At 35.6% G+C, this 53,976-nt stretch carries 81 protein-coding genes (2 of these 81 running past the window's edge); 70 read left to right on the top strand and 11 right to left on the bottom strand.

The annotated features are described in order from the left end of the window. From JIN86_RS18550 to sufB, 3 genes are all read left to right on the top strand, one after another. A protein-coding gene (locus JIN86_RS18550) for a cysteine desulfurase (RefSeq protein ID WP_202342565.1) crosses the window boundary here: on the top strand, positions 1–429 show its 3' portion. It extends 801 nt beyond the left edge of the window; 429 of the gene's 1,230 nt are visible here — the last part of the coding sequence; its start codon lies off the left edge, out of view; it ends in the stop codon at positions 427–429. Continuing rightward, a complete protein-coding gene (gene sufU / locus JIN86_RS18545; protein ID WP_016993621.1) occupies positions 419–844 on the top strand; it encodes a Fe-S cluster assembly sulfur transfer protein SufU in 426 nt (141 codons plus the stop codon). The genes JIN86_RS18550 and sufU overlap by 11 nt, the downstream gene beginning before the upstream one ends. Before the next feature lie 99 nt (positions 845–943). Further along, entirely contained in the window at positions 944–2,341 is a 1,398-nt protein-coding gene (sufB, locus tag JIN86_RS18540; RefSeq protein WP_009371995.1) for a Fe-S cluster assembly protein SufB, read from the top strand. An 82-nt stretch (positions 2,342–2,423) separates the two neighbouring features. Here sufB and JIN86_RS18535 read toward each other — a convergent pair whose 3' ends face one another. The 3 genes from JIN86_RS18535 to JIN86_RS18525 all read right to left on the bottom strand — a co-directional run bounded on the left by JIN86_RS18535 (position 2,424) and on the right by JIN86_RS18525 (position 4,569). Then, positions 2,424–3,590: a tyrosine-type recombinase/integrase gene (locus JIN86_RS18535; protein ID WP_202342564.1), complete on the bottom strand. Its 1,167-nt coding sequence runs from the start codon at positions 3,588–3,590 to the stop codon at positions 2,424–2,426. Between the two features lie 85 nt (positions 3,591–3,675). Next, on the bottom strand, positions 3,676–4,125 hold the full coding sequence (locus JIN86_RS18530; RefSeq protein ID WP_370568722.1) for an ImmA/IrrE family metallo-endopeptidase: 450 nt from the start codon (positions 4,123–4,125) through the stop codon (positions 3,676–3,678). 18 nt (positions 4,126–4,143) lie between these two features. Further along, positions 4,144–4,569 carry a helix-turn-helix domain-containing protein gene (locus JIN86_RS18525; protein ID WP_202342563.1) on the bottom strand — a complete coding sequence of 142 codons (426 nt, stop codon included), beginning with the start codon at positions 4,567–4,569 and terminating at the stop codon, positions 4,144–4,146. A 349-nt stretch (positions 4,570–4,918) separates the two neighbouring features. On the opposite strand from JIN86_RS18525, the gene JIN86_RS18520 reads away from it, so the two are divergent. The 22 genes from JIN86_RS18520 (at position 4,919) to JIN86_RS18415 (ending at position 17,123) form a co-directional block, all read left to right on the top strand. Continuing rightward, the gene (locus JIN86_RS18520; protein WP_202342562.1) at positions 4,919–5,074 is read left to right on the top strand and encodes a hypothetical protein; all 156 of its coding nucleotides are present in this window, start codon (positions 4,919–4,921) and stop codon (positions 5,072–5,074) included. A gap of 158 nt (positions 5,075–5,232) precedes the next feature. After that, entirely contained in the window at positions 5,233–5,931 is a 699-nt protein-coding gene (locus JIN86_RS18515; protein ID WP_237497354.1) for an ORF6C domain-containing protein, read from the top strand. 27 nt (positions 5,932–5,958) lie between these two features. After that, positions 5,959–6,141 (top strand): helix-turn-helix domain-containing protein, encoded by a 183-nt coding sequence (locus JIN86_RS18510; RefSeq protein ID WP_202342560.1) that lies wholly within the window; start codon positions 5,959–5,961, stop codon positions 6,139–6,141. Positions 6,142–6,156: 15 nt separating this feature from the next. Then, positions 6,157–6,423 carry a group-specific protein gene (locus JIN86_RS18505; RefSeq protein ID WP_202342559.1) on the top strand — a complete coding sequence of 89 codons (267 nt, stop codon included), beginning with the start codon at positions 6,157–6,159 and terminating at the stop codon, positions 6,421–6,423. A 96-nt stretch (positions 6,424–6,519) separates the two neighbouring features. Then, positions 6,520–6,684, top strand: coding sequence for a hypothetical protein (locus JIN86_RS18500; protein ID WP_202342558.1), 165 nt, complete (start codon positions 6,520–6,522; stop codon positions 6,682–6,684). Positions 6,685–6,784: 100 nt separating this feature from the next. Further along, entirely contained in the window at positions 6,785–7,219 is a 435-nt protein-coding gene (locus tag JIN86_RS18495) for a hypothetical protein (RefSeq protein ID WP_202342557.1), read from the top strand. Continuing rightward, positions 7,179–7,328, top strand: coding sequence for a hypothetical protein (locus JIN86_RS18490; RefSeq protein ID WP_202342556.1), 150 nt, complete (start codon positions 7,179–7,181; stop codon positions 7,326–7,328). The genes JIN86_RS18495 and JIN86_RS18490 overlap by 41 nt, the downstream gene beginning before the upstream one ends. 14 nt (positions 7,329–7,342) lie before the next feature. After that, entirely contained in the window at positions 7,343–7,522 is a 180-nt protein-coding gene (locus tag JIN86_RS18485; protein WP_202342555.1) for a hypothetical protein, read from the top strand. Further along, entirely contained in the window at positions 7,519–8,568 is a 1,050-nt protein-coding gene (locus tag JIN86_RS18480; protein ID WP_202342554.1) for a hypothetical protein, read from the top strand. Before JIN86_RS18485 ends, JIN86_RS18480 begins: the two co-directional genes overlap by 4 nt. Beyond that, on the top strand, positions 8,568–9,044 hold the full coding sequence (locus tag JIN86_RS18475; protein ID WP_202342553.1) for a siphovirus Gp157 family protein: 477 nt from the start codon (positions 8,568–8,570) through the stop codon (positions 9,042–9,044). Before JIN86_RS18480 ends, JIN86_RS18475 begins: the two co-directional genes overlap by 1 nt. A gap of 12 nt (positions 9,045–9,056) precedes the next feature. Next, the gene (locus tag JIN86_RS18470; protein WP_237497353.1) at positions 9,057–9,437 is read left to right on the top strand and encodes an organic solvent tolerance protein OstA; all 381 of its coding nucleotides are present in this window, start codon (positions 9,057–9,059) and stop codon (positions 9,435–9,437) included. A 12-nt stretch (positions 9,438–9,449) separates the two neighbouring features. Continuing rightward, a complete protein-coding gene (locus tag JIN86_RS18465; protein ID WP_233436291.1) occupies positions 9,450–10,091 on the top strand; it encodes an ERF family protein in 642 nt (213 codons plus the stop codon). Next, positions 10,088–10,489 carry a single-stranded DNA-binding protein gene (locus tag JIN86_RS18460; RefSeq protein WP_112117242.1) on the top strand — a complete coding sequence of 134 codons (402 nt, stop codon included), beginning with the start codon at positions 10,088–10,090 and terminating at the stop codon, positions 10,487–10,489. The genes JIN86_RS18465 and JIN86_RS18460 overlap by 4 nt, the downstream gene beginning before the upstream one ends. Before the next feature lie 384 nt (positions 10,490–10,873). Next, on the top strand, positions 10,874–13,180 hold the full coding sequence (locus JIN86_RS18455) for a phage/plasmid primase, P4 family (RefSeq protein WP_202342552.1): 2,307 nt from the start codon (positions 10,874–10,876) through the stop codon (positions 13,178–13,180). A 251-nt stretch (positions 13,181–13,431) separates the two neighbouring features. Then, positions 13,432–13,884: a PDDEXK family nuclease gene (locus tag JIN86_RS18450; RefSeq protein ID WP_202342551.1), complete on the top strand. Its 453-nt coding sequence runs from the start codon at positions 13,432–13,434 to the stop codon at positions 13,882–13,884. Then, entirely contained in the window at positions 13,881–14,309 is a 429-nt protein-coding gene (locus tag JIN86_RS18445; RefSeq protein WP_202342550.1) for a hypothetical protein, read from the top strand. The genes JIN86_RS18450 and JIN86_RS18445 overlap by 4 nt, the downstream gene beginning before the upstream one ends. Positions 14,310–14,423: 114 nt before the next feature. Beyond that, a complete protein-coding gene (locus JIN86_RS18440) occupies positions 14,424–14,963 on the top strand; it encodes an ERCC4 domain-containing protein (protein WP_112117246.1) in 540 nt (179 codons plus the stop codon). Between the two features lie 5 nt (positions 14,964–14,968). Further along, positions 14,969–15,208 (top strand): hypothetical protein, encoded by a 240-nt coding sequence (locus JIN86_RS18435; protein ID WP_202342549.1) that lies wholly within the window; start codon positions 14,969–14,971, stop codon positions 15,206–15,208. Then, on the top strand, positions 15,189–15,566 hold the full coding sequence (locus JIN86_RS18430; RefSeq protein WP_202342548.1) for a helix-turn-helix domain-containing protein: 378 nt from the start codon (positions 15,189–15,191) through the stop codon (positions 15,564–15,566). Before JIN86_RS18435 ends, JIN86_RS18430 begins: the two co-directional genes overlap by 20 nt. Continuing rightward, entirely contained in the window at positions 15,566–15,841 is a 276-nt protein-coding gene (locus JIN86_RS18425) for a DUF3310 domain-containing protein (RefSeq protein ID WP_202342547.1), read from the top strand. Before JIN86_RS18430 ends, JIN86_RS18425 begins: the two co-directional genes overlap by 1 nt. Beyond that, complete coding sequence (locus JIN86_RS18420) at positions 15,828–16,349, top strand: nucleoside triphosphate pyrophosphohydrolase family protein (RefSeq protein ID WP_202342546.1); 522 nt, start codon at positions 15,828–15,830, stop codon at positions 16,347–16,349. Before JIN86_RS18425 ends, JIN86_RS18420 begins: the two co-directional genes overlap by 14 nt. Before the next feature lie 27 nt (positions 16,350–16,376). Next, a complete protein-coding gene (locus JIN86_RS18415) occupies positions 16,377–17,123 on the top strand; it encodes a DNA cytosine methyltransferase (RefSeq protein ID WP_202342613.1) in 747 nt (248 codons plus the stop codon). Positions 17,124–17,146: 23 nt separating this feature from the next. Here JIN86_RS18415 and JIN86_RS23820 read toward each other — a convergent pair whose 3' ends face one another. Beyond that, on the bottom strand, positions 17,147–17,278 hold the full coding sequence (locus JIN86_RS23820; RefSeq protein WP_255538215.1) for a hypothetical protein: 132 nt from the start codon (positions 17,276–17,278) through the stop codon (positions 17,147–17,149). 155 nt (positions 17,279–17,433) lie between these two features. Between JIN86_RS23820 and JIN86_RS18410 the strand changes: the two genes are divergently transcribed. The 26 genes from JIN86_RS18410 to JIN86_RS18285 all read left to right on the top strand — a co-directional run bounded on the left by JIN86_RS18410 (position 17,434) and on the right by JIN86_RS18285 (position 37,139). After that, a complete protein-coding gene (locus tag JIN86_RS18410; protein WP_202342545.1) occupies positions 17,434–17,835 on the top strand; it encodes a hypothetical protein in 402 nt (133 codons plus the stop codon). A 22-nt stretch (positions 17,836–17,857) separates the two neighbouring features. Next, positions 17,858–18,199 (top strand): SprT family zinc-dependent metalloprotease, encoded by a 342-nt coding sequence (locus JIN86_RS18405; RefSeq protein ID WP_202342544.1) that lies wholly within the window; start codon positions 17,858–17,860, stop codon positions 18,197–18,199. A gap of 282 nt (positions 18,200–18,481) precedes the next feature. Next, the gene (locus JIN86_RS18400; RefSeq protein ID WP_202342543.1) at positions 18,482–18,679 is read left to right on the top strand and encodes a hypothetical protein; all 198 of its coding nucleotides are present in this window, start codon (positions 18,482–18,484) and stop codon (positions 18,677–18,679) included. 115 nt (positions 18,680–18,794) lie between these two features. Further along, positions 18,795–19,211 (top strand): hypothetical protein, encoded by a 417-nt coding sequence (locus JIN86_RS18395; RefSeq protein WP_202342542.1) that lies wholly within the window; start codon positions 18,795–18,797, stop codon positions 19,209–19,211. A 110-nt stretch (positions 19,212–19,321) separates the two neighbouring features. Then, entirely contained in the window at positions 19,322–19,501 is a 180-nt protein-coding gene (locus tag JIN86_RS18390; protein ID WP_202342541.1) for a hypothetical protein, read from the top strand. Beyond that, on the top strand, positions 19,502–19,717 hold the full coding sequence (locus tag JIN86_RS18385) for a hypothetical protein (RefSeq protein WP_202342540.1): 216 nt from the start codon (positions 19,502–19,504) through the stop codon (positions 19,715–19,717). A gap of 3 nt (positions 19,718–19,720) precedes the next feature. Beyond that, a complete protein-coding gene (locus tag JIN86_RS18380; protein WP_202342539.1) occupies positions 19,721–19,987 on the top strand; it encodes a hypothetical protein in 267 nt (88 codons plus the stop codon). A gap of 4 nt (positions 19,988–19,991) precedes the next feature. Further along, entirely contained in the window at positions 19,992–20,327 is a 336-nt protein-coding gene (locus JIN86_RS18375) for an HNH endonuclease (protein WP_202342538.1), read from the top strand. 111 nt (positions 20,328–20,438) lie between these two features. Further along, positions 20,439–20,768 (top strand): P27 family phage terminase small subunit, encoded by a 330-nt coding sequence (locus JIN86_RS18370; RefSeq protein ID WP_202342537.1) that lies wholly within the window; start codon positions 20,439–20,441, stop codon positions 20,766–20,768. After that, positions 20,765–22,477, top strand: coding sequence for a terminase large subunit domain-containing protein (locus JIN86_RS18365; RefSeq protein ID WP_202342536.1), 1,713 nt, complete (start codon positions 20,765–20,767; stop codon positions 22,475–22,477). Before JIN86_RS18370 ends, JIN86_RS18365 begins: the two co-directional genes overlap by 4 nt. A gap of 77 nt (positions 22,478–22,554) precedes the next feature. Then, on the top strand, positions 22,555–23,655 hold the full coding sequence (locus tag JIN86_RS18360; protein WP_202342535.1) for a phage portal protein: 1,101 nt from the start codon (positions 22,555–22,557) through the stop codon (positions 23,653–23,655). Continuing rightward, positions 23,645–24,340: a head maturation protease, ClpP-related gene (locus tag JIN86_RS18355; protein WP_202342534.1), complete on the top strand. Its 696-nt coding sequence runs from the start codon at positions 23,645–23,647 to the stop codon at positions 24,338–24,340. The genes JIN86_RS18360 and JIN86_RS18355 overlap by 11 nt, the downstream gene beginning before the upstream one ends. Before the next feature lie 25 nt (positions 24,341–24,365). Then, positions 24,366–25,526 (top strand): phage major capsid protein, encoded by a 1,161-nt coding sequence (locus JIN86_RS18350; RefSeq protein WP_202342533.1) that lies wholly within the window; start codon positions 24,366–24,368, stop codon positions 25,524–25,526. 36 nt (positions 25,527–25,562) lie between these two features. Further along, complete coding sequence (locus tag JIN86_RS18345; RefSeq protein WP_202342532.1) at positions 25,563–25,757, top strand: termination factor Rho; 195 nt, start codon at positions 25,563–25,565, stop codon at positions 25,755–25,757. Continuing rightward, positions 25,757–26,056, top strand: a complete 300-nt coding sequence (locus JIN86_RS18340) for a hypothetical protein (protein WP_202342531.1) — start codon at positions 25,757–25,759, stop codon at positions 26,054–26,056. The genes JIN86_RS18345 and JIN86_RS18340 overlap by 1 nt, the downstream gene beginning before the upstream one ends. Further along, positions 26,043–26,408: a phage head closure protein gene (locus JIN86_RS18335; RefSeq protein ID WP_202342530.1), complete on the top strand. Its 366-nt coding sequence runs from the start codon at positions 26,043–26,045 to the stop codon at positions 26,406–26,408. Before JIN86_RS18340 ends, JIN86_RS18335 begins: the two co-directional genes overlap by 14 nt. A gap of 13 nt (positions 26,409–26,421) precedes the next feature. Next, positions 26,422–26,769 carry an HK97 gp10 family phage protein gene (locus JIN86_RS18330; RefSeq protein WP_202342612.1) on the top strand — a complete coding sequence of 116 codons (348 nt, stop codon included), beginning with the start codon at positions 26,422–26,424 and terminating at the stop codon, positions 26,767–26,769. Continuing rightward, positions 26,766–27,083 carry a hypothetical protein gene (locus JIN86_RS18325; protein WP_202342529.1) on the top strand — a complete coding sequence of 106 codons (318 nt, stop codon included), beginning with the start codon at positions 26,766–26,768 and terminating at the stop codon, positions 27,081–27,083. Before JIN86_RS18330 ends, JIN86_RS18325 begins: the two co-directional genes overlap by 4 nt. A gap of 14 nt (positions 27,084–27,097) precedes the next feature. After that, positions 27,098–27,715, top strand: coding sequence for a major tail protein (locus tag JIN86_RS18320; RefSeq protein WP_237497351.1), 618 nt, complete (start codon positions 27,098–27,100; stop codon positions 27,713–27,715). 25 nt (positions 27,716–27,740) lie between these two features. Then, complete coding sequence (locus tag JIN86_RS18315; protein WP_202342528.1) at positions 27,741–28,094, top strand: hypothetical protein; 354 nt, start codon at positions 27,741–27,743, stop codon at positions 28,092–28,094. A 264-nt stretch (positions 28,095–28,358) separates the two neighbouring features. Continuing rightward, positions 28,359–32,798 (top strand): hypothetical protein, encoded by a 4,440-nt coding sequence (locus JIN86_RS18310; protein ID WP_202342527.1) that lies wholly within the window; start codon positions 28,359–28,361, stop codon positions 32,796–32,798. Then, complete coding sequence (locus tag JIN86_RS18305) at positions 32,798–34,831, top strand: phage tail protein (protein ID WP_202342526.1); 2,034 nt, start codon at positions 32,798–32,800, stop codon at positions 34,829–34,831. The genes JIN86_RS18310 and JIN86_RS18305 overlap by 1 nt, the downstream gene beginning before the upstream one ends. After that, a complete protein-coding gene (locus tag JIN86_RS18300; RefSeq protein WP_202342525.1) occupies positions 34,806–35,027 on the top strand; it encodes a hypothetical protein in 222 nt (73 codons plus the stop codon). Before JIN86_RS18305 ends, JIN86_RS18300 begins: the two co-directional genes overlap by 26 nt. Beyond that, positions 35,024–35,839, top strand: coding sequence for a distal tail protein Dit (locus JIN86_RS18295; RefSeq protein ID WP_202342524.1), 816 nt, complete (start codon positions 35,024–35,026; stop codon positions 35,837–35,839). The genes JIN86_RS18300 and JIN86_RS18295 overlap by 4 nt, the downstream gene beginning before the upstream one ends. A gap of 10 nt (positions 35,840–35,849) precedes the next feature. Further along, complete coding sequence (locus tag JIN86_RS18290) at positions 35,850–36,893, top strand: hypothetical protein (RefSeq protein ID WP_202342523.1); 1,044 nt, start codon at positions 35,850–35,852, stop codon at positions 36,891–36,893. Positions 36,894–36,905: 12 nt separating this feature from the next. Then, positions 36,906–37,139, top strand: a complete 234-nt coding sequence (locus JIN86_RS18285) for a hypothetical protein (RefSeq protein WP_202342522.1) — start codon at positions 36,906–36,908, stop codon at positions 37,137–37,139. A gap of 38 nt (positions 37,140–37,177) precedes the next feature. On the opposite strand, the gene JIN86_RS18280 is transcribed toward JIN86_RS18285, so the two are convergent. Beyond that, the gene (locus JIN86_RS18280) at positions 37,178–38,239 is read right to left on the bottom strand and encodes an acyltransferase (RefSeq protein ID WP_202342521.1); all 1,062 of its coding nucleotides are present in this window, start codon (positions 38,237–38,239) and stop codon (positions 37,178–37,180) included. 188 nt (positions 38,240–38,427) lie between these two features. On the opposite strand from JIN86_RS18280, the gene JIN86_RS18275 reads away from it, so the two are divergent. From JIN86_RS18275 to JIN86_RS18255, 5 genes are all read left to right on the top strand, one after another. Continuing rightward, positions 38,428–38,727, top strand: coding sequence for a hypothetical protein (locus JIN86_RS18275; RefSeq protein WP_237497350.1), 300 nt, complete (start codon positions 38,428–38,430; stop codon positions 38,725–38,727). After that, complete coding sequence (locus tag JIN86_RS18270; protein WP_202342520.1) at positions 38,717–38,974, top strand: phage holin; 258 nt, start codon at positions 38,717–38,719, stop codon at positions 38,972–38,974. Before JIN86_RS18275 ends, JIN86_RS18270 begins: the two co-directional genes overlap by 11 nt. Beyond that, positions 38,974–39,672 (top strand): peptidoglycan recognition protein family protein, encoded by a 699-nt coding sequence (locus JIN86_RS18265; RefSeq protein ID WP_202342519.1) that lies wholly within the window; start codon positions 38,974–38,976, stop codon positions 39,670–39,672. Before JIN86_RS18270 ends, JIN86_RS18265 begins: the two co-directional genes overlap by 1 nt. A 123-nt stretch (positions 39,673–39,795) precedes the next feature. After that, positions 39,796–40,017: a transcriptional regulator gene (locus tag JIN86_RS18260; protein WP_202342518.1), complete on the top strand. Its 222-nt coding sequence runs from the start codon at positions 39,796–39,798 to the stop codon at positions 40,015–40,017. Next, the gene (locus JIN86_RS18255) at positions 40,014–40,355 is read left to right on the top strand and encodes a YhjD family protein (protein ID WP_202342517.1); all 342 of its coding nucleotides are present in this window, start codon (positions 40,014–40,016) and stop codon (positions 40,353–40,355) included. Before JIN86_RS18260 ends, JIN86_RS18255 begins: the two co-directional genes overlap by 4 nt. Before the next feature lie 41 nt (positions 40,356–40,396). Here JIN86_RS18255 and JIN86_RS18250 read toward each other — a convergent pair whose 3' ends face one another. The 4 genes from JIN86_RS18250 to JIN86_RS18235 all read right to left on the bottom strand — a co-directional run bounded on the left by JIN86_RS18250 (position 40,397) and on the right by JIN86_RS18235 (position 41,948). After that, on the bottom strand, positions 40,397–40,636 hold the full coding sequence (locus JIN86_RS18250; RefSeq protein WP_202342516.1) for a DNA-binding protein: 240 nt from the start codon (positions 40,634–40,636) through the stop codon (positions 40,397–40,399). Between the two features lie 252 nt (positions 40,637–40,888). Further along, complete coding sequence (locus tag JIN86_RS18245; protein WP_175400725.1) at positions 40,889–41,038, bottom strand: hypothetical protein; 150 nt, start codon at positions 41,036–41,038, stop codon at positions 40,889–40,891. A 127-nt stretch (positions 41,039–41,165) separates the two neighbouring features. After that, on the bottom strand, positions 41,166–41,651 hold the full coding sequence (locus JIN86_RS18240; RefSeq protein ID WP_202342515.1) for a hypothetical protein: 486 nt from the start codon (positions 41,649–41,651) through the stop codon (positions 41,166–41,168). A gap of 75 nt (positions 41,652–41,726) precedes the next feature. Next, positions 41,727–41,948 carry a helix-turn-helix domain-containing protein gene (locus JIN86_RS18235; protein WP_131520434.1) on the bottom strand — a complete coding sequence of 74 codons (222 nt, stop codon included), beginning with the start codon at positions 41,946–41,948 and terminating at the stop codon, positions 41,727–41,729. A 187-nt stretch (positions 41,949–42,135) separates the two neighbouring features. Here JIN86_RS18235 and JIN86_RS18230 point away from each other — a divergent pair, with 187 nt between their 5' ends. The 12 genes from JIN86_RS18230 (at position 42,136) to JIN86_RS18175 (ending at position 52,173) form a co-directional block, all read left to right on the top strand. Further along, the gene (locus JIN86_RS18230; protein WP_202342514.1) at positions 42,136–43,026 is read left to right on the top strand and encodes a helix-turn-helix domain-containing protein; all 891 of its coding nucleotides are present in this window, start codon (positions 42,136–42,138) and stop codon (positions 43,024–43,026) included. A 14-nt stretch (positions 43,027–43,040) separates the two neighbouring features. Next, a complete protein-coding gene (locus JIN86_RS18225) occupies positions 43,041–43,223 on the top strand; it encodes a hypothetical protein (RefSeq protein ID WP_202342513.1) in 183 nt (60 codons plus the stop codon). Between the two features lie 467 nt (positions 43,224–43,690). After that, on the top strand, positions 43,691–44,665 hold the full coding sequence (locus JIN86_RS18220) for an ABC transporter substrate-binding protein (protein WP_202342512.1): 975 nt from the start codon (positions 43,691–43,693) through the stop codon (positions 44,663–44,665). A gap of 181 nt (positions 44,666–44,846) precedes the next feature. After that, positions 44,847–45,704, top strand: a complete 858-nt coding sequence (locus tag JIN86_RS18215; RefSeq protein ID WP_202342511.1) for a DUF72 domain-containing protein — start codon at positions 44,847–44,849, stop codon at positions 45,702–45,704. After that, on the top strand, positions 45,704–46,528 hold the full coding sequence (locus tag JIN86_RS18210; protein ID WP_004228257.1) for a sulfite exporter TauE/SafE family protein: 825 nt from the start codon (positions 45,704–45,706) through the stop codon (positions 46,526–46,528). The genes JIN86_RS18215 and JIN86_RS18210 overlap by 1 nt, the downstream gene beginning before the upstream one ends. A gap of 20 nt (positions 46,529–46,548) precedes the next feature. Further along, positions 46,549–47,916, top strand: coding sequence for a bifunctional metallophosphatase/5'-nucleotidase (locus JIN86_RS18205; protein ID WP_202342510.1), 1,368 nt, complete (start codon positions 46,549–46,551; stop codon positions 47,914–47,916). A 33-nt stretch (positions 47,917–47,949) separates the two neighbouring features. Beyond that, positions 47,950–49,059 (top strand): HD-GYP domain-containing protein, encoded by a 1,110-nt coding sequence (locus JIN86_RS18200; RefSeq protein ID WP_004228267.1) that lies wholly within the window; start codon positions 47,950–47,952, stop codon positions 49,057–49,059. Between the two features lie 23 nt (positions 49,060–49,082). After that, positions 49,083–49,880, top strand: coding sequence for a sporulation protein YunB (gene yunB / locus JIN86_RS18195; RefSeq protein WP_048394406.1), 798 nt, complete (start codon positions 49,083–49,085; stop codon positions 49,878–49,880). A gap of 107 nt (positions 49,881–49,987) precedes the next feature. Further along, positions 49,988–50,905, top strand: a complete 918-nt coding sequence (gene lipA / locus JIN86_RS18190; RefSeq protein ID WP_004228269.1) for a lipoyl synthase — start codon at positions 49,988–49,990, stop codon at positions 50,903–50,905. Between the two features lie 33 nt (positions 50,906–50,938). Next, a complete protein-coding gene (locus tag JIN86_RS18185; protein ID WP_004228271.1) occupies positions 50,939–51,286 on the top strand; it encodes a YutD family protein in 348 nt (115 codons plus the stop codon). Between the two features lie 113 nt (positions 51,287–51,399). Further along, positions 51,400–51,927: a D-glycero-alpha-D-manno-heptose-1,7-bisphosphate 7-phosphatase gene (locus JIN86_RS18180; RefSeq protein WP_004228273.1), complete on the top strand. Its 528-nt coding sequence runs from the start codon at positions 51,400–51,402 to the stop codon at positions 51,925–51,927. A gap of 51 nt (positions 51,928–51,978) precedes the next feature. Beyond that, on the top strand, positions 51,979–52,173 hold the full coding sequence (locus JIN86_RS18175; protein WP_175400780.1) for a hypothetical protein: 195 nt from the start codon (positions 51,979–51,981) through the stop codon (positions 52,171–52,173). A 78-nt stretch (positions 52,174–52,251) separates the two neighbouring features. On the opposite strand, the gene JIN86_RS18170 is transcribed toward JIN86_RS18175, so the two are convergent. Continuing rightward, positions 52,252–52,518, bottom strand: a complete 267-nt coding sequence (locus JIN86_RS18170; RefSeq protein WP_009371988.1) for a DUF3055 domain-containing protein — start codon at positions 52,516–52,518, stop codon at positions 52,252–52,254. A gap of 88 nt (positions 52,519–52,606) precedes the next feature. On the opposite strand from JIN86_RS18170, the gene JIN86_RS18165 reads away from it, so the two are divergent. Then, a complete protein-coding gene (locus JIN86_RS18165; protein WP_009371987.1) occupies positions 52,607–53,059 on the top strand; it encodes a DUF86 domain-containing protein in 453 nt (150 codons plus the stop codon). Next, positions 53,056–53,808, top strand: a complete 753-nt coding sequence (locus JIN86_RS18160; RefSeq protein WP_202342509.1) for a TIGR01457 family HAD-type hydrolase — start codon at positions 53,056–53,058, stop codon at positions 53,806–53,808. The genes JIN86_RS18165 and JIN86_RS18160 overlap by 4 nt, the downstream gene beginning before the upstream one ends. Positions 53,809–53,887: 79 nt before the next feature. Here the strand turns inward: JIN86_RS18160 and JIN86_RS18155 are convergent, their stop codons facing one another. Continuing rightward, on the bottom strand, positions 53,888–53,976 hold the end of the coding sequence (locus tag JIN86_RS18155) for a YuzB family protein (RefSeq protein WP_004228286.1). Its footprint extends 148 nt past the window's final position; only the last 89 of its 237 coding nucleotides appear in the window; its start codon lies off the right edge, out of view; it ends in the stop codon at positions 53,888–53,890.

The following is a 53,976-nucleotide window of genomic DNA, read 5'->3' as shown; positions in this document are numbered from 1 at the left end:
CCGTGGAAATTTGAAGGTGGAACGCCTATTATTGCAGGTGCAATAGGTTTAGGAGCCGCTATTGATTTCTTAACTGATATCGGGTTAGATAACATTCTAGAGCATGAGCATAAGCTTGCAGGCTACGCAATGGATCAACTTGAGACAATTGACGGTTTGAAAATTTTCGGCCCACGTGACCCTATGAAGCGTTGTGGATTAGTGACATTTAATCTCGATGATGTACATCCACATGATGTGGCAACTGTGCTTGATATGAACGGTATTGCTGTTCGTGCTGGACACCATTGTGCACAGCCACTAATGAAATGTCTTCAGCAAGTAGCGACAGCACGAGCAAGCTTCTATCTGTACAATACAGAGGAGGATATTGACCGTTTAGTTGCAGGGTTACGTTCTGCGAAGGAGTATTTTGGCGATGTCTTTTAATAATTTAGATCAACTATATCGTTCAGTCATTATGGATCACTATAAGAATCCTCGTAATAAAGGATCTTTAGATGAGAATGCTGTAACGATCGATATGAACAATCCGACTTGTGGCGACCGTATTCACTTAACATTGAAAGTGACAGACGGTGTTGTAGAGGATGCAAAATTTGATGGTGAAGGCTGTTCTATTTCTATGTCCTCTGCATCAATGATGACACAGCTCATCAAAGGAAAGAAAGTAGAAGAGGCTATTGAGCTTTCTGATATTTTTTCTAAAATGATGATGGGTGAAGAGTACAGTGATAAATATGACCTTGAGGATGTTGAGGCACTGCAAGGTGTTTCACAATTCCCAGCACGAATTAAATGTGCAACATTGGCTTGGAAAGCAATGGAAAAAGGTGTGAAATAAATCTTACTTCCTTGTTCTTGAGTGAAAGCTACTATGGCTTCACTCAAAGCAAGGGATGATTACCTAGAAAAATACATCTCAATGAACGGAGGAGAAACGATGGCTAAAAAAATGCCTGATATCGGCGATTACAAATACGGTTTCCATGACAAGGACGTATCAATTTTCCGTTCAAAACGCGGTTTAACTGAAGAAATCGTCCGTGAAATTTCAAATATGAAACAAGAGCCAGAATGGATGCTAGAATACCGTTTAAAAGCTCTTGAAACATTTTATACAAAACCGATGCCACAATGGGGTGGCGATCTTGGAGATTTAGATTTTGATGAAATTACGTACTATGTAAAACCATCAGAAGCTACTCAAAAATCATGGGATGAAGTACCTGATGAAATCAAAGCAACTTTTGATAAATTAGGTATCCCAGAAGCAGAACAAAAATATCTTGCAGGTGTATCTGCACAATATGAGTCTGAGGTAGTTTATCACAACATGAAAAAAGACCTTGAAGATCTTGGTATTGTGTTCAAAGATACTGACTCTGCTCTACGTGAAAACGAAGATATTTTTAAACAATATTGGGGCAAAGTGATTCCTTACACAGACAATAAATTTGCTGCTTTAAACTCAGCAGTATGGTCAGGTGGATCATTTATTTATGTGCCACCAGGTGTTAAAGTAGAAACACCGTTACAAGCTTACTTCCGTATTAACTCAGAAAATATGGGTCAATTCGAACGTACACTTATTATTGTAGATGAAGGCGCTCACGTACACTATGTTGAAGGTTGTACAGCTCCTGTTTACACAACAAACTCTTTACACTCAGCAGTTGTAGAAATCATTGTACGTAAAGATGCATATTGCCGTTATACAACAATTCAAAACTGGGCGAACAATGTTTACAATCTTGTAACGAAACGTACAGTTGTAGAAGAAAACGGTACAATGGAATGGATTGATGGTAACATCGGTTCTAAATTAACAATGAAATATCCAGCATGTATCCTAAAAGGTGAAGGTGCTCGTGGTATGACATTATCGATTGCATTAGCAGGTAAAGGACAACACCAACATGCTGGCGCAAAAATGATCCATATGGCACCGAATACATCTTCAACAATTGTTTCTAAATCGATTGCTAAACAAGGTGGTAAGGTAACGTATATGGGACAAGTTCGTTTCGGTCCTAAAGCAAGTGGTGCACGTGCTAACATCGAATGTGATACGCTGATTATGGATAATCAATCGACTTCTGATACAATTCCTTATAACGAGATCCTTAATGATAATGTATCTTTAGAGCACGAAGCAAAAGTTTCAAAAGTATCTGAAGAACAATTATTCTATTTAATGTCTCGCGGAATTTCCGAAGAAGAAGCAACAGAAATGATCGTAATGGGCTTCATCGAGCCATTCACAAAAGAACTACCAATGGAATACGCAGTAGAAATGAACCGTCTGATTAAATTTGAGATGGAGGGCAGTATCGGGTAATATGCCTGAAACGCCTGATATATAAGGGTTTTAGAGGTTTTAGAAGAACAATGAAAATCGGCCGTGCCGAAAACGTGCCGATTCAGATTTTATCTTTAGTGTAGGAGGCGAACTTTTTTAGTTCGTCTTCTTCTATTTTTTCAGTAATATCTAAATAAGTATCAGAAGTTGTTTTAATTGTTTTGTGACCTAATCTATTAGATACAAATTTTATACTAGCTCCAGATTCTAAAAGTAGTACTGCATGGGTATGTCTGAAACAATGAGTTCCTTTATAATCTACACCAGCTTTTTTACAATACTTTTCAATACTTTCTCGTACTGTGGAGGGAGTTAAATAATTCCCTAGATAATTTTGAAAGATGATATTGTCACTATTTTTATAAAATGATTTATTACTTAGTATCATTTCATTCTGTTTTAACTTGAATTTTTTAAGTTCTTTTAATACAGCATCATTTATCCCTATAGTGCGATAAGATGATGTGTTTTTTAAGGTTGTTAAAGTTAATTTATTGTTGTTATTACGTCTAACCTGTCTTTCAACATTCACTTTATTTCCTTCAATATCTGACCATCTCAAAGCTAACGCCTCACTTATACGCAAGCCAGTCTCACTTAAAAAGTATATAAGCATATAATACAATTGATAATCTTTGTATCGTTGGTGTTTGTAGGTTTTCATATAATCAAGTATTTGTTTTAATTCATCCAAACTATAATATTTTACTTGGTCTTTATTTAGCTCAACATTATCTTTCACTGGAACCTTTAATCTATCAGATGGATTCTTCTCTAGGACTTCTAATTCGTGAACAGCATAATGTAATAAACTTTTCATGACAGATAGATATTTCAATCGAGCACCGAAAGAATATGCATTTTTACCTTTCTTATTTTTTAAATCTGCATAATAATCTAGCCATTCTTTAATGTCACTTCTTCTGATTTTCATAACTCGTTTATTCCCGAAAAATGGTCTAACATGCAAACGAATTATCACTTCTAGTTGTTCGAAAGTTGATTCTTTCACATTCTTCTTTTTGTACTTGAGCCATTCTTCGATTACTTCATCAAACAACATATTACGATCATTAAGAGTTTGTCCGTAATAAATCCTTTCTTCTACTTTAGCAGCTTCAATTTCAGCTTCTTTTTTTGTTCTAAATGTACCAATACTTCGTTCTTTACCTTCATTTGACACCCTTGCTTGCCATTTTCCACTGGGAAGTTTTCTAAATGTAGCCATAAAGCTCTCCTCTCTTTAAAGTAATATTTATAATTAATTCCTAAACTAATAACCAACACCTTTAATGGGAATATTTGTTCCTTTTTTAGGGTAAAATTTTTTTACCATCTATAGTTTTTAAAGAAAGTAGCTCTTTTGGAACTCCTTTTTCTTCAATTGCATCATAGATGGTAAAGCCTGAACAATCTCCAATATGAAATAATTCATCTGGTAATAATAGTTCGACAGCAAAAGTATTAGCTTCTATTTCTAATTTATCTGTAGAAAACAACGTATTTTTCTTAAGAAATACAGTATTAGCTTCTGGATGTTGAACAACGTGTCCTAGTTCATGAGCAGCAGTTAATAGTTGTTTTTTAGATGATAAATTCTCATTGATATGAATTACTTTTGTACGGTGAGATCTACTATAGTAGCCATAAATAGAACCCAATGGTTCAAAAATAACAACTACTCCTAGTAGATCAGCCAATTTAAAAGGATCTCTTGTATCGTATTTTTCAACTAACTGTGCCACAATCATTTTAATATCCACCACAAACACCACCGTACTTTAATCTCTATATTTTTTAGGTGTAAACTTCTGTTTCGCTATACGTTTAGTTAAACGTAAAGTATTTTCCCAAGAAGCTATTAATAATTCTCTATCTTCTTCATCTAAATCTTCTAAAACTCTCCCATCAAAGGCTGCGAATGCATTTTCTACATCCTCGCCATTAATTCTTTTCTTAAGTTCTCTTTGGATAGAAAGTTCATCTTTTTCAGTTAAATCGTAGTAACGCTTTTTATCTGTACGGCCTAACAGGTAGTCTACGGATACATCGAAATAATCTGCTACTTTCTCTAAGTTAGCACCATTTGGAACTTTCTTTTTCCAACCATAGAGAGAATTTCTGCCAAAATCTAGTTTTTCTTCTAATTCAACAATAGAGATTTTTTGTTCTTCACAAAGTTTTTTTAATCTATCAAATGTAGTCATACCAACCATCCTCATGACTTATGAGTAAAAGTTTTTAATCTTTTAACTAAAATTATTTGACTTTTAGTTCATAGACTAATATACTTTGTTCATAAGCTAATTAATTGGCTAAAAAGACAATAAAAAACACTACCTATTTATAAACATTTTACGTTGGGGAACGGTTTAAATGTTGATTTAAAGGCTTTTGAAAAGTCTTATTTAGCTATGTTTACATTCTATATTAAAGACTAAATTTAGTCAACGTAATTCGCTAATAATTTAGCTTAAAAATTTTCCAATTCAGTAAAGCGCTGTGATACCGAGCCAATGACGGTATAGATTTTTAATGGAAGATGAGGTGAAAAGTGTGGAGGAACAGAAAAAATCCTCACAAGTTGCTGTAACAACAAATGAGGACAAAAAAATTAAAGGAATCACGATCGAGTTATCCACTCATGATATTCAGCCAAAAGGTACATGGAGAAGTTGGCTGAAAAAGTTACTAAAAAATCCCTTTCGTTAGTAAGTAGATCAGCATTTTCTTTAGAAAGAGAAATAATTTCTTTTAATTTTTCTTCAGTAATAACTTCATTACGAAAGTACTCAAAATCTTTCACCATATGTATCACCTACCTTTCTACCCAAATTGTAACAAAAGGTAGGCGAAAGGAGGAAAACAATTTGAATCAATTAATCACAACAACAACTAATGAGCAAGGGGAAATCATTGTAAGTGGCCGTGAACTTCATGAGTTTTTAGAAGTGAAAACACCATACACACAATGGTTCGAACGAATGATTGAGTATGGGTTTGTTGAGAACATTGATTTTATAGGTTTGTCACAAAAAAGTGAAAAACCTCAAGGAGGCAGACCTACTCAAGACCATGCTTTAAAAATTGACATGGCCAAAGAAATTTCCATGATTCAGCGTAATGAAAAAGGCAAACAGGCACGACAATATTTCATTGAGGTGGAAAAACACTACAAACAGCAATTACCTCAATACAACAGTTTAGAGCTAGCACTAAAAGCAGCGTTGGAACATGAACAGGCTATCAAGGAAATCAAGACAGATGTGGACTACCTAAAAGAGACCATCCGAATAGATGGGCTACAACAACAAGAAATTCAACAGGCTGCTAAACAATCAATTGTTCATGCTCTTGGTGGGAAAGATTCAATTGCTTATCAAGAAATCAGTAAAAAAGTGTTCTCCGCATTCTGGAATGAGTTCAAGCAATATTTTAAAGTTCCGAGGTACGGAGATATACCAAAAGTAAAGTATGAGGAAGCATTGAGATTTATTAGCTTATGGAGGCCTTCCACATCACTTCAGATTGAAATTGACAGTTGTAATAGCCAAATGGCTTTTGGATGAACTTTTTAACAGAAAGGAGGCTATGCCATGTCAGAGGATTTAGGTGCTCAAGTAAGAAGTGAATTATTCAAAAAAAAGATGAGTCAAAAAGAGCTTGCTGCAATGGTTGGTATTTCCAACGCATATCTTTCAGACATCATTCGTGGTCGTAAAGATGGACCAAAGGCGCAAGAACATATCAAACACATTAGAAAAATTTTAAACATTTAGAGAGAGGTGAACTAAATGTTTCAAGTTCAAGTGAATGATGCAGAAGCCAAACAAATCTATTTAGATGCGATAAATAAAAAGTTAGATGAATATGATGCATCTTTAGCATTTTGGGATTCTAATGAACTTAAACGGAGAACATGTATGAGTTGGAATAGCATTCAGGAAAACTTCTTTCATGATAAAAATTTTCCGAAAGCAAAGATTGGAGGTAAATGGTATTACCCAGCAAAAGAAGTTGAGATGTTTTTACGAAACTGGATTTTAGAAAGGGTGAATTAAATGAAATACAAAGTAGCTGATTGGAATGCAATGTCGGATGAGGTTAAGCAGGCTGAGTTGAATAAGCGAGCAAAAAAACGCTAGGTGGTGAATTAAATGTCCAACGGAAACAAGATCATCACACGTAGTAATAGCAAAATCATGATTCGGTATGGTGAATTACCACGGATATTAAATGCTACAGAAATACAGCAATGGCATCATATTGTAGCGAAGATTGAGCGATTTCAAGAAAACGAGTTGGAGAGGGGAGTTCAATGAAAATTAAACCTGTCCCTGTCGAACTAATCGCTAAGACAATGGCTAGAGCAGTAGCAGCACGTCAGAAGTAAATCTATCAAACTATTTGGAGGTTGGGAGAATGAAAGCACGATTAAATATTTTAGGTCGTAAACACAACATTATTTCTGTAGAGGTTCAAGATCCTGAAACAGGTGAAAGAAAACATATTTATGATAGCGAATTCTATTCGTATATGCCAGATGAGCAAAAGGTTGATTTAGCAAAAAGCATCGAAACTCCATTAATTGTGGAGGAACGGACCAAACTGATTGAGCATCTTGACGAAATGATTGAACAAGAAAGTAATGAGCTAACAATCATTGCAATTGATGCTATGGAAGGCGAGCCAGACCTACCATTTGATAGTCATCTATCAATCAAGCAAAAAGAGTACAAGCTTAAGCAGCAACGTGTATTAGGTTTGATTGATGGGGTTGAAGAAGTCAAAGCATTCACGGAGGGATATTACCTAAATGTCGATAGTGGATCAATTGAAACGCAAAGCAGTCATTGAACAGCTGCAGAAGTTCGGTGTTACCAAAGTCGAAGGACAACCGTTAGAAGATGCCTTATACACAACGTTGCTTAAAACACTGGCGCTTAAACGTGCTGCTCAATCATGAAGGGAGGTGATTGATTGCGTATAGGCCACACACACGCTGATGTATACGACAGAGAATCAGATTACTGGCAAGACATCGAGGATGCACAGAATGCCCAAATGGAGGCGCAAAAAAACTCGTCAAAGGCGGCAACCAATGGCGAGCAAGATAAATTATATGACACTGGTAGTGTACCACAGGAGGATGCGAAATGACAAAGTTTAATGTTGGGGACAAGGTGATTTTCAATAAAGAAAACGAGCATGTTGCTAAACAATTTGATTACAAAATAAACAAACCATACGAAGTGCAAGAAGTTTTCCCATTCCATCATACTGTTCAAATTATTAATGAAAAGGGTTCATCACACTCGTTTGATGAAGAAAGATTTGAACTAGTTGAAACAAAGCCAACCAAAAATCAACGCATCACAGCATTAGAAAACGAAGTAGCTGAATTAAAGCTAATTGTTCATGAATTACGTGATGGCCGTAAAACAATGCGAGATGTGATGAACGAAGTGTTGAGTGAGCCTTCCACAATTAATACTGTAGAGGACATTATCGAATTTGAAGGTCAGCAATATCGCAAGGTTGACCGTGAAGTGTATGAGGGTGATGTAATTGTTTTCTACGGAAGTAGACATCCTCAAATTACAGACGGAAAACCGTACAAAGTTTTTAAGGGTAAAAATATAGAAGAAAATAAGTTGAGTCATACAGCAGATTCTGGTACTGAATATCCTGTAGATGGAGAATATGTAGATGGATATTATGTCTACGAACTAATCGAAGGTGGACTGAATCCACAAATTCCAATTGTGGACGAAACAATTGAACCACTAACACGAAATCAACAACGTGCTGCAATTATTGAGAAGGCGAAAGAATTTATTGATAAGCATGATAAAGATACTCACATCAACATTCATGACAATGCTATTATCGCTTACAAATTAGATACAGCTGATTTTGGTATTTCAAAATGCAATCCATCTGACGTATTCAACGAATATATTGGCAAAGCCATTGCACTTGGACGAGCGCTTGGTCTTGATGTGAGTGAGTTTGAACAGGCGGTGCAGCCGAATGAAGTTGTAATGGGAATGAATTTAGAAGTCCGTACAAATGGCGAAGTGGATTTTAATCATAAACCTGTTGATACAGATGATTTAATACAATGCAATCATGATTTTCATAAAGAAGACAGTGGTGTATTTATAATCAACGACACTAACGCTAAATACGAGGTGAGTCAATAATGGCTACTCTTTACGAATTAACAGACCAGTACAAAATGCTTCAAAATTTTATTGAAGAAAATAATGTTGAAGGTTTTGAACTAGCACTCTCACAAATCATTGGTGATATTGGTGAAAAGCTAGAAGGCTATGCCATGGTGCTTAAAAATATTGAATCAGACATTGCTGGTATTAAATCTGAGGAAAAGCGATTAGCAGATCGTCGCAAAGCCATGGAAAGTAACCTTGCTCGTATTAAAGAGAATATGGCAGATGCCTTATTAACTGTGGAAGGCAATCGAGTTAAGACAGAAAAATTCACGTTCAGCTTCCGTAAATCAACATCAGTACAAATCGAAAACGATGCAGCTATCCCTCCACAGTTTATCAAAGTGGAGAAGACAATCAGTCGTTCCGAATTAGCTAAAGCACTAAAAGCAGGCGAGCAAATCGAAGGTGCTCAACTTGTTGAAAATCAATCTTTAAGTATTCGATAGGAGGAAAAACAATTGAAAAAATTACTCAATCAAAAAGAGCAGCATTATGCAGATACACGCGAAGAAGCAGAGGAAATTGTAGTTACTGCTAAAGAAAACGAAGCACTTATCATGAACAAAATCAGCGAGAAGTACAACAAGTACGGCCAGTATTTCCTTGTGGATTTAACTTATCAATACGGTACTCCTAAAGAGGTTATGGAAGGCAAACCGAAGGATGATGCTCCAGATGGCCAAATGAGCATTGAAGAAGTGCATGAAGGTGTTCCTTATACAGTCAATCATGATGGCAGTGTAACAGTTGAAAATGATGAAGAATTACCAGAATTCGAGGATCCATTTGCAGATGTACAAGCAAAGCAAGATACACCTACTGAAAACGTGCCATTTTAATAGAAAAGGAGTGTGGAGGTCATTAACAAATCAGAATCAATTGCAGAGTTAGCGAAGGCCCTCTCTCTCTTTCAAGGAGAGGTTAAGCAACCTTTAAAAGATAAAGCTAATCCATTTTTTAAATCCAAGTACGTACCGTTGGAAAATGTAGTGGAAGCCATCACTGAAATCGCACCAAAACACGGACTATCATTTATTCAATATCCGATTAACCAAGATAATAAAGTTGGTGTAGTAACAGTTTTAATGCACTCTAGTGGTGAATACATCCAAATGGAACCCATTTTTACAACTCCAGCTAAAAACGATGCACAAGCTACTGGTTCAGTAATTACTTACTTAAAACGTTATAGTCTTTCGGCAGTATTCGGAATTACATCAGATGAAGACGATGATGGTAATAGTGCTTCCACAGTTGATGATAAACAAAAGACAACTAATAATGGAGGCGTCGAAAAATTAAGTGCTGCACAGTTAAAAATGATTACTGGCAAAGTTGCAGAGTTATCGAAAATTAATAATGAATCTCAGAATATCACCTTCAAAAACGCTACAAAAGAATTAGGTATTAATAAAATGTCGAATCAATTAACAAAACAAGAAGCTATGAAGTTGATAGATTATCTAACTTCTAAAATAGGAGGCAAACAATGAATACAATTAACTTAATCGGACGTTTAACGAAAGATCCGGAATTGCGATACAGTCAAGGTGGTGTTGCTATTTGTACTTTCACACTTGCTGTAAATCGAGATTTTACTAATCAAAATGGTGAACGTGAAGCAGATTTTATTCAGTGCAAAGCATTTAAAAAGACTGCTGAAAATCTAGCCAACTACCAACAAAAAGGGAGTCAAGTTGGTGTGGTTGGTCGCTTGCAAACAGGTAGTTATGAAAAGGATGGACAACGAGTATACACTACCGACGTTATGGTCGATCGCATTGAGTTCCTAGGTAGTAAGGGAGGACAGGGTAATCAGGGGGGGCATGAGGATCCATTTGCTAACAATAAAGGACCAATCGAAGTATCAGAAGATAATCTTCCATTCTAATAAAAATTTCATAGAGAGGTCTGTTTTAGGCGGACTTCTCTTTTTTATACCTAAAAACAATGAAAAAATCGGTAAATGTGGAATAAAAAAAGCACTAGGTCAGAGACCAAGCGCAATTTCTGCTATTGCCATTAGAAACCATACAGTCTCTACAGGCAACTCAAAATCAACATCTAAGCTGAATTTAATTCGCATATTACCACCACCTTAGAAAATATACACGGATAATAAACCATGAAACTATCATTGGTTCCCATGTGTGGATTCTATAGGTTAGTTAGTTGGTAACATTAACCTAAATATACTATTTTGTAATGAAACTGTCAATTAGAGGAGAGCATCAATGGAAGGATATTACGATTTTAAAGGTTGGAGGTGGATATAGTGTACGGGGCAATACCAGAAGAATTAAAAGAATTAAAACAGTGGTGTTGCTTTAAGCTACAACCACGTGAAGATAAAATGACGAAAATTCCAGTGAGTGCTTATGATGGCTCACTTGCAAAGAGTAATGATGAAAATACCTGGTCTGATTTCGAAACAGCATTAGAGGCTATTGAAAAATTCAATTTAGATGGATTAGGTTTTTTCTTCAAAACTCCATATTTCGGCATTGATATTGATAGTGTTAAAGAAGAAATCGAAAGGTTTCATAATGATGACCACGATAATAACATCGTTTCTGAATTTATCGATATGATGTGCAGCTATAGTGAGATTTCGGTAAGTGGCAATGGCATTCATATAATTGCAAAAGGTGAATTACCAGAGGGTGCTCGCAGACGTGGGAATATTGAAATGTACGATAGTGGTCGTTTTTTCGTTATGACTGGCAACCAAATCGGGATATATACCCGTGTGGAAGAAGATGAGTTCAACAAAATTAATTACCTCCACAATAAATACCTGCATAAACCGAAAGTTCCAGAAAGTCGGAATGAAACGAACGCCTCATATGGTACGAAATTTACTGAAGATGAATTAATAAACATCGCAACAAAAAGTAAAATTGGTGGACGTTTTCAAGTATTTATGAATGGTGGTTGGGAGCAATTTTACAACTCTCAATCTGAAGCAGATATGTCATTCTGTAATGATTTAGCTTTCTGGACAAACTGTGATTATAACATGATGGATAGTATTTTTCGTCGTTCATCACTTATGCGTGATAAATGGGATAGGGAACAGAATTCCTCCACTTATGGAGATGAGACTTTAAGAAAGGCAATAGCAGATTGTACAAATACGTTTGATCCTGAACCGCGAAAAGACGGAGATTTAGATGTTTTTTCACTAGAAGGTAATACAAAAAAAGTTGAACGAAAGTATTACAGTTTTGATGATACAGGAAATGCGCAACGTTTAAGAGACGCATATGGAGATTACATTCGCTATTCATACATTCGCAAAAATTGGTACTACTATGACGGAAAGATATGGCAAATTGACCAAGAAGGCATGATTAAAATGTTGGTTGATAAAACAGTTGAAAAAATGAAAAACGAAGTGCTTTTTATTCCAGAGGGAGCAGATGAAGAAGAGGTTCGAAAGAACTTTATAAAACACATCAAAGCAACTCGAAGCAGTAAAGGCAAAACAAATATGTTGAAAGAAACTGAGCATTTAACATCGGTAAAGCCTTCACAGTTCGATAGTGATATCGATTTGTTCAATGTGCAAAATGGTTACCTTGATTTAAAAACATCTACATTGATGGAGCATGACAAATCAAAGTATTTCACAAAGATTTCGAATGTGGAATTCACGGACAAGATTGGTTGCTCTTTATGGCTTGAGTTTTTAGATCAAATATTTGATGGAGATAAGGCTTTGATTGATTACATGCATCGAGCTGTAGGTTACTCGTTATCAGGAAGCACCCAAGAACAAATGATGTTCATTTTGTATGGGAATGGTCGTAATGGTAAATCGGTTTTCTTGGACATTATCACTGAAATGTTTGGTAGCTATGCAACGAATATACAGCCCCAAACAATCATGGTGAAACAACAATCTAGTGGAGCGAATAGTGACATTGCAAGATTAGCTGGTGCCAGGTTAGTAACTACTACAGAACCTAACGAGGGTGTTCGATTAGACGAAGGGTTAGTTAAACAGTTAACTGGTGGCGATAAGGTTACAGCTCGCTTTCTTTACGAAAACGAATTTGATTTTGAACCACAATTCAAACTGTGGATGGCCACTAACCATAAACCGATTATTCGTGGCACTGATGACGGAATTTGGAGACGTCTAGCTATCATTCCATTCACTGTTCAAATTCCTGAAAATAAAATTGATTACAACTTAACTAATAAGTTGAAACGTGAAATTACTGCAATTTTAAATTGGGCTGTTGAAGGATATTTAAAATGGCAAAAGGATGGTTTAAAAGAACCTGAAATTATTAAACAGCAGCGTCAAGAGTATCGCGTTGAAATGGATAGTATCGAGTGTTTCATTGAGGAATGTTGTATAAAAGCTCCTCAATTTCGAGTACCAGCAAAAACTCTTTTCAACGAATATAAAAATTGGGCAAGTGACAATGGTCAGTATATGATGTCGAGTACAAAATTTGGTCGTGAAATGGGAAAAAAATTCAACAAAATCAAAACAAACGGAACAATGCACTATGCAGGTGTACGACTTTTAGAAAAGTATGACACTGGTTTCTTCAAAACTGGTGACTAGAGGGAGAGTTTAGGGAAGGTTTAGGGATAGTTTGAAACTCAACCCTCCCTGAATCAAAAAGTGGCTTAAACCCTTATTTAATAATACTTTTTTTATGATTTTGATTCTATCTTAAGGATAAAAGGGATAGTAGGGATAGTTTTTATAGTAAAGTAGGTAATTTATTTTAAAAAAATATATATAGAAAAGTTTATGAAAAAAGGGTTCAAACCCTCCCGACTGTCCCTAAGTGATATTTTACGAGGTGAAAAATGAATATAAAAGCGATTGAAACTGTTTACAAAGGTTATAGATTTCGGAGTCGATTAGAAGCTCGTTGGGCAGTATTCTTTGATGCACTAGGTATTGAATGGGAATACGAAAAAGAAGGTTATGATCTTCTTGAATTTGGTTGGTATCTTCCTGACTTTGAAATAAAACTAGCTAATGGTGATGAATGGTTTGTTGAGGTTAAAGGAAATATGAATGACGAATTAGGTATTAGAAAAGCGATCTACCTAGATAATGTCAGTACTCAGTTAAGAAAAATAGGTGTAATGATGATGTCGAAATTTGAACATGCTTATTATTTCTGTGATAAAGATGGACCTGATTTTAATAAGGCCTGGATAGATATGATGCGTTTTGGTATTGATTTAGAAACCTATAACATTGCTGTAGATAAAGCTAAACAGGCACGATTTGAACATGGAGAAAAGCCATGACTCAGATTTTAAAAGTTTTGAGTGAGATATGGAAATCGGGTGCAGAATTTGTTGTTTTACCAGACGGTTCACCGAAATTAGAGAACTATCAACTTGTTCCAAATGCAACATTAAAGGCGTTTGAACTTATTTTTCCACAAATTAAAAATTGGTTTAAATCATGGGAAGGTGCTAAAGCAATTGAAATACACATGCGAATGATGGTGCATCAATCTTGTGGATGGCAGCATAATCAAAAGCTAAACAAATGGATATGCACAGATGTTGAAGCATTGACCCTGTTTATAGAGTGGCAAGAGACACTAGCTAAAAACGGATGGAACGACATTTATGAAGATTATCGACAATATGAAAATAAAACTTCAAATGCAATGAAGAAAAAATTGTACGAGAGAGCTGTTTTATATGCTAATCAAAATAAGTAATTTTCAATCGATTCTAGACGTTTTATACGAAAGTGATTTATGTATCAACTTTTATGTTTATCTATCGAAATACAAAACACTAGATAGGTTCAAAGATAAGCTGGGAGGTTTAGTATGATTCATTATGCTTACACAGAGACGGAAATTAATAAAATTTTAAAGACGCTCACAATCGTAATTGACACTCGTGAGAAATCAAATGAACACATCAAAGAATATTTCGTTGCACGTGATATACCTTTTCAAACTAGAAAATTGGATGTTGGTGATTATGGATGTATGATACCAAAAAATGAAGATTTGGGAGTGCCAAGAGACATTTATCTTAACAGTTTTGTGGAACGCAAAAACGGAGTGGATGAGATAACTGGTAATTTACAAAAAGATACGCAACAGGCATTTGAAAATGAGTTAATTCGTAGTCAAGGAAGTCGATTCGTACTATTTGTTGAAGAATTAGATTTTGATGAAAAAATAGCTACTGGTGATTACCGTAGCGCTTATGATCCTAAAGCTTTAAAAGGTAGATTGGAATCATTTAAAGCTAAGTACAATTTTGAAATAGTCCCAATGTCTAAAAAAATGATTGGTCACAACATTTACAACAGATTCAAACAGCATATGAAATACGCTTTGAAGAAAGGTGTTTTCTAACCATCGTGAACATGCGCAATGGGATTCCTATTGTTCAGTCAGTGAAAAGTAAGAAGCAACCTCAGAATAGATTGTGGAAGGCCATACCTAATCCATTTACAAAGTATATCGAATTGTTCATGACAGTCGATGAATGCGAAGTCAGTATTATCATGCCTTACGATTTCGAATGGATTCAGCAGTATTTGAACGAGGGTTGGATTGAGAGGGGAGTGTGGGATGTAGATGAACGCAGAAATGCTTGAGAAACGCATTGAGATATTGAAAAAGGTTGATGCACTTACAAACAAATGTAATTGTCAGGCAGCCAATGAATATAATCATTGTTCCAATTGTAAACAGCTCCGCAAGTATGGTGACAAGTTAATGCAACTGGTGAATAAGCGAAGGATTATTAAAGCTGATTCAAAAAATAAAAAATCTGGTCCAAAGCCAATATTTACGTTGACTAAAGCTGAGTATTTGGATTTAAAAAAGGATAAAAAATTGGATAGAGAAATCGCTGAAATGTTCAAAGTATCACCATGCACAATTAGAAATTGGAAAAAGAAAAATGGAATTATTACTAAGAATAATTTGAGGAGAAGAAAGGTGATAAGTTGATGCCAACAAATGAGCATATCAAGAATACTGAGAATAGACCAGATTCAGATCACTATCATGAAGGCAAAATTGATGTGTGGGCGTTTGCTGATGAAAATTTCAACTTAGATGAATGTATCGGTTTTCATAGAATCAATGCAATTAAATATCTAACTCGATATGGAAAAAAGAATGGCTACAACGTTCGAGATTTAGAAAAAGCAATTGTTTATATAGAAAAGTTAATTGAATTGAATAAATCCAAATTGGAGGAAATGCAGAATGGAACTAAATAAATTTCAAGAGTTATCGAAGCGTACAATGCCTTTCAAAGGTGAGCCGAAAAACAACATTGAGTATGAAAACGGCTTAACAAATTACGCTTTAGGGTTGATTGGTGAATGTGCAGAGGTATTGAGTGCTGCTAATGATCGTGAGGCGATTCTAAAGGAAATCGGTGATGTATCACATTATGCGTTTGGGCTATTAACCTTCTTGAATGAAACATACGAGCCATTAGCTAATTATACTGTGGAAGGCCCAAAAGAAAAGGTAATAGAAAAAATCATCATCCTTTCAGGTGAGATTTCAGAACAAGTTAAAAAGTTTATATATCATCGTCATGAATTGAATTTATCCAAAGTTAAATTAGCATTAAAAATGTTAATTAAAAATTTAACCATATTGGCTGTAATGTACGATTCTTCACTTGAACATATTTGCGAAATGAGCATCGATAAATTGAAAATGCGTTATCCGGAATCATTCAATGTTGAGGATAGTAAAAAGCGTGTAGATATGTAGTAGGAGGTAATGACCGTGGTATGGAAAATGCTTGATTTATGTTCAGGTATTGGCGGGATCTCATTAGCAGCTGAATGGGCCGGAATACAAACAGTAGCTCATTGTGATATAGAAGAATTTTGTCAAAAGGTACTAAAAAAACATTGGCCAGACACACCGTTATTTACAGATATAAAAACAATAACAAGACAGTCATTAATAGAAAGGGGTATAGATGTTGATTCAATTAGAATTGTTTCCGCAGGATACCCATGCCAACCATATTCACTCGCAGGAGATCAACAAGGGGAAGAAGACGAAAGATATTTATGGGATGAAGTGTTCAGAGTCATTAAAGAAGTCGAAGCTGATTGGTTTGTTGGAGAAAACGTATTTGGACATGTTAACAACGGACTATCAGATGTTATCAACGATTTGGAATCTGAAAACTACGAAGTCGAATGTATCGTATTACCGGCTCAATCCGTTGGAGCGCCACATCAAAGAGACCGTGTCTTTATCATTGCTAGGAACACCTGCAGCGAGTCAAGCGTACAAAAAGATTCGACCATTAGCACCTTCAGAAGCCAGTGGCAAGCATGGCAAAGTCTTACCTGGGAGTATTGGAGAAAAGTTTCCGAATTACATTGGTCAGTACCCGAACCCGGCATTTGTGGAGTGGATGATGGGGTTTCCAGAAAATTGGACAAAAGTAGATTGATAGCTTTAGGGAATGCGGTTGTTCCTCAACAGATTTATCCGATTTTTGAGGCGATTGTTAAGTTTGATTGCTAAACATTATAAGCACATCGTATCCCTTAAACAGGCTCCTCAACTAAGGAGTTATTATAAACCATGATATTACACGATAACACTAAACCTTGTAGGGCACAGACTAACGATGAGAATACTATCGATAAACCTTTTGGTGTTGTAAATGTTTTTTTCATGATATCAGCTCCTTTACTTGTTGGCGTTGAGTCCTCCTCAGTGGAGACAACCTGCTCAGACTGTACAGCCTGTTTAAAAGAACGAATAAGAATATTATACCAATTATTAATAAAGATTGGAATTAAGAAATAAACAAACAAGGTAGGTGCTGCACATGCATTACGAGTGGTTAAAAAACTATCAAAAATTAGAGGATGAAATTGCAGACATCGAATTTAATTTAGAACGTAGTAAGAAGGAATTGAAACGTTGGGTGGAAGGTGACTTAACAAAAGTAAAATTGACTTCTGAAAGTCACGGAGCCCAATTAGAAGAAATTATTGAAGCTGCTGAACGTGAGTTAGCACATAAAATGAATGACTTAGAGGAAATGAAAAACCTGATTAATACATTCAGAGGGTTGGATAATCAAATATTGTACAAACATCATGTGGAAGGTAAAACGCTCATTTCTATTGCTGATGAGTTAGATAAAAGCCCAAACTACATTTACAACAAACATGCACAGATTATGAAAATGGTTAAGTATAAATATGCTGAAAGTGTAAACGGGTGAATCAACCCAAGGAGGTAGTAATTTGAGGTTTATAAACAATCCAATTGAAATTCTGTTCGAAATAGTCAAAGAAAGGTATCCTGACACAGATTGTGACATCATTATTGGAATGCAAATGACTGATGGAAAAGAAACGTTAGGTTGTACTTTGTTCCCTGATGATCCGAATGAGAGAGTTGTTATCGAAATACATCCAACGCTATCATTAGAAAATGCAACAGAAATTTTAGCACATGAATTAGCTCATGTTATTGCGGGAAAAGAGGCAGACCATAACGAACACTGGAATGCTATATTTGCTGAATTGCATGTAGTATTTCAAGAGAAACTAATCAATCGGTTTGAGCAATACAATTTAGTATAACCGAACGATTAGAGTATACTATTCCAAACCTAACTTAATGTAATGTTAAGTTGTAATTAAATTATAGAACCTATTGAAAATTCGAGATATTATAGGAGTATCAAAAAGCGCACGGAAATGCGTACAAAATTTCCATTACAAAATAAACACGTTCGCTTGTACGTGCATGTCGGAAACAAGCAATTGAGACTACTAAATTGGTAGTCTTTTTTTATATCAAAATTGTATTACATACTTTCGTTTCCTCCTTATTTACAATTGTAGGTGATGGGAGGTGAAGAAATGATATTTGAAAAGTATAGCTATATGAGCACAACCCATAAAGTTATTATGGTGATATTATTATTAGCAGTGCTTATAACGTTAGGATCTTTGTTTTTCGCTGAAATGAAGAATATGAATACGAATCCTGTATACTTATTTCTAATTGTGCTTTTTGGTGCTACGTTCTTCGTTTATAAGGATAGTCAAGAAGTTTAGTCAAAGGTTAGAAGAGTCACATTTAACAAGGTGTGGCTTTTTATTATGTATCAAAATCCTATCACACAGTAAATCCTTTCCAGTCTATGATATAGGTAGATGGGAGGTGTTACAAATGGACAATAACACATTAGCGAATGCAAAATTACTTGGTGAATTGTACAGAACTCAAAAAAGAATAGACCCTAGTACATGTCCTGTAAGTGATGATGTTATTTATGGTTTATTAAATGGGATAGAAAGAGTAATTGAAGATGAATTTAATGTATCAGTAATCAGTAAGGAAGATGAAGAAATTGTTGTTAGCATTCTAAATGAATACTTTGTTGATGCTGAAAAATTAAATCAACTAAAAGGTTACTATGATATAGAGCATAGGCTTGAAAATCAAGGTATTGAAAGATGGAAAGCAATTAAGATAATTACACTTCTTCAAGCTGAAGATAGATTTACTAATGTAATAGCTAAATTAAATTCTTCGCATTCACCAGTTGAATGTAAAACATTCAAGATTCCAGATTGGAACAAATAATTTTTAATAAGGCATTCCTTCGGGAGTGCTTTTTCTTATGCCATGAAGTCCGATGGATGTATCGTATGGACTTTGCCAGTAGGACTATGAATTGTGGAGGGCTGAATATCATGATTGATTTATCACAAGAAATTAATGAACTGAAACGCGAAAGAGATGCAAAACTCAAGGCACTTTATCATGGAGTTGGTAATTTATTTGAAGGTATTCAATCTAATGTATGTCCTGAAATATTAACAGAACGGTTGAAGCGTCAAGTTGAATCACTAAGAGTTGTGGAGGGCGAGTAAATGGCAAACGAAATCATTATAAAAATGAGTTCGGCTAATGAACCACCAAAGATAACACTTAATGGCAAGAAGATAAAAGGAATCATTGGTATTGAATATAAATACGACACATCTGATGCAGAATCGAATGGGCAACACAATTTCTCTATTCAATATTTCGATAAGGAAACATCAACTATTCGTACAGCAGTAGTACACAAAATGTTGGAGGGATGAACAATGGATAAAGCAAAACGTACATTAAGCATTGAAGTCGAAGGTGACACAACTAAATTACAACAACAGTTACGAGCAATCGCAAAGCATGTTGGTGCATTGGCTGATGAGTTAGATGCTATTGATAGTACTGAATCAAACGATGAGCCAAACTACTCATCAGAAAAACATTATGATGACGATGGTTGTCCATATTACGAAGTGAAATGTCATAAGTGTGGCATCAGTTACGATGGAGAATTGCCAACACATCCAGAAGGCAGCGACTAACATCATGCAAGAATACAAATCAATCGAACAAAAGCGAAAGTTCTACGACAGTGGTGACTGGAAACAATTGCGCTCTGAAGTAAAGAAACGCGACAACAATGAATGCCAGGAATGTAAACGTAATGGTCTTGTCCGAATCGATGATGCAAATGAACTCAACAAAGACGGCACACGAAAGAAGATTCAACTCGTAGTCCATCACATCAAAGAACTAGAAGATCATCCAGACTTAGCACTCGACATAAACAATCTCGAAACACTTTGCGTTGATTGCCATAACCGCATACATGGTCGAGTGTTCAGTAAACCAAACAAATGGCGAGATGATGAAAAATGGTAATACCCCCCGGGTCAAAAAGTTTTAATTTTTTTAAAAACTTGGGCACCGGTGATGGGCTCGATTGTCTGAAAAATTTTCTTTAAAAAACGATTTTAGGAGGGAGGGGGAGACATGGATAAAGAAATAAAAAAAATCGAAAAAGAGTTAATAGCTCGTCACGCCGACGATCCAATTAAATTGTCAAAAGTACATCGCTACATACGATTTCTAAAAATCGATTTAAAATGCGATGCCGATATTGATAAAGATGGTACAACAATAAAAATTGAAAATGGTACACAAAATTTTTTAAAGCAGCATCCTGCCATAGCAACAAAATTATCTATTTCAAAAGAAATTGAGAAATTAGAAGATGCGCTTGGGATAAAAAACGATAGTGATCCTACTCCCTCTACTACCTCATCAACTGTGGATGACAAAGGCAGGAAGAGTCTGATTTGATTAATCATAAGTACGTCAAGGAATTTATTAAGCAATGGCGTGACGGCAAAATAATTTTAAATAAAAGACGTATTAAATTAATCGCATTGATAGAGCGTGAAATACTTACAGCAAATGATATGTATTTTGATGAAGAACAAATTGAAAATTACATTACATTTACTGAAAAGTATTACTTCCCCCTCACTTTGACTCAAAAGTTTAAAACGTGTTTTATTTTTCTGTATTACAAAGACGGTTCTTTGGTATTCGATGAACATCTAGACTACGAAGGGCGCGGCGGTGGTAAAACAGGGCGTATATCTACGTTGGCGAATTACTTCATAAGCGAGCTGCACGGGATTGATAATTACAATGTGTCAGTTGTTGCGAACTCTGAAAAGCAAGCCAAAATGTCATTTACGGAAGTGTATAACACAATCGACAAAGATGATACCTTGAAAGAACACTTCGTTAATAAGAAGGCGTTAATTGAATCCAAGAGCACAAAATCTGTATTCCAGTATCATACTTCTAATGCTTCTACAAAAGATGGATTGCGTGATGGCTGTGTGATCTTCGAGGAAATTCATCAATATGAAAATTCATCCACAGTAAATGTGTTTACATCCGGACTTGGTAAAGTTCCGAATCCACGGATATTTTATGTTGGATCAGATGGTTATGTAAGAGAAGGATTTTCAGACAAATTAATTGAACGAGCAGATAACATTTTAGATGGGCATGTCAGCATACGCGACGATGCTCTTTTTGCATTCATGTGTAATTTGGATGAAGAGGCGGAAATGCATAATTCGGAAATGTGGCAAAAAGCAAATTCACAGTTCCATCCACCAATGTCTGACTATGCAAAGACTTTGTTCCGTACTGTAAAAAAACAGTACAACAAGTTAGAACATGATCCAGATGGTTACGAAGAATTTGTTACAAAGCGTATGAACTTGCCAAAAGTCGATTTAGAGAAAAGCGTTACATCATGGGAGAAAATTAAAGCAACCGAACAAGATTATGATTTATCTACTTTGAAAAGTCGCCAGTGTATTGGATGTTTAGATTATGCTTCTGTTCGTGATTTTGTAGCAATGGGATTGTTGTTTTTAAAGAATGATAATTTCATTATTCCTAAAGAACTCACTCATTCTTATATTTGTAAACCGTTCGCTGATAAGCACTATGCATACAGTAAGCCAAAAGGTGAAGGAAACAATTTGAAAGATCATCGTAAATTTGCGCCAATACGCGAATGGGAAAACGATGGTCTTTTATCTGTTCTGGATATTGAAACAATGGATCCACATCTTGTTGTTAAGTGGTTTGTCGATAAGCGCCAGGAAGGTTGGAACATTAAAAAGATTGTCGGGGATAATTTCAAAATGGACATTCTTAAACCTTTGTTTGAAGCAGCAGGCTTTGAGGTTGAAGTTATTCGAAATCCAGATGCTGCAAGTGGTTTGTTAGCTCCCCGAATAGAAATTGCATTTGAAAATGAACAAGTAATATTCGGAGATAACCCCTTAATGCGATGGTACACAAATAACGTGCTTGTTAAACGGCTTCCTAATGGTAACAAAGTTTATCGAAAAAAAGAGGAAGTAAAACGAAAAACTGACGGTTTTATGATGTTCTTATATGGTGTGTGGGCTTCGCGTGATTTAGATGATACCGATGTGGATGGCGTACTTGATTTCTTAGATAGCATTGCATTTTGAAGGAAGGGGGGTGATGAATTGGGGTAATTTTAGATGCTATATTGCGTAATAAACAAATCGGGCAAGAGACTACAGAAATGTGGGATTTAGGTGTATTCGGAATTGATGTAGAACAACGTGCTTATCTAAAAAAAACTGCCATTGAAACATGTGTAAACTTCATTGGTCGAACAATTTCTTTATCTGAATTTCGTTTTACTAAAGATGGAAGGAAGGTGAAAAGTGAATGGGATTACATACTCAATGTAAGACCAAACACCGACCAATCAGCCGCAGACTTTTGGCAAGATTTTATTTATAAGTTGTTGCATGATAATGAAGTGCTTGTAGTCTTTACTGATAATAATGATTTTTTAATAGCTGATAGTTTTGACCGTGTGGAATATGCTATCTATCCAGATATTTTTAAAAACGTAATGGTCAAAGGATATGAATTCAAAAAGTCATTCAATATGGATGAAGTCATTCACATCTCATATAACAATGAAAAATTCACAAGATTCTTAGACGGCATGTTTAAGGATTATACCGAGTTGTTTAGTCGCATTATTGAAACTAATATGTATGTTAATCAAATTAGGGCTATAGCTGGTGTTGATGGTAATACATCGTTAGATGAAAAAAAGCGAGAGAAGTTACAAGGATTTATTGATCGCATGTTCAATGCATTTCGAAATAAAGCTTTCGCCATAGTACCACAAACGAATGGCTTTAATTATGAAGAAATCACTTCAGGTAATAATAGTAGTCGTCATGTTGAAGAGTTAGACAAACTAAAAAAAGATTTAACAAGTCATGTGGCAAATATATTAGGCATTCCAATAACATTAATTCATGGCGAAATGGCAGAGTATGAAACTGCTCTGAAAGCTTATATAAAGTTTTGTATTAAGCCATTAATCAAGAAAATTCAAGATGAATTGAATGCAAAGTTAATCGAAAAAGATGATTACATGAATGGTGAACGAATCAAAATTTTTGGTGTTGCTGAAATGGATCCACTTGAATTAGCAAATGCAATAGACAAACTTGTGGCTAGTATGGTTTATACACCAAACGAGGTTCGTATTAAGTTAGGTGATGAGCCTTCCACAGATGAACGATTGAACAAACATTATTACACGAAGAATTATCAAGAATTAGATTCCGAAGGAGGAGGTGAAAAGGATGAAGCATAAAATTAAAGGCGATATCACTAGCTGGAATTCAACTATTTACGATTTTAATTACAAAATGCGTAACGTAAAAGAAGATGAGGATATTACACTTGAAGTCAACTCTTATGGTGGTGATGTTTTCTTAGGAATCGACATTATGAATACATTACGAGCTCACAAAGGTACAGTGACAGTTATCGTTACAGGTATCGCGGCAAGTGCTTGTTCTATTATGGCTATGGGCGCAGATATAGTTAAGATGTATTCAAACACTCAATTAATGATCCATCATGCATGGACTTATGCAGCAGGTAACGCTAAACAGTTACGTAAAGTAGCAGATGACTTAGAGAGTATTGGTGAATCTGTTTTAGCATCATATACACATCGTGTAGACGAAGAAACAGTAAAACAGTTACTTGATGAAGAAAAATACATGTCAGCTAAAGTTGCTAAGGAATATGGCTTTATCGATGAAATTATCGATGGTAAAGCTGAAGAAGTAGAGTCAGAAATGTTCTCTAATAAAGCACAAGAATTTAACAATGCACTTGCTGCCACTTCAACTGTGGAAGACAACGAATTACTACAGAAAGTTAGTGATTTAGAGAATCAAGTAATTCAATTGCAATCTCAATTAAATAAATCAAAAGAGGAACCTAACCAGCCGCAAATTGCTGCTAAACGTAAAGGGTTCTTTTTTTAATACTTAAAAACGGAGGTAATCGCAAATGACGATTAAATTAAAAGGACAAATGGAAAATTTTAAAGCAAAAAAGAAAGCTTATACAGATTTATTGAACAATGAAAATGCAACACCAGAACAATTACAAAATGCTGTAGATGAAATGTTTACTGCATTACAAAATGATTTGTCTGAAAAAATTACTGCTGAAGCACGAAATGAAGCAAATGATACTCAAATTTTAGTAGCACGCGGTAATCACATTTTAACTTCAGAAGAAACAGCGTTTTATAACAAAGTTGTAGCAGATGGTGGATTTAATGATGAATCAGTTTTCCCTGAATCTGTACAGGAGCGAGTATTTGAAGGCTTAACAAAAGTACGTCCATTATTAGCTGCTATTGGATTACAGGACTTAGGTGCAGCAACTAAATTCATTTATTCTGATCCGACTCTTGCATATGCTTGGAAGGAAATTTTCGGTGAAATTAGTGGACAAGTAAATGCGGCATTCCGTGATGAAAAAATCACTCAACTTAAACTAACAGCATTCGGTGCCATTCCTAACGATATGTTAGAACTTGGTCCAGTGTGGGTTGATCGTTACATGGTAACGTTATTAATTGAGGCATTAGCTGCAGGCTTAGAATATGGTTTAGTGAATGGCCGTGGTCCAGTACAGAATGAACCAGTTGGTTTAATGAAAGACGTGGATCCAACAACTGGTGCTGTTACTGATAAAACGTCAAGTGGTACATTAACTTTTGCACCATCAGAGCGTGGTGAAGTAGTGGTTGGTGAGTTATATGGTGTACTTAAAAACTTATCAACTGATGCAAAAGGTAAGTTCCGTAAAATCTTAAATAAAGTTGTTATGGTACTGAATCCTATCGATGCATTAGCTGTACAGGCTCGTCACACGATTCAGAATGATTCTGGTGTATTCGTCATGAATTTACCATACAACTTAACAGTTGCTGATTCAGAAGAAATTCCTGTAGGTAAAGTTCTATTCATGGTACAAGGCGAATATATCGCCGCTATTGCGGGCGATTATAAACTTAAAAAGTTTGATCAAACTTTAGCTATGGAAGATGCGACACTTTACACAATCAAGCGTTTTGCTAATGGTCGACCTAAAGATAATAAAGCAGCATTAGTTTATGATCTAGATGTTAAATTTCCAGTACCAGTAGAGACTCCTTAATTTAAGGGGTCTTTAGTATTTAAAAGGAGGAATAGAATGGCACAACATAAAGTGGTTCGTCGTTTTAAGGAATTGAAACATGACGGACATATCTATGAGGTTGGTGATAATTATCCTGTGGAGGGCAAGAAGGCGACTAAAGCACGACTTGAAGAATTATCGACAACGAAAAATAAGTACCAACAAATCTTCATTGAGGAAGTCACAGAAACTCCTAAAGATAAGGAGTGATGAATGTGGATGTTATTACTTCAGAAATTATAAATGAATTCAAACTTCGAATGCGTTTAGGTGATGATGAAGACGACAATTTGAAGCGCATATTAAAGGCATCTCACGATGATTTACAGCGCATTTGTGGTGACTATGATATAAACACTCACGAAGTCTTTAAAGAGCTTGTATTCGAGCGTTCTCGCTATGTTTATAACGATGCACTAGAATATTTCCACAGTAACTTTCTAACTCAATTAAACAACCTTAACATTGCTAAAGCACTCGAAAGTAGTGAAGTAGATGAAACAGTTTAGATACAACGAAAACAACCACAGCGGCTTGTATCGTCATCGTATTTTAATTCGTAAACGCACTTTAACCACAGATGAATTAATGCAGGAAATTGAAACGTTTGAGGACTACGGACGCTATTGGGCCATGATTAAAACGCTAAAAGGTAGCGAAATAATGGGGGCTGGAAGAGAGCAAACAAAAGTCGAGAAACGTTATGTATTAAAGTATGCTAAATCACTAGATGAATTTATTGATAGTGAGCATACGAGTTTTGAAGTGGTTCAAAATGGCGTTATATATGATGTTAAAAGCGCTCTAAATGATGATGACATGAACATTACTGTCACAATCGTTGTAGAAGGGCGGTCATAATATGGCTATCAACATAAACGATCTTGCTGCAGAAATAAACCGTACTCTAGCAAACTATGCTCATGGTGTTGGTGAAGAAATAGAAAAAGTAGCTGAAAAGGTAGCAAAAGAAGGCGCACTTAGATTAAAAGCTAACAGCCCTATAAAATCAGGCTCATATCGAAAAGGATGGAGAGCAAAAAAAGTAGGGAAAAGTTGGGTCGTCCACAATGCTACTCGTTATCAACTTACTCATTTACTTGAAAAAGGTCATGCGAAAGTTGGAGGCGGTCGTGTACCTGCCAAGGTTCATATAAGGCCTGTTGAGGAAGAAATGATTGATGAATTTATCCAAGGTGTTGAGGAGGCGATAAGAGGGTGACGTTACCTGAACTAGCGCAAAAGTTAGTAGCACTTGGTTATCCAGTAGCTTACTCACATTTTAAATCAGCACAAGCACCTCCCTTCATCTGCTACTTAGTTGTGGATGGCGATACATTCAGTGCTGACAATAAAGTATTATCAAAGATCAACTATGTTGATATTGAATTGTATGTAATAGATAAAGATCTAACAGCAGAAAAGAAAATCGAAGATATGTTAAATGAAAACGAACTCCCTTGGTCTTACGATGAATTATTCATCAGAGACGAGGGAGTTTTTAAATGCACATATTCAATTACTTTAGTTAATTAAAAGGAGCGATATACATGAAAGAAAATAAATATCCGATGTTGATGCCATTAAATATTCAAACGTTTGCTGAAAACAAAGTACGTTATGGTGTAAAAAATGTACATTTTGCACCTATCACTGAAACAGGCGGAGTTATTACATTTGGTACACCAATTAAATTCCCTGGTGCTGTTTCCCTTACGTTAGAACCTTTGGGTGAAACTACACCTTTCTACGCTGATGACAGTGCATATTATGTGTCTGTATCAAATAACGGATATGAAGGTACGTATGAAGTGGCAGAAATTCCACTTGAATTCCGTACAAAAATTTTAGGTGATGATTTGAGCGAAGACGGTATTTTAACTGAAACAACTACAGCAAAACCAAAGCAATTTGCTATGATGTTTGAATTTGATGGTGATGTAAAAGCAACGCGTCATGTATTGTACAATTGCACAGCCGCACGTCCATCACAAGGCTCTGAAACGAAAGGTGAATCAATTGAACCCGGAACATCAGAATTATCATTTACAGCTTCACCAAATGCTGATGGTGTTGTTAAACGTAGCACAACAGCTACAACAACAGATGAAATTTATAACGCTTGGTACACTAAAGTATTTGAACCAACAGTAGTACCAACACCTTAATAATTGAACTGTGGAGGGCAAATAGATGGAAATTACATTAACTATCGATGGTAAAGAAATACCTTTTAAATCAAATGGTGCAGTTGCAAAACGTTACATGATGCAATTTCAACGCGATATGTTGAAAGATATTTTAAGTTTGGGAGTTACAGAGAAAAAGTTTGATGACATGACAGAAAGCGAAAAAGTTGTTTGGATGCGCGATAACATTGATTTCAATATGTTTTATGATATTGCATGGGTGTTCGCCAAAACTGCAAACAATACAATTCCGGATCCATTGTCTTGGCTAGAAACGTTTGATGAGTTCCCAATCCTTGAAATTATCGAGCCATTACAAGGTTTACTTGAAAAAACGATTGGTTCTAAAAAAAAGTAACTAATAACGGTGCTAATAGTTCATCTGGAGAAATTAGCACCGAACAATTTTTAGTTCTTTGCAAAGAATGTGGTCTTACACACGATGATCTTGAAACAATGACATTCGGAATGTGCTTAGATTACATTGACACATATTTAGAAACAAAAAATCCAAATAAAGAAAAGCGAAAAGTCCGTCAGGCTTCACAAGCGGATTTCGATATGTTTTAACACTTGCCTTTTGGCAGGTGTTTTTTATTTGTTCAAAAGGTAGGTGATGGTAATGGCAAATACTCGATTAAAAGGTATTACAATTGAATTAAACGGTGATACAACAGGGCTTACGGATGCGTTAAAGGATGTTAATAAAGAAAGTAACAAGGTAACTAGTGAATTAAGAGAAGTTGAGCGTGCTTTAAAATTCGATCCAGGTAATGCCGAATTGATTGCTCAAAAACAGCAACTTTTAGCAGAACAAATTCACAATACGAGTCAAAAATTAGATGTCCTAAAAGAAGCTCAATCACAGGTTGAGACCCAATTTAGGAATGGTGAAATAGGAGCTGAACAGTACCGAGCTTTTCAACGCGAACTAGCGACTACAGAAGCACAAATGCAACGATACAATGCTCAAATGGCTAGCACAGCTAATGAGCAAGACCGGTTAGCACGTACGACAGGTGAATTATCAGCGTTTTTCCAAGCTACTGGCACTGATGTTAATCAATTCGCTGACTTATTAGGAACACGCTTAACAAATGCAATTCGTGATGGTTCGGCCACAACTGACCAGATGAACCGTGCTTTACGCTTAATGGGCCAACATGCTTTAGGTGCAGGCGTAGATATCGATCAAATGAGGGAAGCGTTGCGTAGAGCAGCTCAAGGTGCAGATTTGAGTGGTGTTAGACAAGAGTTAGCAAGAATCACTCAAGAAGCTAATCAAGCAGAAGAAGCTGTTAATGGATTTGGTCAAGAATTATCAGGTGTCGTTGCAGGATTAGCTGCTGGTGGAGGTATTGCAGGGGTTGTACAACAAGCTTTAGATGTATCAACCCTGAACACTAAAATTGACATTACATTTGATGTGCCTGAAGAAAGTAAAGCGTCAATCCGTGATGTTATTAAAACTATTGAAGCATATGGTGTGGATGGCGAAGAAGCGCTAGAAGGAGTGCGCCGTCAATGGGCATTAAATAAAGATGCATCAGATGAAACAAATGCGGCCATTGCAAAAGGAGCAGGAGTTGTTGCAAAATCTTATGCAGGAATTGATTTTATTGAATTAGTACAAGAAGTAAATGAAATAGGTGCAGCAATTGAAATTTCAAACGAAAAAGCCTTGGCACTTACAAATGCACTTTTAAAAGCAGGTTTCCCACCCGAACAATTAGACACTATTGCTGAATATACAACACAGATGAAAGAAGCTGGGTTTAGTGTTGCAGAAATACAATCTATTTTTGAAAAAGGCATTGATACAAAAACTTGGAATATTGATAACTTAAATGATGGCGTTAAAGAAGCACGTCTGCAAATGGCTACATTTGGCACAGAAATTCCGAAAGCACTTGAACCTGTATTGAAAAATGCTGGTCTTTCAGAAGAAAAGTTTTTAGCATGGGGAAAAGCTGTTGCCAAAGGTGGTAAAGAGGGCTCAAAGGCTATGGCAGAGGTTGTAACCTACCTTGATGAAATGGAAGAAGGCACTGCAAAAAACGACTTAGCTACAGCTGTTTTTGCAACTAAATGGGAAGACCAAGGTCAAAATATGATTTCTGTTTTTCAAGGTCTAGCTGAAGCACAGGATAAAACTGCTCAAAATCAAGAAGAAGTTAATGCGGCCTTTCAAAAAATGAATCAAGATCCAACTGTTTTAATGAAACAAGCTTTTGCAGATTTACAAACTACATTGGCTCCTTTATTAACAGCAGTAGCAAACTTTATAGCAAAAATAGCCGAATGGGTAAGTAATAATGCTGCATTAACAGCAGCAATTGTGGCGATTGTAGCTGTAGTAGGTATCTTAGCAGGAGCTTTTGCTGCATTAATGCCAGCGATTGGTGGACTCGTCACCGCGTGGCCCGCATTAGCAGCAATAATTGGCGCTATAGCTTCTCCGATTACTTTAGTAGTTGCCGCAATAGTAGGGCTTGGTGTAGCCCTTGTGGCTGCATATCAAAACTCTGAAACATTTAGAGAAAATGTAAATAATGTATTCCAAGCAATTAAGGATGTAGCAGTCACTGTATTTGAAACAGTGGCTTCTTTTATTGGTGAAAAAATAGCACAGATTAAACAGTTCTGGGATCAAAACGGTACTCAAATATTACAAGCTGTAGAGAACGTATTTAATGGCATAAAGGCTGTTATTGAGTTTGTAATGCCTGCTGTGAAGTTTGTAATTGAAACTGTGTGGAATGCCATTAAACAAGTCATTGATGGTGCTTTAAATGTCATTATGGGTGCGATTAAAGTATTCAGCGGATTATTTACAGGTGACTTTTCAAAAATGTGGGAAGGCGTTAAACAAATATTTAAAGGGGCCATTGATCTTGTTGTTGGCTGGATGACACTATCATTCTTTGGTGGTATCAAAACGATTGTCACTAACCTTGCTAAAACAGGCGTTAATCTACTAAAAGGCATGTGGGATGATATAGCAAAATTCTTTACTTCAATGGGTTCGCAGGTGTCTTCCACAGTTTCTAGCTTCTCATCAGGAGTAATTAACTTCTTTAAAAATTTAGCTACAAATGCAATAAATTCAGTTAAAAATACTTGGACTAGTTCGGTTTCTTTCTTCACTAATTTAGGAAATTCAGCGAAATCAATTGTATCTAATATGGTTACTTCAGTAATCAATTTTGTGAAGAATTTAGCGACTAATTTTGTTAATACCATCTCTACTATGAAGACGAATGTTGTTAACAAAATAACAGAAGTAAGAGATGGCATGGTAGAGAAAGTTAAATCATTACCTGCTCAATTTATTTCAATTGGTAAAGACATCATAAATGGTCTCATTAAAGGTATAACTGCTATGTCAGTTAATGCTATTGAATCAATTACTGGCGTTGTGGATGGCGTAGTAAATAAAGCTAAAAAAATGCTTGGTATTGCTTCACCTTCAAAGGTATTCAAGCAAATTGGTTTATGGACTGGTGAAGGTATGGCTATTGGTTTAGATGATTCTAGTCCTAGGGTCAATAAAGCTATGTCTGATATTGGTGATGGTATCCTTGCTGTTTCTAAAAACTATCAAAAAGAATATACAAATTTAATTGATGAGTTTAACAAAAAGAATGAAGATAAAAATGATAAAACGTTAGAAAAAATCTATAAGATTCAGAACAACGCTGCTAAAAAGAAACGTAAGCTAACTCAAAAAGAGTTACAGGATATTGCATTATTAGAGGCTTCGTATAGAGATAACAAGATTAAAGCCGACCAAGATTTCAACAAGAAATATAAAGCTTTAGTGGAGAAGTCCGAAAAAGAATACCTTGATGTAATTAAGAAATATGTAGATGACAAGAAGTCCTTAGAACAGTTGTCATTATTGGAAGAAGCGAAAATCTGGGAGCAGTCACTTGAATTGTTTGTGGAGGGCACAGATGAACGCATTAAAGCTCAACAGGAATATAAAAAGGCTGTAGAAGCAGTTAATAAAGAAATCACAGCTATTAATGCTGATTACTCTGGTCAAGTGATGAAGATCAATGAAGACTTGATTAAGAGTGAAGAAGCTTTAACCAAAGCGTATGAAGATGCATTAGATAAACGCTCCCAGTCTCTTTTATCTTGGAAGGGGCTTTTCGATTCATTCAGTCTTGAAATAGATGTTACTGGTGAACAATTGATTGCAAATTTATTTTCACAAGTAGATGGATTCAAGTTGTGGCAACAGGAAATTGAAAAGATTTCTGCTCGAGCGATTGATAAAGGGCTAATTGAAGAATTACGTCAAATGGGTCCAAATGCTTTACCACAATTAATTGCTCTTAATCAGCTTACAGATCAACAATTACAACAGTACAGTGATTTGTATAAAGAGAAAGCTAAACTTGCTCGTACACAAGCTGAAACTGAATTAAAAGGCATGAAGGATGATACAGATAAGCAAATTAAGGGTCTAAGAGATGCAGCTAATAAACAACTAACTACTCTTGAAAGAGAATGGAATGCGAAGATTATTTCATTAACTCAATCTACATCCACAGAATTGTCATCACTTGAACAAATAGGGATGGATGCTGGTAATGGATTATTAAAAGGTTTGTCTTCCACATCTAATGCAATTAAAAGTAAAGCTTTAGATATTGCTAACTCTGTTAAAAAGACAATCCAATCAGCATTGGACATCCACAGTCCTTCACGTGTAATGATGGGGTTCGGGGTTAACATTAACGAGGGCCTAATTAAAGGCATTGAACAATCGCAAAACAGATTAAACAATGCCATGAACAATGTGTATGGTTCATTAGCGAGTAGCGCAAATAAGTCGCAAGCGAATCAGGTAGCGCAGCAACAAATTATAAATCAATCAAATAACACAGATTTATCAGGGTTAATTGCTGCTATTACTCAATTAGCTTCAAGACCTGTTGAAACGATTATTAATATGGAAGGACAACAGGTAGCTAGAGCTGTCACTCCTTTCGTAACAAACATCATGGGTAATAATTACAATTCTGAATTAAGGTTAAATGGGGTGAAATGATGATTGTCACAAATTTGGCTGGTGAAACTGAATTGCTAGTCGATTTCATTAGTAATAGTTTAAAAAGAACTAGAAAGGTAAATGGTGATTATTCATTATCATTCACCCTTTTAAAAACTGAAAAGAATCAACATGCATATTCACTTGTGGAAGAAGAAAGCATTGTTGAATACGACTCACAACAATATCGAATAAAAGATGTGACGGAAGTACTTGCAGGTGTGACACCTATCAAAACAGTACAAGCCTCTCACATCTTTTTTGATTTAGTTGATACGTATAAATATGATTACTTGGAAAATACACAACACCTACAGTCATGTTTAACATTTGCTTTAGATGGAACAGGCTACACGTTCGAGGTTATTGATTCATTTGCTAGCGCAGTATTTGAAAAGTTTGGCGAAGATAATTCTTTAAGTCTTGTCCAAAAAGCATTAGATGTATTTGGCGCTGAAGTGCAAATTAATAATAAGCACTTAAAATTCTATCGCCAAATTGGTACAGATACTGAAATACAAATTCGTTATGGGTACAACATTAAGACCTTAGAAAAGTACGTAAATACAAACAATCTTTCTACTCGTATTCGAGGTTTTGGAAAGAAAAATGAAGATGGAAGTTATGTTGTAACTGCTGAATACATTTCGCCTAATGCTGCAATTTATGGAATTCGTGATGCAAAGCCAGTCTATGACGAACGATATACCGTCCACAGTGAATTGTTGGAGCGTATTAAATCTGAAATAATAGACGAGCCACAATTCAGCTTTAAAGTTGATTCTTTGGAGATGAAGAAGATGGGCGTACTTACAGAACAACTTAATGAAGGTGACAGACTTTTCGTTATTCATGATCCTTTAAATATTGATAGCATTGCCCGGGTACTAGAAATTGTTGATTATCCTGAATCATCAAAGCCTGCTGAATATGTATTCGGAAACTTCCAGAACAATTTTGTAAGTGAAATGGCTGGCTTCCAGAAGACGAAAGACAATGTGGATGCAATTCTAAATGGTCAACAAAAACTACCATACAATGTTTTAGATGATGCTGTTATACGTGCAACAGAAGCCTTAACATCAGCAATGACAGAGCTTATATTCGATAACGGCATTATTGCTCGTGATACTTCAAATCCTAATCGATTGGTACTTATCAATTCTAAAGGTATTGGTATTAGTGACAACGGCGGAGCTACATTCCGCGAGGCAATTACAGCAGATGGATTTGTATTATCAGCAGGAGCCATCGGTCAATTAAAAGCCAACAATATCGATGTAACAGGTTTAATTCGAGCTATTAACAACGAAGGCGTTACAACAATTGATGGTGGAAGAATCACTACCAATAGTATAGAGGTAGTAAAATTAATTGCTAGTTTACTTACAGGTTTCGGTATACAAACTGACAGTAACCTTCTAAACCCGCGTATATACATGGAAGGTTCAAAATTTGAAGCTACCAATCGTGATGCAAAAATACTCATAAATACAATGGAATGGGATGGTTACGCTGGGTTAACTGTTCAATCAGGTTCCGTTGACGCTCGATTGCAAGCTTACAGTGACCGTACAATGCTATCAAGTAACGGAGCTCCACTTGAAATATGGGCGCTTAATGGTGGTGTTGATGTAATTGGCGATTTTTCTGTTAGTGGAAGTAAAAACGCAAAGGTGCCAACAAGTTTAGGTTATGTTAATGTTTCAGCCTATGAAACAGCGGAGTACTTCTTCGGTGACGTTGTCAGAGGTAAAGTTGTGGATGGAGAATGCGTAGTCGTAATTGAATCGCTATTTAAAGAAACAGTAAATACAAATATTGATTATGAAGTCTTTCTCACACCTTATGGAAAAGGATCAATTTATGTTGATCTAGATACAATGACACCAGATCAATTTATTGTTCGCGGTGATGATATTCCATTTGTCTGCGAAATCAAAGCAAAACGAAAAGGTTATGAAGATGTTCGTCTGGAATTAACACATGAAAGCGAGGTAGAGGGTATTGTACAAAACGCTTCGCAAAACTAGTGATGGAAAAATCGAGGTCTTTTATGTTGATAACTTAGAAACAAAGCAATTATTAGATACAGAACGCAAGAAAGAAAGGTATCTAAAATCGATGGTTATCACTGAATCAAATAAAAAGAATGATCTTCGATTACGTCAAAAAATGGCTAGTGATTTACGTAAAATCAAGATAGCAAAAAAAGGGGTGTTGTCATGATTATTCAATTTTTAGATGGCACCAAGAAAGACATACAGGACTATAACCTAAAACGACTATTTCATCGTATACCTTCTTTAGATGTTAATCATGTTATTGAAAGTGTGGAGGGCAGAGGAAGTTTAGTAGTAGGCACTCAATATCAACAACGGGTATTAACTGTAACACTTTTGTATATTGTCCAAGACATATATGGTTATTACCTTCTACGAGACGATTTAAACGCACTTTTTGCTAGGGATGAACCTTTTTATATCATCTTCAAAAGAGAGCATTGGAAGCTATATAAAGTACGTTTAGCGCAACAGTTAGAAATGGAGCCGAACCAACACATGAACAGCTTTGATATTTCATTTAGAATGGATGACTTGTTTGCTGAATCAGTAGGTACTTCACTCGATTTGCAAAACCATGGTGAATGGGATGAGGATTTATGGGGATTTGGTTCAGGAATTGATTACGATACTCAATACAATTACACATTCAACTCAAACAATTTTGTTGTGAAAAACATCGGTAATCAGGCTATTGATCCACGCCAAGCAACTTTAGAAATAACGTTGAAGGGTAATTTTAGTAGCTATGTACAAATCAAAAACAATACTACTGGTGATGTTTACAGATTCAACAATCCTTTGTCCTCCACAGATACTTTACGATTATCAGGTATCAGGACTTTAAAAAATAGCCTTAGTGCATTTAAGCATACGCATCATAAACTTCTAACTTTGATACCAGGAGATAATTCAATAACTGTGGAAGGCGGCACTGTAGACAGTGTCGTTTTTGATTTCAGATTTTTATACAAATAGGGGTGACATAATGGCAATTTTAAATCCAATCGCATCGAATTGGTCACGTTCTGAACGCGAAAAATTAAATAATAACTGGACCATTATCGAAAGGTATTTATCCAACTTACAAGGGCAAATAAACTTGCTTACTGGTGATGTAGATGTTCAGGCACTAATTGACCAAATCAACGAGATTTTAAATCAGGGTAATGTAATAATTGACGATTTAGAGACGGCTTTACAGGATGCTACAACTATTATAACAAATGCGGAAAACGCTACTACTGATGCAAATAATGCAGCACAGGACGCATTGAATGCCATTAATGACATGCAAGCATTCATTAATCAGTTTGGTAATGCTGAATCATATGATAATAGCAAACTTTATAAAGTGAATAATTTAGTTGAATATGATGGTAGTGGATTCATTTGTATTAAAGATACACAAGGTAATCCTCCTCCTACACTTTCAATAAAACGCAATGAATGGTGGCAGTTATTCGCTCAAAAAGGTTTAGATGGTACAGGATCGGTTTCAAAGGTTGCGGGAAAATCACCTGAAGCAGACGGAAATGTCCCTCTTGTTCCAGAAGATATTGGAGCTGCAAGTCATACTGATTTCAATGGACATATGGCTCAAAGTGTTGAAGATTTAAATGGAGTTCATGGATTAACAATAGAAACTGGTGATTTTACTCCATATTTTTATGGAACAACAAATGCTGGAACAAATACTACTTATTTATTACAAACTGGGACATACTATAAAATTAATAATTTAGTGAAAATTGATTTAACACTACAAATCAACAATAAAGATACGAGTATGTCTGGCGACCTAGAGATTGGCGGTATTCCATTTGCTGCTTCAGCAGCGCATTGTTCCATTGGAGGATATCAATTTATAACTTTAAGTGAAGGGTATAGCGAGTTGTTAGCTAGTATCACTGGCACAAGAATTATATTAAAAGAGTGCGGGAATAACAAGGCAGAAAATGATATAGTAGCTGCTAAAATTATTAATGCTAGTTTTATAAGATTATCAGCGACTTATAAAGTAAGTAAATAAGGGGGATGTAAAATGATTGAAAAATATATTCTTGATAATTTAAACCAAAACAGTGTTAGTGTGAAAAAACAAACTTATATTCTTTATAAGGAACAACAATATCCCATTGGCGAAATCTGGCGTAGAGCTTATGTAAATAGTGATTTAGGTAGACAACAGGTTTCAAAAGAATTACCATCAGCACAAATTAATGCGATTTTAGCAGTGTGGGGAGATGAAGCGACATTTGTAGAAGAGGATATTTAAACCTGTAAAAAAAGGAGGGATTTAACCCTCCCTCTATGTTAAGGAACAATTGATTTTACAATTGGGATTTTACTTAAAATCCATACAATTATATAACTTAGAACAATAATAATAATTGCGAAGAGTGGTATACCTATAATTGGGCTAATGAACATCACATTAAAGTCGAATTTATTTAAGAAATCAATGATAAAAACATGTACTAAGTAAATACCAAATGAATATTTACTAATGTTTTTTATTAGAACATTGTTCTTAGGGTTACTTACTTTAAAGAACAGGAATATCCAAACAGAAACTACTACAGTATTGAAATTTAAATAATGATAGAAAAATGCGTTGAATATGCCATCATTGTTTGCGGTTAAAATATATGTTCCAACAATTGTTATAACCAAGCTTGTTAGACCAATAGAGTTCAAAAGCGTCATATTAACTCTTTTGATTTGACCTAGTAAGTATCCAAGAAGATAGTACCCTATAAACAATGAGCCATAAACAAAATATCCAACTGAAATAGCAAGACCACTAGTGTTAAAACCAATACCAAATTTCATGTTTACAATATTGTTTATTGAAATTAAAACAAAATAGGCAATTACTAAAAAGCTAATTGTACGCATAGAAATACGTGATAACCATTTTTTAAGTATTGGATTAAGTAAGTATAAAATAATAATTGCATATACAAACCATAAATGATAATACACAGGACCAAATGCCATTTGTTTTAAAAAACTTGTGTATGTATTTAGATTAGACAATTCATGAAAAAGATAAATATTTGGGTTCAAGTAAAGTAAAAATAAATAATAAAAGATGGCCCAAAAAGTAAAGGGTATTACAATTTTAGTAAATCTCTTTTTATAAAAAACAGATGGTTTATGTGAAGAATTAATATTTAAATAACCACTTATCATTAAGAAAATTGGTACACACCATCGTGTTAATGAGTCAAAAATATTAGCTATTTGCCAATCAAATTTAGTTATATTATTAAACTCATACAATAAAGGAGCAGCAGAATGTAGTACGACTACACTTATAATAGCTAAAGCCCTTAACGTATCAAAATAATCCAAACGTTCTTTGTTATCCATAAGTTTCTCCTTATTAGGTAAGTATTTACTTTATAATAGCAAAGAAAAAGTTAGGTATATAGGATATTATAAAAAGTTTTAGATACTTTTAGCCTTCCACAGATAATTGTGGAGGGCTATTTATATACAACAAGATTTAAGAAATGCACTGTACCGAACAGTGCTATTTTTATTTGTGAGGTGTTGACATGGACAGTCAAACAGTAGCTTTAATCGGAATTTTATGTACGGTATTAGGTGCATTTATTGGAGTACTTACTTACAACCGTAATCGAGACAAGGATGTAAAAAACGATGCATCTGATTCAGCTGTAATACGCACGAAACTAGACAATATTAACGCTGGAGTAGAATCTATTCGGATTGATATAAAAGCCCAAGAGATGCGTGTTACAGGGCTATCTGAACGTGTAATTCGTGTGGAGGAATCAAGCAAACAAGCTCACAAACGTTTAGATAAAATGGAGGGGATTACACATGAAAATTAATTGGAAAGTACGCTTTAAAAATAAAACGTTTCTATTATCTCTATGGGCGCTTATTATCGTCCTAGCACATCAAATTGCTTCTATATGGGGCGCAGACATTACACTTGTTAGTGCGCAGGTAACGAACGTAGTCGAGACAGTACTGACTATTCTTGCGTTAATCGGAATCGTACACGATCCAACAACACCAGGTATAAACGATAGCGAAAGAGCTTTAAAATATGACAAGCCAAAGGGTGATAAATAATGGTGCAAATCAGACAATATTTAGTGTCAGCAGCCGTGGCTATTAAAGTAACAGGAGGATGTAAAAACACTCGTAAAAAAGTATGCATTCATGAAACTGACAATACCAAAAAAGGTAGTGGGGCAAACAACCACGCTCTACTTCAAGCCAACGGTAATAGTCGACAAGCAAGTTGGCACTGGACTGTGGATGACAAAGAAGCGATTCAATCATTTACACATGATTATCAATGTTGGGCAGCAGGTAGCACAAAGGGGAATAACGAAGCTATCCATATTGAGATGTGTGTGAATGCTGATGGAGACTATGTAAGGACTGTACAAAATACAGCATCACTAGTTGCAAAAATTCTTAAAGACGAGAACTTAACAGTCAATGATGTAGTACAGCATAATTTCTACAGTGGGAAAAATTGCCCTAGTAAGATGCGTTCCACAAGTGCACCTATTCCATGGAGCAGTTTTTTACAAATGGTTAAATCAAATATGCAACCTTCAATACCAAATAATATTGCAAAGGATGATGATACAATGCGATTTACTAATGAAACACTTAAAGCTGCAGTTCGTGACTATCTTAAACAAGCAGTAGACAAAAAGCTTATTGATAAATCACACTTAGATAAATTTGATGCTGGTATGATGACTGGCGGTGATTTTGAAGGATTGAAGATTATCATTGCACAACGTAGTATGTAATCAAATGCCTGTTACCTAAATTGGTAATGGGCTTTTTTTATTTCCACAAATTTCACTTGTCAAAACACAAACGTTTGTTCTAAAATAATACAAACGAATGTTCTGTATTGAGGAGTGAGGATGATGAAAGAACAACTGATTAAAGCAATGCAGCGTAACCAATTTTTAAATATGATGTACATGTCTAAAGACGGCACAGTGTCAAAAAGGCGTATCAAAATTATTAAAATTGCTGGCGATTCGTTTCAAGCTTATTGTTTTACAAGACAAGCAAAACGTACATTTATGGTTGATAGCGTGTTGGCGGTTGTTCCAATCATCCACAAGGAACGTGAAGTCGTATGATGAACCCTGAACAGCGTAGAATGCTTCATAAATTAGTTGTGCACGATATGGCTGTACAATCCTTACAACGTGACTTTGCAGTAATTGAAAATCTAAAAATGAGCAAAGTCTACATGCCGATTCTTGAACAGCTTTTAAAAGCCATCACAAATGATTATTACAACCTTAAAAGAGTGCTGGCAAAAGATAAAATTAAAATAGTAAAGTGGGAAAAGGTGAGTGAGTATTTTAGCGATTTAACAATAACCACCGCGGGTAATGATGAAGTGATGAGATATGCTAATCAAGCACTCAAAACTCAGGTAGAAGAATTACTTATAAGTCATCAAAATAAATAACCAGGCGCTCATCTTCATTTGAGTACCTGGTCATTTTTTGTTTATTCGTCATATGGTCTATACTTTTTCCGAAGTAATTCAAGTTCTTCTTTTTTCTCTAATATCATGCTTTTTAAAAACATTTTAGGCTGCTCTTTAACAGCTATTAACTTTCCGTCTTTAACTAATTTTCCAAGACGTACTTTGGATATATCTAAAATTTCAATTGCTTCAGCTGCAGATAACAATTCATTATTTAAAAATTCAAGTAGTTCCTCAGTTGATTCAAATTTGTACTCCATTTAACTACCTCGCTTTTATCATAAATAGAATTAGTCTTATGATGTGAATTAAAATTGTGAATCCATACAGTGTGATTAATACATAATCTAAAGTTGATGGATTCTGAAAATCAACGTATGTGAGTATTATGACTGTGCTGGCTAATATTAAAGCAACATTTGCATAACCAAATCTTTTAAGCATTTTTTTCATACATGTAAGTGGATGTGTTATAATTTGATTGAGAAGGAGGCGCTAACCTCCTTCATAGCTTATTTGCGACGTTTCTTCTTTGCGGGAGGGCGTCGCTTTTTCTTTGTCCCTTGCACCATGTCGTAAATGTCTTTCAAGCCTGATGTGAAAGCTTTAAAAGCTGTTGCGACTAGTGCTACTGTTGCAAGGACTTTTTCAAATTCATCCACTCTTGTTCACCTCCTTTCTATACTTTTATTATACTATATCTATTCAAAAAAGTAAATAGCTTTATATATATTATTTTACTCTTTTTGGTAAAAATTTTCATAAAAAAAGCCACTCGTTTGAGTGACCTTAGTCTTTTAATGATTCATGCTGTTTGTAACCTGGAGCAATCGCTTCTAAATCTAACTTCTCATAGTTATCCCAATTAACTTTTTTAAAGGTTTCGGCATCAAAGAAAATACCATACACTTCTCCCATTTCTTCATTCCCATATTGGTCAGTCAATGGGGCAAACCAGTAAATTGAAGGGGATTGAATACTTTCTACTTTTGATAATTCAGCAAAAATCTTACCTGACTTCTTTAAAATTTGCGATTTAGAACCTTCATGTAATTTTTTATCTTTGATATTAATTCTGACTAAACCATCATCTGATTCAACAATTTCATAGTCATCTTTAATTACTGTTTTTACAGCTTCTTCAACTGGATTTTTTTCTTGTTTTTGCTCTATTTCTGCTGAACCAGGTTTTTCCTCTTTAGGTTTTGCTTCGTCTTCACCACATGCAGCTAGTAATAAAGCTGACAATGCTCCGATGTAAAATAATTTCTTCATACATAAAACCTCCCTTGATATTACCATTTTAGGAAATTGTGCAAAGAAAGTATACAAAAAAACAGACAACCTTATTTAGTTATCTGATTTTGTGAATTGTATTATTTCTGATATATCCTCAATGTTTAGGGCATCAGCTATTTTTTCTAGTGCATTCTTATTTATACGAATTGTCTTGTCATTAACTAACTCACTTATGGTACGAGGGTTTAAACCTGTAATTTCCACAAGCTTCTTTTGGTCCCAACCTCTTTTTTTCAACAGTTCTCCAAGATTTGATTTTAATTCAGCGCCCATTCTTCACCAACTCTCATGTTATTATGTTACTTTTATTATAAACCATAATTTACTTAAAAGAAATTAAATGTTGACATTTTACTTAAACGAAATTATGATTTACTTAATCGAAATTGTTTAAACACAAATTTATATTTTTTTATATGTCGATTTCTTTTAAGTAAATTCTAAGTGAGGTGAAACAGAAATGGCTTTCGAATACCTAGCACAATACATAACATTCGATTCAGTAGCAGATATGGATAAGAGTGTGGAAAACCATATGGCGGTACACTATTACGACTTAACAGAATCAGAACGAGCAATCGTATTTAAACTGGCATCGCACAGCTTAGAACATACTGGGGCATGTCATTTAAAAGCTTCTACAATTGCTGCTTCACTGGAGATCAGTACAAAGACTGTTTATCGAGCAATTTCAAAATTGGAATCGTTAGGAATCATCAAGAAAGAAACGACTGTAAAGAGTAAAGGAGGGCAAGGAGCAAGCATTTATATCATTTTGCCTTACAATGTCTCACCGTCAATGTCCGACCGTGAAAATGCTGAAAAGCCTTGTGAGAGTAACGTTTGCCCTCCACAATCACAAGACCTACCATCTAGTTCTTTTAATCTTTTAAGTTCTAAACAAGCAAATAATATTATGAGTCTTGGCAATGAATTAGCTTTGCAAGCTGAAAAGAAAAAGGAGTACATGAACGAGTACCAAGTAATGCTTTACGATTTCATGCACTCGCTGCCTTTACAAGATGAATTGAAGGACCAACTTCACAAATGTATCTTGGCTACAAAAATGAACGATGTACGTGATTTCGTGAACGCTAAGGATGTTTTAGCTAAAATTATCCGTGATATTGCGAACGGTACATTAACAATTGCTAGTACATTAAGAGCCGTATTTGTAGGGGCATTTAACAAGGCTGTAGAGCGTTCTAAGAAGAAGTTGACTAATTCATCATCTATAGAAGAAACAGCAGATAGAGAACGTCCTGTGCCTTTCTACAATTGGTTAACAGAGCGTGATAGCCATCCACAATTAAATATAAGACCAACAATCGATAACTGGTTGTTGTGGTAAAGGGGAGATTATAAATGACTCATTTTGAATACATGGAACAACAAGGTCAATTAACGATTTTTGATTTTCTTTCGGTCCAAGAATCGGACCATAAGTTAAATGTGGACCGATTGTCATCCACAGATGTTAATAAAACTGTTGATAAGAAGAACGCCACAATAGAGTCTCGTATAAGAGTTTGTAATGTGCGGAGATAAGAAAAGACCACCCTAGAAATGAGTGGTCTCGTGATACCATTTGTGATACCTTTTTTCATGCCGACAACATGCCGATTTCGTGCCGACAACAGTTGAAAAGGTATGATAATATTGAAAAGCCCTTATGCTAAAAAGAATGATTTCATTGAGTTTCTTCTATTATATAATACATTTTAAAACCTTCCATTTATTAAATTTGAGATGGAAGGTTCTATCGGTTAATTTATTAGTCACCCCTAGTCACAACATACATTGTGACTAGGGGTTTTTTGTTTTGTGTTTTTACGTTGAGAATGAAAGTGGATATTTAGAATATATCGAAATAGTACTGGATTTTTTTAAGATTACATACTAAAATGATAATGAGAATCAATATCAATTAAGAAGGGGTTGATAAATCTAGAAGATGTTCAGTACTTCAATAAGCCAGATGAGATAGTTAATCATCTTCAAAGGAGAATATGTAAATGAAAAAGAAGTTTTTATTTATTAGTTTCATAGCATTATTTATGCTCATTCTCGCCGCATGTGGAGAGAAGAAGGCAGTAGTAGAGGAATCTTCCACTGATACACCAAAAGAAGAATCAACAAATGAAAATGGCGCGAGAACGATTGAATATCTTGGTGAAAGCTATGAAGTGCCAGAAAAAGTGGAAAGAATTGTTGTAACAGGAGCTATGGAAGCGATGGAGGATATGGTTATGCTGGATGTTCACCCAGTAGGAGCTATTGCTATTGGTGGCAAGTTCCCTGAGCTATATGCTTCTGTAACAGACAAAGCAGAATCTATTGGTGAGAAGATTAAACCAAACTTTGAAAAAATATTAGAATTAAATCCAGATGTCATTTTAGGGTCCACAAAGTTCCCAGAAGAGGTACAAAGTAAATTAGAGAAAATTGCACCTACAATTTTGGTGTCACATATTTCGACGAACTGGGAATCTAATTTGAATTTACTAGCCGAACTAACTGGTAAGCAAGCAGATGCTGAGAAGATCTTATCTACATATAAAGCTAATATTGAAGCTGCTAAGTCCACGTTAACTGAAAAACTACAAGATCAAAAAGTAGCGGCTATTCGTATTCGTGGGGGACAAGCGTATGTTTATCCAAAAGAAGTATTTTTAAATGCAGTTCTTTATGGAGAGCTTGGTTTAGCAGTACCTAATGAAGTTGCTAAAGCTAAATCTCAAGAGGCCATTTCTGTGGAGCAACTTGCAGATATGAATCCTGATTATTTATTTGTGCAGTTTTCAACAGATGAAAATGCGGACGCGCCGAATGCTTTAGAAGACTTTAAAAAGAATCCAATCATCCAAAATATTACTGCATTTAAAAATGACCAAGTATTTGTTAATGTATTAGATCCATTAATGGAAGGCGGCCCTGCATACAGCCGGATTAAGTTTTTAGAGGCGATTCAGCAAAATCTTGTGAAATAAATGTAGCCTGTTAAAGTAGCATGAGTTCAATGGAATATGGACGCATGCTTTTTCTTTTGCAAAATTAAGTAGATGCTCAATCTGCTATTAGTTTAGACAAAAGAAGGTATATTTTTTACATGATGTTTATTTGTAGTGACATACTGTGTGCTATGATTATGTAGATAGAGGAGGATGTCACATGATTGTAGTAGGATTAACTGGTTGGGGCGATCACCCTTCACTTTATAGTGGAGTGACTACTTCAAAGGATAAATTATTTGATTACACAGGTCATTTTTTAACGGTTGAAGTAGATACTTCTTTTTATGCCATACCAGCCAAAGAGCATGTTCGCAAATGGTGTAAGGATACACCTGAAAACTTCCGTTTTGTTGTGAAAGCTTACCAAGGCATGACGGGGCATTTACGTGGAGAGATTCCCTTTGAATCCAAAAATGATATGTTCAATGCATTTATTGAATGTGCCAATGAATTTAAACGTTATGGAAAGCTAGCCATGGTATTAGCACAATTTCCACCATGGTTTGATTGCCAAGGAAAAAATGTGCAATATTTATTGTATATCCGACAACAGCTAAAGGATTTTGAAGTAGCGATTGAGTTTCGAAATCAAACATGGTATGCAGAAAATGTTGTCAAGCAAACGATAGATTTCTTACGAGAACAACAATTTATCCATACGATTTGTGATGAACCACAGGCTGGTGTAGGATCTGTTCCTTTTTATCCTGTAGTGACTGCAAATAAAGCGTTGATTCGTCTCCATGGTCGCAATATACATGGATGGCGGAACACAGGAAATGCAGAAAATTGGCGTAAAGTTCGCTTCTTATATGATTATAATAAAGAAGAATTACAGCAGCTTGGGGATAGCATGAAAAAGCTTGAAACAGAGGTCAATGAACTCTTCGTTTTATTTAATAATAATTCAGGTAATCATGCAGCGAAAAACGCAAAGGAGCTACAAGGTATGTTGAATATTAACGATGTCGGGTTGGCACCTAAACAATTAAACATGTTTGAAGGGGAACTATAATGGAGTTTATTTTATTAGTCATCATTGCATTGCTTGCTGGTCTAATTGGCTCATTAGTTGGGCTAGGTGGTGGTGTAGTATTAGTACCAGCAACATTATACATCGGCTTAAATTTAGGAATGATCCCAGATATTACACCACAAAAAGTAGTCGGTTTATCAGTTGTGATGATGATTTTCACGGGACTTGCCTCCACACTAAGCTATATGAAATCTAAAACGGTGGATTATAAAAGTGGCTTTATATTCTTTATTGGAAGTATCCCTGGAACGATTCTTGGCGCATGGGTCAATAAAGGGTTAGATTTACCATCCTTCAATTTATATTTTGGTATTTTACTTATTATTTTATCGATTATTTTGCTTGTGCGGGACAAACTGAAGCCTGTAAAATGGTTTGTAAAAAATGGTATGCAGCAAGAATTTACTGACTCTGAGGGAAAAACCTATGTATATGGCTATCCTATTTGGTTTGCCATTACATTAACATTTGGTATTGGCTTTGCTTCTGGGTTATTTGGAATAGGTGGCGGCTCCATGATTGTGCCAGCAATGATTATTTTATTCTTATTCCCGCCACATGTCGCGGTGGCAACATCGATGTTTATGGTATTTTTAACGTCCATCGTTAATTCCGCAAGCCATATTGCTTTAGGACATGTCCCTTGGCTCTATACAATCCCTGTGATCCCGGGTGCTTACTTAGGAGCAAAGCTAGGTGCTGCGTTAAATAAAAAAATTAAATCCGATACACTTGTACTAGCTTTAAGGATTATTCTATTATTATTAGGAATTCGATCTATTATAGAAGGCATATTAGCTTAATTTGAAGTGAGGTGGCTTTAATGCTTGAAAAGATCCATATTTTTCACACAAATGATTTGCATAGTCATTTTAAGTATTGGCCACGAATGCAAAGCTATGTGAAAGAGAAAAGAAATAATCTGGCGAATATCGGGGAAACAAGCTATCTGTTTGATGTTGGAGATCATTTAGATCGGTCCAACATTTATACAGAAGCAACAGTTGGGAAAGGCAATGTGCGATTGCTCAATGAAGCAGGTTACGATGTGGTGACAATCGGCAACAATGAAGGCATTACATTATCTCATGAAGAGCTCTTTCACTTGTATGACAATGCTAATTTTGATGTCGTTGTGGCAAATGTATATGCCTCACATGGGAAGAGGCCAGCATGGATGAAACCCTATGTAATATTAACAACAGCAACGGGTACGAAGCTGGGTGTCATTGCAGCCACGGCCATGTTTGAAGTATATTATGAAGAATTAAATTGGCATATGGACGACGCTCGTAGTACATTGCTACGTTTAGCGCATCAACTACGTGAAGAAGTAGACATTGTTGTATGCTTATCCCATTTAGGCATTACAGAGGATGAGCTCTTAGCGGACGAGTGTCCAGAAATTGATGTTATATTCGGCTCTCATACGCATCATGTCCTACCAGAGGGCAAAGTGGTTAATGGGGTTTTACTGACAGGTGGAGGTAAGTTTGGCCAATATACTGGACATCTTATCATAGAATATGATAAAAAATTGAGGAAAATTGTTGAAAAAAAGGATACTTTAATTCATAATAAGGATTTGCCAATTGTTAAAAATGAACAAAACATGGTGCAGTTTTTGGAGGATGAGGGTAACAGAATTTTGGATACTCCAGTTTTTACAACAAAGAAAGCCTACAACAAGGAATGGTTCCATTATTCACAGCTATCTGATTTATTTGCACATGCAATTTTGGAGAAAAGTGGTGCCGACTGTGCATTATTCAATGCAGGGATATTTTTAGATGGTCTTCCTAAGGGAATAGTGACTGCCTTAGATTTGCACCGAATTTTCCCACATCCCATTAATTTATGTACAATTGAATTATCCGTTGCTGAAATGAAAGAAATTTATATGCAATCCAAAAATGAAGAATGGCCCTATATCGAACTAAAAGGATTAGGGTTTAGAGGCGTCATTTTTGGAAAAATATTGACATATGGATTTTCCATGAATGAAAATCGGCAATTATTAATTAATGGTAAGCTAGCAGATCAAAATCACATTTATAAACTGGTCACATTGGATCTGTTTACATTTGGTTATTTTTATCCAAGTTTTAAATATGCAAAAAAACAATATATTTTACCTGAATTTTTACGAAACATTATGATAGATTATGGTCAAAGATTCTTTAAACAATAGAGAGAGTTTAAAGAATGGAATGGGGAAGAAGTCATGCGATTAATTTCAATCGATGTATTAAAAGAAGGAATGGTATTAGGAAGAACCATTTGGAATGAGGCAGGTCATCCGCTTTTAAAGAAAGATGTTGTCATTAATGACCGTATTATTCAAAGACTTCAACAGTTAAATACACATTATTTATATATTGACGATGAGATTTCTGAGGGTATAGAAGTAGAAGAGACCGTTCCACCTGCTATGCGAAATAAAGTCATCAAAACTATAAAGGATTCGTTCCAGTCCATTGATGGTTTGAATCCAGTAAATGCTTCTTATATATTAGATCAGCAATCAAAGACAATTGTTTCGATTGTAGATGAATTACTTTCTGCAGTTACTGGAAATAATGAAATTCTAACCATTTTAACAGATGCTTATTTATTTGATGAATATTTATATCAACATTCTTTCCAAGTGACATTGTATTCTATTGCCATTGCCAAAGAACTTGGCTACTCTGCTGAGGATTTACGTTTGATCGGAATCGGTGCATTATTACACGATGTCGGTAAACTAATGGTACCGAAAGATATTTTAACAAAGCCAGGACGTTTAACGAATGATGAGTTTGAAATGATGAAGATGCATGCTCGTTACGGTTTTGATTTATTGAGGAATTTACATTCAATCTCTCTGCTTGTGGCACACTGTGCTTTCCAACACCATGAACGTATTGATGGAAGTGGCTATCCAAGAGGACTTGTTGACTTTGAAATTCATCCATTTGCCAAGATAATTGGCGTTGCAGATGTTTTTGATGCGGTGACGACGAATCGTGTATACCGGGAAAAGATGCTCCCTTCACAAGGACTAGCTATTGTTGAAGCTGGCTCGGGTACTCTTTATGATGCTCGAATTGTAAAAGCTTTAAAAAGAGCTGTCGTTCATTATCCAAATGGTGTTATTTTAAAATTATCAGATGGACGCCGTGGGATTGTATCTAGACAAAACACGTTGGATGCGGCATTACCATGGATTCGTATTTTTGAAGAACAAGATCAATTGCTTGCAGCTACATATGAAATTAATTTAGTGGATTATCCTGAGGTAACAGTTGAAAATGTTGAGACGGATTATGTGGTTCCCGCAAAAGTAGAATAAATTACTCCTTCTGTTCATACGTTATGGAACAGGAGGAGATTTTTTTGTTTTTCCCTCGAAAAAGAATGAAATTACGCTCATATGGTAGAAGGGGAATGCGTCTTAATAAATTAACGATTTTAATTGTTAGTATGGTTGTTTGCCTTATATTATTTATTTATTATTTAAATGAACGGCTCATGCCAACCTATTTGCAATATGCAGAAGTACAAACTACGAAGATTGCCTCATATGTTGTGAGTAAAGCCATTAATTCACGTACCTCTAATGTATTAGATGTAAATGATATCATTGAAGATATTCCTCCAGGTACGTCTGAAATGATGACCACTAAGTTTAATACAGAAATCATTAATCGTGTTCGAGCAGAGACATTAGAGCTTGTTAAAATGTATTTGGAGCAAGCTGAACAAGGAGAGCTATCCCATTTACCTGAATTAGATAATGTTGAATATGATATTAACAGGATCCAAGATGGTGATGGCATTGTCTTTTTTGTACCGCTTGGTCAAGCAGCCAATATTCCTTTGCTTGGAAATTTGGGGCCAAAGATCCCGATACGCTTCCATGTGATTGGGAATGTTCATAGTAATGTGACATCCTCTATTCAAGAATTTGGAATCAATAGTGCTTATGTGGAGGTAGGTATTCATTTAGAGGTAAATGTTCAGATTATTGTTCCTTTCGCTAGTAAGTCTTCTACCGTTGCACAGGATATACCTGTAGCGATGGGCCTAACAAGGGGACCTGTTCCAAACATTTATACCAATAGTAGTGACGCGCCACAACCGTCCATAGAAATACCTGTCCCTTATAAATAGAAATGTTTGTTGTGATAGTTGTTGGAGTGCCTTTAATATGTTACATTGACAACAGTGAAGATAGTTAATATTAAAAAATGTATATTTTTGATAGGGGCGATATTCGTATGACATCTTGTAAACCTACAAGTAAAGAAGAACATGTAAGAAAACCAGATTGGCTAAAAATAAAACTAAACACGAATGATGAATATAAAGGGCTTAAAAAGCTGATGCGTGAGAAAAATCTGCATACAGTATGTGAAGAAGCTCGTTGTCCAAACATCCATGAATGCTGGGGAGAGAGACGTACTGCTACCATGATGATTCTTGGTTCCGTTTGTACACGTGCTTGTCGTTTCTGTGCAGTGAAAACAGGTTTACCAAATGAACTAGATTTGGCAGAACCAGAGCGCGTTGCAGATTCAGTAGCCATTATGAATTTAAAGCACGTTGTTATTACAATGGTAGCACGTGACGATTTAAAGGATGGCGGAGCGCAAGTTTTAGCAGAAACAGTACGTGCAATTCGTCGTAAAAGTCCTTTCACATCTGTTGAGGTATTGCCATCAGATTTAGGTGGGATGAAGGAGAACCTTCAAATGTTAATGGATGCAAAACCAGACATTTTAAATCATAATATTGAAACAGTACGCCGTTTAACACCAAGAGTGCGCGCTCGTGCAAAATACGAACGCTCTTTAGAGTTCCTGCGTTTAGCTAAAGAGATGCAGCCTGAAATTCCAACGAAATCATCACTAATGATTGGATTAGGCGAGACACATGAAGAAATCTTAGAAGTCATGGACGATTTACGTGCAAATAATGTTGATATTATGACGATCGGTCAATATTTACAGCCAACGAAAAAGCATTTACCAGTTAAAAAATACTATTCACCAATAGAATTTGGTAAACTGCGTAAGATTGCCATGGAGAAAGGCTTTAAGCATTGTGAGGCTGGCCCACTTGTACGTAGTAGTTATCATGCAGACGAACAAGTAAATGCTGCAACGAAAGAACGTCAATTACAAGCGGAAGTGTAAACGTCAAGGCTGAACGAAAAGGGTGGTGTCACTTTGATCATAGTTGAAGGATTAGAATATGAACTAATAGAAGATTATCGCGAGGCCTTTCAGGAGGAAGTTTTTCAGGAAAGATACTCAGATATCTTAGCCAGATACGATTATATTGTAGGTGATTGGGGCTATAACCAGTTACGTTTAAAGGGCTTTTTTGATGATAAAAATCAAAAATCCACTTTTGATACAAAAATAAGTACGCTTCAAGATTATCTATACGAATACTGTAATTTTGGCTGTGCTTATTTCGTATTACGTAAACTGGGGAAAGTTATGAAACAGCCAGAAGTAGTGGATATGAGTGAAGTAACAAAGCCAACAGACCATGAACCTTTAGCAGAATAAATTCTTATACAAAAACCTGATGTGATAGGCATCAGGTTTTTTTCATCATTGTTAGCTTTTGTGTAATTAGGGAAAACTAAAGCACAAAACAGCTTATCGAAGGTGTGTTGCAAATGAAAAGAGCCGTATTTTTAGATCGTGATGGTGTTATCAATGAAGTACTAACAAATCGTGTGAAGTTTGTGAATAAGCCTAAGGATTTGTACTTTTTACCGCAAGTGCCTGAGGCAATCAGAAAGCTAAATAAGCATTTTGATTATGTGTTTGTCGTGACAAATCAAGGTGGGGTTGGTTTAGGCTTTATGAAGGAAAGTGGCTTACAGAAAATACATGAGCATATGGTGAAGGAGCTAAAGAAAAAAGGGGCAGTGATCCATGAAGTCGTTTATTGTCCGCACAAACCTAAGTCAGGTTGTGCCTGCCGCAAGCCCAATAGCAAATTAATTGTGGATTTAGGAAAGAAATATAATATTGATTTATCAAAATCCTATATGGTAGGTGATACAGATACGGATATTATTGCAGGAAAACGGGCAGGAACAAAGGGTGTTTTCTTAGGGGAACAAGATTCATTAGCAGATGCTGTCTTTCCAGATTTAATAAGCGCTGCCCAGTGGATTATCAAGGATGCAACAGCTTAAACGTATTGAGAAAAAGGAAGTATAAATCATTAAAAAAGGGATAATTTATGAATGGAGGTGATGATGTTGGCAAAAGAAAAACGCAATAAAAAGCCATTAGATCGAGAGGAATATGGGTATGGTTTTGATATTAGTGTAGACGATTTAGCTGTGATTGGTCAAAATCAGCAAGCGAAAAAGCAAAATGATAATGAAAATAAAGACAAGCCCCATAATAAAGATAATCCATCCACTTTAAATAAATAACAATCCGTAAAAAGATTTCGCAATCGCCCATGGCTAGCGGAATTTTTTTATATAAAAAAACACCCAATAAAATGGGTGTTAGTTCAATAATTCACGCAAGTATTCCCGTAATTCGATTGTTTCTTCCTCTGTGCGATTGTACACATGTTCTAAGTAACCAGGCTCTTCTACATCATCAGGACCAATAATAGCAAAGCGACCGAACTGGATATCCATGACAAGCACTTTTCCAAAGAAGCGGCCAGATTGTAATATAGCTAAATCATAACGTAGCTTTTGTCCAGCAAAACTAACAAATCTTGTTTTCGTATCTTCTACATCATCATATAAAAAAAAACGTTCCATCTTTTAATCTCCTTCCAATCCTATAGTTATGGTACTATAGAAGAGAAAAGACTATCAACTTTTAAAGATTTGAATGGGGGCTTTCCTTGTGTATTTTGTAGATCGTAATAAAATCACAAAAAATTTACAGTACTTAGATGGGCTATTAACTATTTTGGAGACAGAAGATAACTGGCTTCAAAATGATATAAAAAAATTAGCTATCGAGCGAATTGGGCACAACATTATGGAGTCAATGATGGATGTAGGAAATTTAATGATTGACGGTTTCATTATGCGCGATCCAGGAAGCTACGAGGATATTATTGATATTTTAGTCGATGAAAAAGTTGTAGCTGCTGATTTGGAAGCACCATACAAAGCAGTTGTTGGCTTACGTAAAATGCTTGTGCGTGAGTTTATAGAGGTAGATATCCAAGAGGTTATCCATGTACTAACAGCTAATCTAACAGCTTTAAAGCAGTTCTCGCCAGCAGTTCATAATTATTTAACAAATGAATTAGGACCGGTTTCAGCATTTTTGCCAGAGGATCATCAATGAAACAATATAAGGCCTATTGCTTTGATTTAGATGGAACTGTCTACCGTGGGAAGGAAGGTATTCCTTCTGCGGTAGCTTTTATTCATCGTTTACAGCATGCAGGAAATGAGCCATTCTATGTAACGAATAATTCTTCGAAGACGCGAGAACAACTGCAAGAAGCTTTACTGTCTATTGGTGTGAACGCGCCATTAGAGCATATTTATTCAAGTGCATTGGTCACAGCAAAGTATGTGGCCTTACATTTTCCAAGCAAGAAAGTAGCCATGATGGGTACAGATGGTATTCGTCAGGCACTACTAAATGAAAATATTGTGCCTGTTGAGGATGAGCCCGATGTATTTGTTATGGGGATTGATCGTACGCTTGATTATATGGCACTTGCTAGGGCCACGGTTTTTGTTCAGCAAGGAGCAACCTTTATTGCCACGAATCAGGATATTAAATTCCCAACAGAATACGGGTTCTTACCAGGCAATGGTTCTTTTGCACGCTTGGTAGGAGAAGTTGCAGATGTTGAACCAATCTATATTGGTAAGCCATCGCCAGCCATGCTGGAAGTAATTGCTACCGAGCATGGGATTGCCAAAGAAGACATGGTAATGATCGGTGATAATTATGATACGGACATTATGTGTGGTATTCGTTTTGGCTGTGACACCATTCATGTGAATACTGGGGTGACGCCTACAAAGACTGTCCTCGAAAAAGAATGCCAACCTACATATGTAGTGGACGTACTAAAGTAATAAAAGGATGTTTATGCTAATTTTCAGCATAACATCCTTTTTATTTGTTCAAATTTATTCATATAGGCATTTTAGAAAACTACCATAAAGGATTTTCTTCGATAAATTGATAAATGGCTTTCGTTAATTCATCAGGAGAATCAGCTTCTACTAATTCACCGTTTACAA

This window comes from Lysinibacillus sp. HST-98 (assembly GCF_016757845.1).
Lineage (GTDB): Bacteria > Bacillota > Bacilli > Bacillales_A > Planococcaceae > Lysinibacillus > Lysinibacillus capsici.
Note: the sequence above shows the minus strand (reverse complement) of the source record. Positions and strands in the feature narration are given on the sequence as shown.

Excerpts from the sequence above, each read along its gene's own strand:
- JIN86_RS18315 (WP_202342528.1), top strand. The coding sequence starts at position 27,741 with ATGGAAATTACATTAACTATCGATGGTAAAGAAATACCTTTTAAATCA.
- JIN86_RS18390 (WP_202342541.1), top strand. The coding sequence starts at position 19,322 with ATGATTGATTTATCACAAGAAATTAATGAACTGAAACGCGAAAGAGAT.
- JIN86_RS18230 (WP_202342514.1), top strand. The coding sequence starts at position 42,136 with ATGGCTTTCGAATACCTAGCACAATACATAACATTCGATTCAGTAGCA.
- JIN86_RS23820 (WP_255538215.1), bottom strand. The coding sequence starts at position 17,278 with ATGAAAAAAACATTTACAACACCAAAAGGTTTATCGATAGTATTCTCA.
- JIN86_RS18175 (WP_175400780.1), top strand. The coding sequence starts at position 51,979 with ATGGAGGTGATGATGTTGGCAAAAGAAAAACGCAATAAAAAGCCATTA.
- JIN86_RS18460 (WP_112117242.1), top strand. The coding sequence starts at position 10,088 with ATGAATACAATTAACTTAATCGGACGTTTAACGAAAGATCCGGAATTG.
- JIN86_RS18270 (WP_202342520.1), top strand. The coding sequence starts at position 38,717 with ATGAAAATTAATTGGAAAGTACGCTTTAAAAATAAAACGTTTCTATTA.
- yunB (WP_048394406.1), top strand. The coding sequence starts at position 49,083 with ATGGAACAGGAGGAGATTTTTTTGTTTTTCCCTCGAAAAAGAATGAAA.
- JIN86_RS18255 (WP_202342517.1), top strand. The coding sequence starts at position 40,014 with ATGATGAACCCTGAACAGCGTAGAATGCTTCATAAATTAGTTGTGCAC.
- sufU (WP_016993621.1), top strand. The coding sequence starts at position 419 with ATGTCTTTTAATAATTTAGATCAACTATATCGTTCAGTCATTATGGAT.
- JIN86_RS18295 (WP_202342524.1), top strand. The coding sequence starts at position 35,024 with ATGATTATTCAATTTTTAGATGGCACCAAGAAAGACATACAGGACTAT.
- JIN86_RS18440 (WP_112117246.1), top strand. The coding sequence starts at position 14,424 with ATGATTCATTATGCTTACACAGAGACGGAAATTAATAAAATTTTAAAG.
- JIN86_RS18345 (WP_202342532.1), top strand. The coding sequence starts at position 25,563 with ATGGCACAACATAAAGTGGTTCGTCGTTTTAAGGAATTGAAACATGAC.
- JIN86_RS18275 (WP_237497350.1), top strand. The coding sequence starts at position 38,428 with ATGGACAGTCAAACAGTAGCTTTAATCGGAATTTTATGTACGGTATTA.
- JIN86_RS18430 (WP_202342548.1), top strand. The coding sequence starts at position 15,189 with ATGAACGCAGAAATGCTTGAGAAACGCATTGAGATATTGAAAAAGGTT.
- JIN86_RS18395 (WP_202342542.1), top strand. The coding sequence starts at position 18,795 with ATGGACAATAACACATTAGCGAATGCAAAATTACTTGGTGAATTGTAC.
- JIN86_RS18360 (WP_202342535.1), top strand. The coding sequence starts at position 22,555 with ATGTGGGATTTAGGTGTATTCGGAATTGATGTAGAACAACGTGCTTAT.
- JIN86_RS18385 (WP_202342540.1), top strand. The coding sequence starts at position 19,502 with ATGGCAAACGAAATCATTATAAAAATGAGTTCGGCTAATGAACCACCA.
- JIN86_RS18205 (WP_202342510.1), top strand. The coding sequence starts at position 46,549 with ATGCTTGAAAAGATCCATATTTTTCACACAAATGATTTGCATAGTCAT.
- JIN86_RS18235 (WP_131520434.1), bottom strand. The coding sequence starts at position 41,948 with ATGGGCGCTGAATTAAAATCAAATCTTGGAGAACTGTTGAAAAAAAGA.
- JIN86_RS18355 (WP_202342534.1), top strand. The coding sequence starts at position 23,645 with ATGAAGCATAAAATTAAAGGCGATATCACTAGCTGGAATTCAACTATT.
- JIN86_RS18490 (WP_202342556.1), top strand. The coding sequence starts at position 7,179 with ATGTCGATAGTGGATCAATTGAAACGCAAAGCAGTCATTGAACAGCTG.
- JIN86_RS18305 (WP_202342526.1), top strand. The coding sequence starts at position 32,798 with ATGATTGTCACAAATTTGGCTGGTGAAACTGAATTGCTAGTCGATTTC.
- JIN86_RS18200 (WP_004228267.1), top strand. The coding sequence starts at position 47,950 with ATGCGATTAATTTCAATCGATGTATTAAAAGAAGGAATGGTATTAGGA.
- JIN86_RS18210 (WP_004228257.1), top strand. The coding sequence starts at position 45,704 with ATGGAGTTTATTTTATTAGTCATCATTGCATTGCTTGCTGGTCTAATT.
- JIN86_RS18380 (WP_202342539.1), top strand. The coding sequence starts at position 19,721 with ATGGATAAAGCAAAACGTACATTAAGCATTGAAGTCGAAGGTGACACA.
- JIN86_RS18420 (WP_202342546.1), top strand. The coding sequence starts at position 15,828 with ATGGAACTAAATAAATTTCAAGAGTTATCGAAGCGTACAATGCCTTTC.
- JIN86_RS18425 (WP_202342547.1), top strand. The coding sequence starts at position 15,566 with ATGCCAACAAATGAGCATATCAAGAATACTGAGAATAGACCAGATTCA.
- JIN86_RS18505 (WP_202342559.1), top strand. The coding sequence starts at position 6,157 with ATGTTTCAAGTTCAAGTGAATGATGCAGAAGCCAAACAAATCTATTTA.
- JIN86_RS18320 (WP_237497351.1), top strand. The coding sequence starts at position 27,098 with ATGAAAGAAAATAAATATCCGATGTTGATGCCATTAAATATTCAAACG.
- JIN86_RS18265 (WP_202342519.1), top strand. The coding sequence starts at position 38,974 with ATGGTGCAAATCAGACAATATTTAGTGTCAGCAGCCGTGGCTATTAAA.
- JIN86_RS18340 (WP_202342531.1), top strand. The coding sequence starts at position 25,757 with ATGAATGTGGATGTTATTACTTCAGAAATTATAAATGAATTCAAACTT.
- JIN86_RS18280 (WP_202342521.1), bottom strand. The coding sequence starts at position 38,239 with ATGGATAACAAAGAACGTTTGGATTATTTTGATACGTTAAGGGCTTTA.
- JIN86_RS18415 (WP_202342613.1), top strand. The coding sequence starts at position 16,377 with ATGCTTGATTTATGTTCAGGTATTGGCGGGATCTCATTAGCAGCTGAA.
- JIN86_RS18525 (WP_202342563.1), bottom strand. The coding sequence starts at position 4,569 with ATGACTACATTTGATAGATTAAAAAAACTTTGTGAAGAACAAAAAATC.
- JIN86_RS18220 (WP_202342512.1), top strand. The coding sequence starts at position 43,691 with ATGAAAAAGAAGTTTTTATTTATTAGTTTCATAGCATTATTTATGCTC.
- JIN86_RS18370 (WP_202342537.1), top strand. The coding sequence starts at position 20,439 with ATGGATAAAGAAATAAAAAAAATCGAAAAAGAGTTAATAGCTCGTCAC.
- JIN86_RS18510 (WP_202342560.1), top strand. The coding sequence starts at position 5,959 with ATGTCAGAGGATTTAGGTGCTCAAGTAAGAAGTGAATTATTCAAAAAA.
- JIN86_RS18260 (WP_202342518.1), top strand. The coding sequence starts at position 39,796 with ATGAAAGAACAACTGATTAAAGCAATGCAGCGTAACCAATTTTTAAAT.
- JIN86_RS18450 (WP_202342551.1), top strand. The coding sequence starts at position 13,432 with ATGAATATAAAAGCGATTGAAACTGTTTACAAAGGTTATAGATTTCGG.
- JIN86_RS18400 (WP_202342543.1), top strand. The coding sequence starts at position 18,482 with ATGATATTTGAAAAGTATAGCTATATGAGCACAACCCATAAAGTTATT.
- JIN86_RS18160 (WP_202342509.1), top strand. The coding sequence starts at position 53,056 with ATGAAACAATATAAGGCCTATTGCTTTGATTTAGATGGAACTGTCTAC.
- JIN86_RS18480 (WP_202342554.1), top strand. The coding sequence starts at position 7,519 with ATGACAAAGTTTAATGTTGGGGACAAGGTGATTTTCAATAAAGAAAAC.
- JIN86_RS18180 (WP_004228273.1), top strand. The coding sequence starts at position 51,400 with ATGAAAAGAGCCGTATTTTTAGATCGTGATGGTGTTATCAATGAAGTA.
- JIN86_RS18250 (WP_202342516.1), bottom strand. The coding sequence starts at position 40,636 with ATGGAGTACAAATTTGAATCAACTGAGGAACTACTTGAATTTTTAAAT.
- JIN86_RS18215 (WP_202342511.1), top strand. The coding sequence starts at position 44,847 with ATGATTGTAGTAGGATTAACTGGTTGGGGCGATCACCCTTCACTTTAT.
- JIN86_RS18375 (WP_202342538.1), top strand. The coding sequence starts at position 19,992 with ATGCAAGAATACAAATCAATCGAACAAAAGCGAAAGTTCTACGACAGT.
- JIN86_RS18535 (WP_202342564.1), bottom strand. The coding sequence starts at position 3,590 with ATGGCTACATTTAGAAAACTTCCCAGTGGAAAATGGCAAGCAAGGGTG.
- JIN86_RS18170 (WP_009371988.1), bottom strand. The coding sequence starts at position 52,518 with ATGGAACGTTTTTTTTTATATGATGATGTAGAAGATACGAAAACAAGA.
- sufB (WP_009371995.1), top strand. The coding sequence starts at position 944 with ATGGCTAAAAAAATGCCTGATATCGGCGATTACAAATACGGTTTCCAT.
- JIN86_RS18335 (WP_202342530.1), top strand. The coding sequence starts at position 26,043 with ATGAAACAGTTTAGATACAACGAAAACAACCACAGCGGCTTGTATCGT.
- JIN86_RS18350 (WP_202342533.1), top strand. The coding sequence starts at position 24,366 with ATGACGATTAAATTAAAAGGACAAATGGAAAATTTTAAAGCAAAAAAG.
- JIN86_RS18445 (WP_202342550.1), top strand. The coding sequence starts at position 13,881 with ATGACTCAGATTTTAAAAGTTTTGAGTGAGATATGGAAATCGGGTGCA.
- JIN86_RS18240 (WP_202342515.1), bottom strand. The coding sequence starts at position 41,651 with ATGAAGAAATTATTTTACATCGGAGCATTGTCAGCTTTATTACTAGCT.
- lipA (WP_004228269.1), top strand. The coding sequence starts at position 49,988 with ATGACATCTTGTAAACCTACAAGTAAAGAAGAACATGTAAGAAAACCA.
- JIN86_RS18285 (WP_202342522.1), top strand. The coding sequence starts at position 36,906 with ATGATTGAAAAATATATTCTTGATAATTTAAACCAAAACAGTGTTAGT.
- JIN86_RS18495 (WP_202342557.1), top strand. The coding sequence starts at position 6,785 with ATGAAAGCACGATTAAATATTTTAGGTCGTAAACACAACATTATTTCT.
- JIN86_RS18500 (WP_202342558.1), top strand. The coding sequence starts at position 6,520 with ATGTCCAACGGAAACAAGATCATCACACGTAGTAATAGCAAAATCATG.
- JIN86_RS18475 (WP_202342553.1), top strand. The coding sequence starts at position 8,568 with ATGGCTACTCTTTACGAATTAACAGACCAGTACAAAATGCTTCAAAAT.
- JIN86_RS18225 (WP_202342513.1), top strand. The coding sequence starts at position 43,041 with ATGACTCATTTTGAATACATGGAACAACAAGGTCAATTAACGATTTTT.
- JIN86_RS18310 (WP_202342527.1), top strand. The coding sequence starts at position 28,359 with ATGGCAAATACTCGATTAAAAGGTATTACAATTGAATTAAACGGTGAT.
- JIN86_RS18290 (WP_202342523.1), top strand. The coding sequence starts at position 35,850 with ATGGCAATTTTAAATCCAATCGCATCGAATTGGTCACGTTCTGAACGC.
- JIN86_RS18410 (WP_202342545.1), top strand. The coding sequence starts at position 17,434 with ATGCATTACGAGTGGTTAAAAAACTATCAAAAATTAGAGGATGAAATT.